Genomic DNA, 57671 nt, shown 5'->3' with positions numbered 1-57671 from the left:
ATTTTTTATAAATCGAAACAGGGGATTTATTTAGGATGTAATAAAGCATTTTCGGGTGCACTAAAACTCAATCCAGAAGATATTAAGCATCGCGATGACTATGACTTATTTGATCGCCAACAAGCGGAAATGTTTATCAAAGCAGATAAATTAGTCATGGAGCAAAACCAGCCCTGGATGGATGAAGAATGGCTCAATACATCGGATGGCGCGGCCTATATTTTGAGAACCCATAAAACGCCAATTCTGAATTCATCAGGAGAAGTGCAAGGCGTTGTTGGTGTCAGTCGTGATCTGATCGATGAGAAACACATCAAAGCACAATTACAACGTAGTGAAACAACATACCGTAATATTATTAGTACAGCACAAGATGGTTTTGTTATTGTCTCTGTTGATGGTTTTATTATTGAGTCGAATCAAAGTTTTGCTAAGATTACTGGTTATCATCTCGATGAGTTGTTAAATAAGCATATTGACCATATCGAAGTTAATGAACGATATCAATTATCAACAGAAAATATTATTAAAGCCAAGCAAGCCAAAGCGATTCACTATACCTCTATGTACAAACATAAACAGGGACAGCTATTGCACGTTGAGGTAAATGTTAGTTTTTGGGATGATGATAATGGGGGGATGTTTTTCTGTTTTGTTAAAGACATTTCAGAGCGTATTAAAGTAGAACAGAGATTACTCTTCAGTGAATCAAAATTTAGGCAGATTTTTGAAAAAATCCCTTCAGTTTCTGTTCAAGGTTATGACAAAAATCGTAACGTGATTTTTTGGAATCAAGCCAGTGAAAACCTTTATGGGTATTCAAAAGAACAGGCTGTAGGCAAAAGAATGGAAGACCTTATTATTCCATTGTCATACAAAAACAAAGTCGTTAACAACGTAAATGCATGGATTAATGATGGTGTGCCTATGCAAGCAGAGGAACAGTCTCTTAAGCGTGCAGATGGCACTCATGTACCCGTTTATTCATCTCATACCTTAATTTACAACAGCGATAACGAAGCCGAAATATACTGTATCGATATTGATTTAAGTGCTCAGAAAAAAGCCGAAGAACATGCCTCTACCTTGTCACAAGCCATAGAACAAAGTCCAATTTCAATAATATTAACTGGTGTCGATAGCAGCATTGAATATGTAAATAGTGCATTTGAAAAAATCACCGGTTATACCTCTAATGAGGTTATTGGCCGACCAACGAGCATGTTACAGTCAGGTTTAACCGCTAAATCGACTTATAGAGAGCTATGGGGGGCAATCACTCAAGGCCGCACATGGCAGGGCGATCTGCAAAATAGAAAGAAAAATGGTGAACTGTTTTGGGAACAAACCCACATAGCCCCTATTTTTGACAAAGCTGGCATCACAAAACATTATTTGGCTCTCAAGCAAGATGTGACCCTTTTTAAACAACAAGAAGAAAAAATTCTCCAACAAGCTCATTACGACAGCTTAACGGGCTTACCGAACAGATTACTCTCTCTTGATCGATTGTCACAAATGCTTAAAGATGCGCATAGAGTAAAAAATAAAATCGCAGTATTATTTTTAGATTTAGACGACTTTAAAAAAGTTAACGATACGATGGGTCATTCAGTCGGTGATGATTTGTTGATTCAAGCGGCTACACGGCTAAAAAGCACTATTCGAGATAATGATGTCGTCGGCAGGCTGGGCGGGGATGAGTTTATCATTATGCTTAATATACATGAGCCAGCAGAAGCTGAAATTGTTGCCAATAAGCTGCTTAAACAATTCTATACACCCTTTATCCTTAAATCCCGTGAGGTCGTATCTACCATCAGTATTGGGATCGCTTTATATCCGTTTGACAGTGAAGATCCTAAAGAGCTGTTAAGGCAAGCGGATTCTGCAATGTATCATTCAAAAGATCGTGGTAGAAATATTTATCATTTTTATACAGAACAAATGAACCACGATATGAATCGACGGTTGAAAGTTGAAGAACAATTACGTAACGCTCTGAAACTCGGAGAGCTAGAAGTTTATTTTCAACCCGTAATCGAGATTCAAACTCGTAATATTGTTGGCGCGGAAGCACTTCTACGTTGGAAAAACAGTATACTCGGCCAAGTCTCCCCAGAGGAGTTTATTCCTATTGCAGAGCAAACTGGACTCATCGTTTCTATCGGTGAATACGTTATAGAGAGTGCATTTTCTGCCGCACAAAAATGGCAACAAACATATAATCCTCAGTTTAAAATTGCTATCAATGTGTCGCCCAAACAATTTAGAGAAAACAATTTTGTTGAGGTGCTGAACAACAAGTTAGAGCAATACAACATTCATCCCACTTCTGTTGAATTAGAAATTACCGAAGGAGTATTACTCAGTGGTGATGACATCATTGAAACGAACTTAAGAGGTATTCACGATATCGGTGTCAATATTGCAATGGACGATTTTGGTACCGGATACTCTTCACTCAGTTATCTACGTAGTTACCCTTTTGACACCTTAAAAGTGGATAAAAGCTTTGTTAATGATATCACTGTTGACCCAAGTGATTTAGAGCTTGTTGGTGCTGCTGTCGCCATGGGGCATGCATTAAATTTAATTGTAGTTGCTGAAGGAATAGAAACAGAAGAGCAATATCATCTGCTAAATGAGCTTAACTGTGATTATGGTCAAGGCTACTTATTTAGTAAGCCGTTGCCCCAAAAGGAATTCGAACACTTGTTAGCTGAACAGAATTTTTTGTAGGTTGGTATTTCGTACCACGAATGGTGAAAGGCGTGGTCAGATCAAAGGATAATAATTTCCTTAGTAAATGACGATGAGCACTACTTTACTGACACATCTTAATTCGATTGCAGATCTCCGTATTGAGCGGTGTAAAAAACATCAACTCATTGATATCCTTTTACTTGTCTTCAACGCTGTGCTGCCATGGGCTGAATGTTGGGCGGATATTGATTATTTTTACCACCTTAAACTTGATTGGTTAAAAATACGTTAATTTTTAATTAGTTACTCCAAGAAATGACACCATAACTTGTCCTGTTCGGGTTTAACGATCAAGACCATCACATCAACTTTTGTAAAACGCGCTTTGATTGGTGGAATTGGAATAGTCTTTACCCTGAGACAGCATAATAATTTGCTTTATACTTCTAGAGGCCTCGCATTGCGGGGCTTTTTATTAAGTCACAATAAGTGTAAGCGGCTACTGAAGCAGTAGATCGTTGTAGCTTAAAAAGTTAAACCTTATAGAAATTATATGAGTTGGGTTTTGTCACCTAAAATTTCCATGTTGATTTCATTTTGAAACCTGATCTTCCCCTAAATCAGTAGACACTTTTGATTTAGGGAAATAACGTTGACGCCAGAATAATCCGAAGTATTGACATAGATAAACAGTCAACTAAAATAAAATAAAACCGATGATAGGTATCAGCAAATGGGTCGAAAAAGTGATGGTAGAGAACGTCTGCTACGGGCAATATCAGACCTGATGTGGGAGAGCAGTTATGGCACTCTCACGATTGATGTTATTTGTGAACGCGCGGGTGTAAAGAAGGGTAGTTTCTACTATTTTTTCAACTCTAAATCCGAGCTTGCTGCCGAGTCGATCCGCGAGGGGTGGGAAGCAAAGAAACCGAAAATGAATACGTTTTTTTCTGCTACTCGACTGCCTTTAGAGCGGCTGAGAGCCTATTTTGACGATATACGACAAACACAGTATGAGGCGCTCGAGAAACATGGCCGGATCCTCGGTTGTCCCAATTTCAATGTGGGTGCCGAGATCAGTGGTCTCGCGCCTGAACTGGATAAAAAGTTACAGTGTACGTTTAGTGATTTGCTCAAATATATTGAATCAGCAATCCGCGACGCCCAGTTGGAAGGGGCCATTAATGTCGCCGATCCTGCTATGAGTGCCCGCTGTGTGCTTGGCTTTTTTGAAGGGGTTTTGACCCATGCTCAGGTCTGCAACGATCCTACTTTATTAGACGATATTTGGCCGGGAACGTTACAAATGCTAGGTGTTACATGGGATGGGACTTAGCAGGTAAAAATGTGAACTGTGATTAACTCTTTTTAAACAAGCTAACTATATCACCACCATATTGATGGTTTCTGGTTATTCTCTACTCTCGAGAATGACTGGCTAAATTCTGAGTTTGCAGAGATTATGCCACCGACTTATATGCTCTCCTTGATTGTCGTTGCGATTCTGTAAATAGGCTCTGCTGTGATGCGACTATGAATGTTGTTGCTTCTTTAAATGGCAGATCTTTTACGTTGGTATTCACTGTTGGAGCAATTCACTTAGCGTTGTATTAACCTTTGTTGGTTATCATTGATTTTGTGTTCTGAGGGATGCATATTATGTTGATGGGTTAGCAATATATGGTGTCTTTTGCGTGTTAACCATTAATTTACCCATGGCAGTTTAAGCCTTATTCAGGCTAGTTTATTGCCGTTATTTAGCTAACATCAATTCATTTTAATAGTTGACTATATAGTAAACTATAAGTGAGCAGGTATGAAGCAAGCGAGTACGAACAATAAGTTGTATGGCATCAAAGCTATCGCCAATGGACGCAGTGATAGTTACAAACGACCCGCCAATGACCTCATGAATGAGCCATTGTTCGTTGTTAGGCAAGAATCTGTCGCAGCAAACATACCTCCCCTTTCCAATAGCGGTTTACGCTTGGCAATAACTGACTACTCAGACAGTAGACAGACTAGATGGCCAATCTGCTTAAACTCGTTATCACCGCCTGCCATTAGGAAATGACTGAAGAGGGCGCGCGGCAGCTAGCTAAAGCCACTCATCACATCTACCCACATTCAAATGCTACGCGCAGAAAAATCGATGTACGCCCACATAGACGTACACCTTCACATTGAAACAGAAGGAAATTTAGATCATGAAAAACTTTGATTTTCACAACCCAACACACATTCTCTTTGGTAAAGGCCGCATCGCGGACCTGAATGAGCATGTTCCGGCGGATGCAAAAGTATTGATTATCTATGGTGGTGGTAGTGCGGAAAGAACCGGCGTTCTAGGTCAAGTCCGCGCAGCACTTACAGGCCGTACATTGATTGAGTTTGGCGGCATAGAACCGAACCCGCATTATGCTACTACGTTAAATGCCATCCAAGTCATCAACGATAATGACGTCACTTTTTTACTTGCCGTTGGCGGTGGGTCTGTCATCGATGCCACCAAATTTATTGCAGCAGCAGCTTTGTATGAAGGTGATCCGTGGGAGATCCTTACTTCCGGCGGTTCGAATATTAAGGCGGCGATGCCATTTGGTACCGTGCTGACGTTGCCCGCTACAGGATCTGAAATGAACTCTGGTGCAGTAATAACTGATCCAGATAAAGTAGCGAAACTTGCTTTCAGAAGCCCATATTGTTACCCGCTATTTTCCGTACTCGATCCAGAGATTACTTATACACTGCCTGCTCGTCAGGTTGCCAACGGGGTGGTAGATTCTTTTGTCCATATTGTCGAACAGTATCTGACTTATCCTAGTGCCGCATATGTTCAGGATGGTTTTGCTGAATCTATGTTGCGAACTCTGATCAAGCTTGGTCCAAAAGCACTTGAGACACCTGAAGATTATGATATCCGCGCTAATTTGATGTGGATTGCAACATTGGCCTTGAACGGATTAATTGGTGCGGGTGTGCCACAAGATTGGGCTTCTCATATGATCGGACATGAGATCACGGCGCTTAATAATACTGATCACGCACGTACACTTGCGGTTGTATTGCCATCATTGATGAACGATCAGCGCGAGCATAAACACGATAAACTGCTGCAATATGCCAGCAATGTTTGGGGGCTCAACGAGGGCTCCGATGATGTAAGAATTGACGCTGCGATTATGGCGACTCGGGCATTCTTCGAGAAATTAGGTATTAAAACAAGGTTAAGTGACTACGATATTGGTGCGCCCGAGATTGAGCGTATTATTACCGACTTGAAGGCTCATGGCATGACTGCCCTCGGTGAACGCCATGACATCAGCCCAACTGATGTTCGTCGTATTCTTGAAGCGTCACTATAGGGGACACTGAACATGACACAGACAAACAAAACAAATCGACAATGGGTTCTAGCCGAACGACCTAAAGGCGAACCCACTAAAGACACATTGAACTTAATTGAGGAAGCTATTCCAGTAGCATCTGGTAATCAGATGCTACTGCGGACTGAGTTTCTTTCGCTCGACCCCTATATGCGCGGTCGGATGAGCGATGCGCCATCTTATGCTGTCCCCGTCGAGATTGGTGAAGTGATGGTTGGGAGCACGGTTGCGCAGGTCGTCGATTCGAATATCGATGGTTTTGCCCCTGGCGACTACGTGCTCAGTTTCAATGGTTGGCAAGACTATGCTCTGTCAGATGGCAAAGGGTTGACCAACCTCGGCAAGTCACCTTTGCATCCTTCTTGGGCGCTTGGGATTTTGGGTATGCCGGGCTTTACCGCTTGGGCTGGCCTGAAACAGATTGGTGAGCCAAAGGCCGGCGAAACCATCGTAGTGGCTGCTGCCACAGGTCCGGTTGGTGCTACCGTTGGCCAGATAGGCAAATTGATGGGCTGTCGTGTTGTCGGGATTGCCGGCGGCGCTGAAAAATGCGCTTATGCGGTGGACGAGTTGGGCTTTGACGCCTGTATTGACCACAAGGCCGGAGACTTTGCTGATCAACTTGCCAAGGCGAGCCCAGATGGCATAGATGTCTATTTTGAAAGTGTCGGTGGCAAGGTTTTTGATGCGGTCATCCCGCTATTGAATCCGAAAGCTCGGATCCCGCTCTGTGGACTTGTGTCGCAATACAACGCAACCGGATTGCCAGCTGGACCGGATCGGATGAATTGGCTGATGGGGCAGATCCTACGCAAGAAGATCAAGCTGCAAGGCTTTATCATTTTTGATGATTTTGGCTATCTGTACCCCGACTTTGCCAAGGAGATGGGGGGCTGGGTTGAAAGTGGCAAGATCAAATACCGTGAAGAGAATATTGAGGGATTGGAAAATGCTCTTCATGCATTCATCGGTCTGCTTAACGGTGAGAATTTCGGCAAACGCGTGATCCACGTGGGCCAACAAATCAAAGTCTAACTCATAACAATCATGATGTACTGACTTGGCCCTAGGACGAGTAACGCCGCACTGGCACAAGCTTTTGCAACATTGGACCGGGGACGGTTTTGAAACACCAGTCCCCCGTTGGTACATTATCCAACAAAGGTAACTATTATGACTTATGAAACACGTAACCCTTATACGGGTGCTCTTCTGGTCACTTTCCCGGATGCAACCGACTTCGAGGTTAATCAAGCGATTGAAAATGCGCATGTTGCATTTTTATCATGGAAAGAAACAGGGTTTACTGAGCGCGCACGCGTGATGCACGCCGCGGCAGAGATATTACGCCGTGAGGTTGATTATTTCGCCAATCTGCTGACTATCGAGATGGGGAAACTTGTATCCGAAGCTAAAGCCGAAGTTGCTCTGTCGGCAGATATTTTTGATTATTATGCAACTAATGCTCAAACGCTGCTGGCACCGCAAAAGCTGCCCGTTACCGATTGCGAGGCCGAGATTATCGCCGAGCCGCTAGGGGTATTGTTGGCGATTGAGCCATGGAATTTTCCGTTTTATCAGGTGGTCAGAATTGCGGCACCACAAATATCTGCAGGTAATACCCTGTTGCTTAAGCATGCATCTAATGTTCCGCAGGCTGCTGCTGCATTTGAAAAATTAATGCTGGAGGCTGGTTTGCCTCAGGGTGTGTTCAAAAATATCTATGCAACACGGTCGCAACTCGAAACCATCATTAATGATCCACGAGTTCATGGGGTAGCATTAACAGGATCCGAAAGGGCTGGTGCAGTTGTTGCCGCTCAGGCCGGTAAGGCTTTGAAGAAATCGACGCTTGAACTTGGCGGTGCGGATGCATTTGTTGTTCTCGCTGATGCTGAGATGGAAAAAACTATCAACTGGGCGGTCTTTGGCCGCCACTGGAATGGTGGTCAAGTCTGTGTGTCCTCAAAGCGCATGATCATTGTTGATGAGGTGTATGATCGGTTTCTTGAGGGTTATATCGCCGGTGTTGCAAAACTGAAAGCGGGTGATCCATTTGAGCCATCCACTACCTTGGCGCCACTTTCTTCTAAGGCTGCCGCAGATGACATTAAAGACAAGATACGCCAAGCGGTTTCTTATGGTGCCACGGCAACTGAAGTAGGGCCAAGTGTTCCTGATTCGGGCAATTTTGTGCAACCGACCATTCTGACTGATATTTCACAAGATAACCCAGCGCGCAACTGGGAGTTTTTTGGTCCGGTATCGATGTTGTTTCGTGCAAAGGATGAAGATGACGCTGTGCATATTGCAAATGATTCACCGTTTGGTTTGGGTGGGTCAGTTTTTACCGCCAATGCAAAGCACGGAGCAGAAGTCGCTAAGCGAATATCCACAGGTATGGTTTTCGTTAATCATCCTACAATGGCTAAAGCAGACTTGCCCTTTGGTGGTATAAGACGTTCAGGGTATGGCCGCGAACTTGTTGGTCTTGGCATCAAGGAGTTCGTCAATCACAAGTTGATCTCAGTGGTTGATATAGACGCACCGTTCTAATACTCATTGCCAATCCGATCATTGGTCGGATTGGCTTATTCAACATAAGTTTATAACGGTAAACTGTTAATCGTTATACATTCATCCCGCTAAACCAAAAAACCGCTAAATATAAAAACACCAAGACTTAATGCTGGTGTTTAGGTGCTAATCATGGGTGTCAAAAAGGCCATCGAATTGGCTCATATCATTCACCTGTCATTAATATTATCAGCAATGTTACGCGTCCAAATCTATAAGCCCTAAATATGAGTAAAATACTATTCTCGTAAAGCGTGATTTAAGCACTTAACCAAGGTAGTAGTGCGTTAATAGTTTGAGTGATTGTGTTTGCGGAGTCAGCTTGGTAGCCGTATATACGAATACCAAAAATCACGGTCATTAACTGTGCCGCATAAGCTTTGGCTTGTTCTTCGGTGTGGCTTTTACGTAAGTAATCTACATAAATCAGCTCAATATTGGCCAGTTGGGCAGAGGCAAACTGATACAGTTTATTGCCTTGTGATGCCAATTCCAGTTGCGTTTTAATTAAAAAGCAACCGCAGTAATCGCAAGCTTTAGATTGCTCAACCAAATCTTGTAAAATTTGTTTAATCGCCGCATTAACACTTGGTGCATTGGCCATCTTTTGGTGAACTGCGTTGATTGAGAATTCGGCATAGCGTGCTAACGCGGCTTGGAAAAGCCCTTCTTTACTTTCAAACTCATGGTAAATGCTACCAGGCTTTAAGCCAGTGGCTTTAGTGATTTGTTGAATGCTTGATGCTGCATAGCCTTGCTGCCAAAACAACTTGATGACGTTATCTAACACGTCTTCTCTTTGGTAATTCTTTTTTGCCATGACATCTCATCCTCATCGTACTTTATATATGGATTAGCTGATTAAACCGAATTGTTATCGATAAAGCAATAATAGCTATAATAACACTATTTGAATGACTGTTCAAAAATGGTTTGAATTTAATATTTATCTAATTAGTTTCGTCTTAAATTATCTCTCTAGTAATATGACATTGGCACGGTTTAAAAAACTATATTTTTCAATGTCTAGCTTGTAAAAAATGATTTTATCGTCCACAGTTAATCGCAATGACTCTTAATTAATTATTAAAATGACCAAACTATCTAGCTACAAAAATGCACTAAAATGGGGTTTAGGTGTTTTGACCTTAGGTTTAGTGGTCAGTTTTGCTATTGCTGTCAGCGTTAAGAATCAAAATAACATCATTATTAACCAATCACTTGAGTCTGTGACCGAGCAGGTTACCAATAATATTATCGATCGTATCGTACTGTATCAATATGGTTTACGCGGTGCGAGAGGTGCTGTTGCTACGATTGGTGAAGATAAAATTACCCGCGAAATTTTTAAAAAATATAGCTCAACTCGGGATATTGGCAGTGAGTTTCCTGGGGCTCGAGGATTTGGCTATATTCGCCGAGTACCTGTAGCTGATGAAGCCCGTTTTGTCGAAAAGCAGAAATTAAATGATTGGCCTAATTTTACCATTAAGCAGCTAAACGCTCATGATGGTGAACGCTATCTCGTTCAGTATGTTGAATATGTTGACCCCATTGAATCGAATTATTTGGCTGTAGGGTTAGATATTGCTTCGGAAGATAACCGCAGGATTGCGGCAAAGAATTCATATTTGAGCGGTGAAGTTCGCTTAACTGGGCCGATTACCTTAATACAAGCCACTGGTCTTCCATTACAATCATTTCTCATTTTAATGCCGATTTACTATACAGGTTTTACACCCGTAACCCTTGAAGAAAGAGAAAAACAAGCATTTGGTTGGAGTTATGCGCCATTAGCCGCTAATGAAGTGTTTGCCAATATTGACCTATCAAGAAATTCAGCAAAGTTGACATTAGTTGATATTACTGATGATAAAAATACCGTTATTTTTTATCAAACTCATGAAGATGAGGATAATATACTGACTGCATACAATACTTCATTAGAACGAGATATTTTTGGCCGCAAATGGCGAGTGTCGTTAAGCGCTTATCCTAATTTTATTAGTGAGTTACATTTAACTAATCCTACTGTTGTGTTTCTTTATGGCTCGGTTTTAAGCTTATTACTTGCTGGGGTAGTTGGATTATATGCGTTTAATCAGCGCCGTAAACGGATACTGTTAGCCGATACAGCAAGACGCGCTAATATTCTTGAACATTCTCTTGATGCCATTATTAGTTATGATTGTGATGGCATTATCACTGGATGGAACCAAGGTGCTGAAAACCTATTTGACTATAAAGAACAAGAAGTGCTTGGCTCTAAAAGTACTGATTTTATTATTCCTGAAGACGATAGTGAACGAGAGATATTACACTTTGCTCAAGTGCTGAAGGGGAAGCCGATATTAAATTATGTGTGCCAGCACAAGCGTAAAGATAATGAGTTGCTCTCAACCTCGATGACGTCAATGGCTATTTATAATGAATTAGGCGTGATCACCGGTGTGAGTCAGACTATTCGTGATATTACGCTGCAGCAAAAAGCTGAAAAACAAATTTTAAACCATAATGCTCGACTTGAACGAAAAGTGACAGAAAGGACTCATGCTTTACAACAAGCATTATTAGAAAATAAAACCTTGCTGGATAATATTAACCAGCAATTACTTTACTCAGAAACCGACAGTGATGGGGTTATCCTTGCTGTTAACGATTATTTCTGCATTGCGTCAGGCTTTACCCGCGAGCAAATGATCGGCCAAAAACATTCTATTTTAAAGTCTAACGAACATGATGATATTTTTTGGGCAAACATGTGGCAAACGATTACCTCTGGTAAGACTTGGCAAGGTGAAATTTGTAACATTGATAAGCAAGGCAATGTGAAATGGTTTGATACTGTTATAGCTCCTGTAATGAATGATAATGGTGATCTTGAACGTTGTATTGCACTGCGAATAGATATTACTGAACGTAAAAATACCCAACTTGAAAATAATGAACTCGCGGCTTTACTTACCAATGTGCTTGCCGCCGCATCGGAAGTCGCCATTATCTCGACAGGCAATGACGGTATTATTAATATTTTTAACCGCGGTGCAGAGTTATTACTTGGCTACCAGGCTGAAGAGGTTGTGGGCATAAAAAGCCCTGCAATATGGCACCTTCCCGCTGAAGTTCGTCAACGCAGCAAAGAGTTAAGTGAAGAATTTGGTGAAGATATTGGTGTCGCTGATGTTTTTGTATATGGTCCGAAAAATGTCGGTCCCGAAACGCGTACTTGGACATACGTGCGTAAAGATTGCTCACAATGCCAAGTGTCGTTATCGTTATCGGCTATGCGTGACCACAATGGGGACATTATTGGTTTTCTGGGGGTAGCTTTAAACATCGATCAAATGCTCAAGCAACAAGAAGAGTTAGTGTCGGCCAGTAATCAACTGATCAAAGCGGCTGAAGTAGCAGAATTGGGCATTTATGATTTAGATTTAGTCGCTGATAATTTGCAGTGGAATGATCGTATGTTTGCCATGTACGATTATCCATTAACGCTCGGTGAAACAGGGTTAAGTTATCAACATTGGCAACAACGGATCCACCCAGATGACATCGCTATGGCTGAACGGGCTTTACAACAAGCCGTTGATTCTTTAAAAACCACTTACGAGACGACATTTAGGATCATTACCCGCTCAAATCAAATTCGTTATATTCATACTGGGGCTCAAATATATTACGACAAAGCGGATAAACCCGTACGTATTGTTGGGGTTAACCGTGACATCACTGAGCAACACGAGCTAGAGCAAACATTGCGATTCGCTAAGCAAGCTGCTGATGCAGCCAGTGCTGCTAAATCTGCATTTTTAGCCAATATGAGTCATGAAATTCGTACCCCAATGAATGCCGTATTAGGTATGCTTCAACTTATTCAACATTCTGATATGAGCCTTCAACAAGCTGATTATGTGACTAAAGCTGAGAGTGCCGCTAAATCATTATTAGGGCTGTTAAATGATATTTTAGATTTTTCCAAAATTGATGCGGGCAAGTTAGAACTGGATTTGCATCCGTTTCAACTCGAAACCTTAATGCGCGAATTAGCGGTGATGTTGGCGACTAATGGACACAGTAAAAATGTAGAAGTTATTTTTGATTTAGATCCGGCTATTCCTTACTTGATTGAAGGTGATGAGCTTCGTTTGCGTCAAGTATTGTTAAACCTTGCGGGTAATGCGATTAAATTTACCGCTGAAGGTCACGTAATTGTCAGTGTTGTGTGTAATGAATTGACTGCAAACCAAGTGAGTTTAACCATGTCGATTACAGATACTGGCATCGGAATTAGTCAAGAACAGGGCGATAAAATTTTCCAAGGTTTTGTTCAAGCAGAATCTTCAACCTCAAGACGATTTGGCGGTACTGGATTGGGTTTAGCGATTACCACACGTCTCGTTGAATTGATGGGGGGCGAATTAACCTTAACGAGTCAGGTTGGCGAGGGGAGCCGTTTTGAGTTTAATTTAATATTTAAGATTATCGAAGTAACCAACAACGATTGTAATATTGATTTACAGGGTAAAAATATTCTGATTGTTGATGACAGTGAGATGAGCCGTAAAATTTTATCAAAAACCTTAACGACCCACGGCGCACTTGTTAGTGAAGCACATAATAGTAAACAGGCAATTGATCTTATTGAGCAAAGTTTACAAGCCAGTAATCATTATGATGTGATTGTTATGGATTGGCGTATGCCTGATAAGAATGGTTTGGAAACCGCTAATCATATCCAAACGATGTTTCCTGTAGGCAAAGCACCAGCGATTATTATGTTAACTGCTTATGGCGCCGAGGTGATGGAACAAACCAAACAATACCTTCAACCGCCTTTTGTGAATATGCTCACTAAACCTGTGACAGCCAATTTAATGCTTGAAGCCGTTTTTCAAGCCATTAATGGGGCAGCACAACCGTTACCTGCTAAAAAAATAACCCATTTAGCATTAAAAGGCGTCAGGGTGCTGGTGGTTGAAGATAATCAGCTTAACCGTCAAGTAATTGATGAGTTACTACGCTTACAAGGTGCGATAGTGACCTTGGCTAAAGATGGTATTGAGGGGGTCGATTGGGTCACTAAGTCGAATAATCAATTTGATATTGTGATCATGGATATGCAGATGCCGGTTATGGATGGGCTTGAGGCAACTCGCCTTATTCGTGCTGATGGCAGATTTAATGAGTTATCGATTTTGGCTATGACGGCTAACGCATCCCTTGCTGATAAAACATTATGTCTTGAGGCGGGTATGGATGATCATATTGCTAAGCCAATAGACATGACGAGTTTATTACCTTGTATGCTTAATCTCTTGGGCCTTGAAGATAATACTTATTCTGTTCCGGCAGTTAATAACGTGCCGATAGCATTAGCTGATGTGTATAACGATGATGATATCATTATAGAAAATTCAGATTCTATTTTACGTCGTTTTGGTGGCGAGCGCGCATTTATCATTGATGTGATACATCATTTTGCAACTGAAATGCATGAGCAATTATCATTACTTACTCAGGCTTTTGAGCAACAAGATGACAATGCTATCAGTCTAGTTGCTCATACGATTAAAGGCACTGCGAGTAATATTGGTGCTAAGCGACTTGCCGCTTTTGCCGCTACGCTAGAGCAAAATATGAAGCATGCTGTTGATGTCGAACCAGCTGCTTATTTAAGCCAAATGCAAGGTCAAATTAATGATAGTTTGCATATGTTAGAGATGCTATTTCCAGACGAAAGTGTTGAATTAACCGTAAATTCTCTAGAGAAAAAAATACTATTGCCGATAAAGAGCGTAGATTTGAATAAAATGGATCAATTAATGGCGTTGTTAGTGGAACAAAATTTAGATGCCATAGAGTATCTTGAGCTTTTATTAAGTAATGTAGAGCTTGATGACCAAGTGTTAAAGTTGAAGAAACAAGTGAATCAACTTGAGTTTTTGGATGCTATCGATACCCTGAAATCGATAATAAAGGAGTGATGCGTGTTCATAGATGAGTATATTTCTGGCGTAGCACCAGTTAGAGGTAAAATACTATTAGTTGATGATCAGGTTGTGAATATCAAAATATTACATCAACTTCTTCAGGATGATTATGACATTTTTATGGCTCGTGATGGTCAACAGGCCATTGATATGTGCAAAAAAGTCAATCCTGATATCGTGCTGTTAGACATTGAAATGCCGATGATGAACGGATTTGATGTATGCGCGCATTTAAAGAACGATCCCGACACGGTAGACATTGCCATTATTTTTGTGTCAGGCCATTTTGATGAAGAGAAAGAGGTGAAGGGCTTTCAGCTAGGGGCTGTGGATTTTATTCACAAACCCATTAATCCGGTGATCACTAAAACACGGGTTAAAAATCAGATTATGTTGAAATCACAGACTGATTTATTACGCTCAATTGCACTACTCGATGCATTAACGGGGGTTGCCAATCGCCGTAAATTTGAACAAACCTTGCCTGTTTGCTGGTTACAATGTGTGCGAGATAAGCATCCGTTGACCATTATTATGCTCGATATTGATTTTTTTAAGCACTTCAATGACAACTATGGTCATGCAGAAGGTGATCGATGTTTACGTATCGTGGCTCAGAAAATACAAGATACGGTCAATCGACCTTATGATTTAGTGGCGCGTTATGGTGGTGAAGAGTTTATCTGTATTTTACCCAATACTGACCCTATTGGCGGCACTTATGTGGCGCAGCAAATCGTTGACAGTATTGTGTCACTCAAAATTGCTCATGAAAATTCTGATGTTTCAGATTTTGTGACCATTAGCGCTGGAGTTGCAACCATGACGCCTAGTGGTGATTCATCTTACCAAGACCTAGTTAAGGCGGCGGATAAACAGTTGTATTTATCGAAAGCCCGAGGCAGGAACAGAGTGATAGGTTGTGAGATTACAGACAACACCGTAGCGGTATAATTTGTTTTTTCATTAAACGGTCTAGTACGCTAATATTTTTAAATTTAATACTTCAATGTTAATACACTCAAGTTACCTAACGCTAACTTGAGTGTATTAACGCTGCAAACTTTTTTGAGTAAAAGGCAGATTCTCAATCTATTAATTCGTCATTTATACAGGTGCTTATGTATTACCCCATCACTGATGACATTAATTAATAAGTTCATATTAAAATTTATGACGATAGCCTAAGGTATAGGCAATATCTGCACTGTTATCCATATTCAAAAAGTTCTCGGTCATGGTTAACTCTATGGCACTAGTGTTGAAGTAATAGCGATACCCCAACAAGGCTTCATTAGACGCTTCTGAGAAATTTTTATCCCAGTCTACCATGCCATCGTAGCGATGATATTCAGCTAACCACCCATGTCGGCCTGTACGGTATTCATAGCCCAGTCCCAGCATTAAGTAATATGGTTCAAAGTCCCTTTGCGACAAAGGTTCCTTATCGTTTAAAAAGCTGACACCAAGAGTTGAATTAATATGGTGGTTACCATTGTGATAACCGTAGTTAATTTGTACGCTCTGTTGGAAACTTTCGTCTGCAAAAGGACCGGAATCGACATACTTGTAGTACAGCGTTCCACCGACTGATAAGCCGTGATGTTCATTTTGTAATAACTGATAGCCTAAATAGGCACTGAATGAGTTGTTGAGTGAGTCTTCGGTAAAACTATCAATATCAATACCGTATTTTTTTGAGTGGATTTGATTTTGATGTTTGGCTTGTTGTTTACGGCCATTTTGATCGAAACCAAAAGCGTCATGAAACCACATTGTTAATGAGTCAAGATGGTTATCACCGCTAAATTGCCAAGTGTAATTGGCATCAAACAGTAAATCTTCGGTGATTTGCCATTTTAGACCACTGCTAATCGCATTTTGATAATAATCAGCTAATAACACGTCAGACTCTGACCAGACACTGGCCGCATTCGCTGTGATATACCATTCTTTTTGCCCTTCGGGCAATGAAAAACCAGATCGTAACAGTGGGCTAAGATTAATTGATTGCATCGGTGATTGAGCATAGACCTGTAGCGGTCCGTAATCATTAAAATTTACCACTTGTGCATATGCAGGCAAGATAGAGGTAAGGCTCAGTACGGATATCAGTTTAAGGCTGGTTTTCATAAACATTTGTCGATTTAACTCTTCAGTTGCTTAATGTAAGTGTGTTGCCGGCTTCGAATGTTGATTGTATTTTGTCTTTATAACCCACATTGTTAGGTGGCGAGATGATGTGCATTATGAAGGTATGGCAACATTATTTAAATGCCTAAAAAGGAACACATTATGAGGTTAAGTTATATCACCACATTCATTATTCAATATTTTGAATCGATGTGTTCGAGAACTTGTTCAGTCTTGCACACTGAATGATAGCTTAATTCATTGACTTATAGCGTTTATTTATCGTTTTACTTTTATGTAAGTTCTGATGCCACATAGCACTATGTCATCGTTTATGCTTGAGCTACAATTTTCTGGTGAAGGTTATTCCATTGTTCCGGAAATTTACCATCTAACATGTACACAAACGCAATAAGCTCTGCAATCAACAAATACAGTTCTTTAGGCACTTCGTCACCTAATTCTAGCAGTTGCAAAAAGTCACTTAAATGCGGGTCTTGATGAATATGGATCCCGGCCTCTTTGGCGATTGATATAATTTCTTCGGCTACTAAATCTTTACCCGTAGCGGTAATTTTAGGGGCACTTTTACCATCAAAACTAAGTGCAACAGCCTGTGATATTTTTTTAGGATCGTCTGTCATCATATTCTCTATTAGGGCCTGTTGATCTTTCAAGGTTGTTTTTGCAGCGAATTGTTGGTCATTTGTACAAGGCAGAGACTTTGTGGTGTAGTTATTCTACATAAAAAGTCGATAACGCAGTAAAAATGACCAACAAACGCTGCCCAAAGGGTTCTGCTAAAAACGTTTTACTCTTTGTTGAATGGATTTTGCTTAGATGACTAGGCATCAATCTATTCGCCTCGATTAAAACGTTTTTATCTCGAACAAAATTTAACCTGCAAAGATCAACAGACCCTAGGCTCGAGTTTTCACTAAATAATGATCGCCAGGTAATAACGTTGCCGGGATTTGGGCTAACTGTGTTGTAAGCTTGCCTGGTGTAAATCCGATTTGAGTTATTTTATCTGTTAATGCTTGATTAAAGCGACCGACTTTACTGAGTAACATTTGATTATTACCTTTAAATTGAATATCGAGCACTTCAGCGTGTTTATGTGCACAAATTAGTAATGAACCTTGTGCTAAGTTAAATTTGAGTTGGAGCTTCCATCCCGTTTTTTTATTATTGTCTTGATCCTGCTCTTGTTCAAATTTACCTTCAAATTGTTCATCGCGTTGGTTAATTGAGTAGGGCAGTGCAAAATACCATGTCATGGCTTGATTAGGATCGGTACTGGCGTGTTGGTATAACGAAATGCTGCTGGCCAATTGTGCCAGAGAGTCTGCTCCACCTAGTTTATCTAATGCTGCAAATAATCCTGAATTAGCACTGAGCTTACTCAGTGTCCGTTGTTGTAATTGTGCGAGATGTGCTTGAAGTTTATCGCTGATCCCTGAACCTGTTGATTTTGTTTTTACGCCCAATAATAACTGAAATAAGGTGGTTATTGCGCTACCAGAAAATAATGCTGATGGCTGTAGGTTAGTTGAATGTCCCAGTTGTGTTTGAGCAAGGTTAAGCGCCGCTAAACTGTATAGTTCGCTGCTGAGTAATGCAGGATCGCTCAATGCACTTAAAGGGTGCGGGCTCATTTGGGGTAAATGTTTAAATAATTCTGTCGCCAAATTATGCGGGGTCTGCTGAGCCAATTGTTGTTTTATTGGCATTGCTCCCGCTTTTGATAAGGCTTTATTCAATACTTCTATGGGTGCGGGGTCTTTATTTACTTTACCTAGCACATCTTTTGTAGCGCTATTGTCTAAGCCTGATACTGTTGTAGTCGTTTTACTTAGATTAGCTTCTGACGGCGGTGTGGCTTGACCAGTTTGCTTTGTTGATGCGTTATTTAACACTGTAGGATTGCTATCTAACCCACCGAGTTTTGCCGACGGGTTAATGGTGGCTGAGGTCACTTTAGTGGCATTGCTATCTTGAGTTGAGGTGACGACAGATGCCGTTGATGTAGATACATTTTTCTGTTGGATGTCGCTTACCTTTGCGGCATTATCGGTTGGCGGTAATGAGGTCGCTTCGAGCTTTTTTAGAAATTGGCTAAGAATTTGTGCTGGTTCATTTTTGGTTATAACGATACTTTCTGCTGAATAAGATTGTACTGCTTGAGGCATTTTTACTACTTTTGTTAGATCAACATTCACCTCTGCGATCACTGGTGTAAGAGAAAGCTGCAATTGTTGGTTTTGTACTACCACCTTTGCTAAATACTGTCCTGAATTGAGTGATATATTGCTAGGTAATTGTATGCTTGTACCACTTGAAAATGTTAATTGTCCTTGAGCGAGGACGGCCGTTGGCAGTGGGTAACCTTGAGCCCTTGCTGCTAACGCTGCTAGCTGTTGTGTTGATACCCCATTTTGCTTTGCGAGTTCTTCAAGTGCTGGTGGTAGCGCAAGCTGAATGGGTTGCGCGAGAAGAATTATTTGAGTAGCAAGCGTATGGGTTGACTGTGGCACTGCAGGGCTTGTTGGCGTAGTTTGAAGGGCTGAAGTGCTATTTACTTGGTTATTAAGCACTTGTGTTTGGATCTGAGCTTGGCTTGCATTAGTGGCTGCTCGGGCTACCAGTTTAGCTTGATCGCTTGCAATAACGACTTGTGCTGTTTGTTGTAATAATTTTTGCAGTTCAGCGGTCTTATTAAGTTGATACTGGTTATTTTCAATGGTGACATCGAGTTGCGCACTTGCTGGTGGTTGCACAACCTTGACTGGCAGTAATACGGCTGCTAAATCGGATTTTGTGGCTGCTGAAGTGGATACCACTGATTTATCGTTTGAGGTTTGTGTTGGTAAGGATGCGTTATTAGCTTGTGTTTGTTTTTTCTCTGGTACGGTTTGTTGACTTGCATCTGCAGGCTTTGGTATGACGGTATTGACCGCTTTAGCGGGAAACGTTGTGGGTACTGTCATAGAAATCCTATCAAATAAACATGCTTATTTATTGAAATCAACCAAGATGTCTGTGAAGAATATCAACTTCATTTACAAATTTTTGATTGATATTGTCAACAGGCTCAGTATCCTTAGCCCTCCGTTACCTTTGAATAGGGTAACTCACTATAGAAATAGTGGACAATGCTAGAAACAAAGACATATTAGCAAAGCCTGATAGTTAAACATTGTAAGGTATAGCCTAACACTGCCAGCTAAATTATATCGACTTGAACAAAAATTGCTTTAATAAAAAGACAGAAAGAGCAGTTTGTTGAGTAGTACCTTTTGTCATTTTAAAGAGAATTATATGAAGTATAAATGGATATTACTTCTGGTGGTTGCAGTTAGCATACCCTTGTATGCCAAAGGCGAAGCACCTCAAGTTGTCACATCATTACCCGCGGTTGAAATCAAATATAATGATCATCGTGATCCATTTGAAGCAATTAACCGCACAATGTGGGATTTTAATTACCTGTTTTTAGACAGGTACTTTGTCCGTCCTGTGGCACATGGTTATAAAGATTATGTTCCTAACCCAGTAAGAACGGGGGTCAATAATTTTGTTTATAACTTAGAAGAGCCCAGTTCGATGATAAATAATACCCTCCAAGGAAAGTGGGGGTGGGCAGCCAATGCTGGTGGCCGTTTTACCATCAATACTACTGTAGGTTTATTGGGTTTGGTAGATGTTGCTGACATGATGGGAATGCGCCGTAAACAAGACGATTTTAACGAAGTGTTAGCTTATTACGGAGCCCCAAATGGTCCTTATTTTATGGCGCCATTTTATGGCCCAATTGTGACGAGAGAAATCGCCTCAGATTGGGTGGATGGTCTATACTTTCCTTTATCTGAGTTAACGATGTGGCAGTCTGTACTCAAATGGGGTTTAAAAGGCTTAGACGCTCGTACTAAAGCCATTGATCAAGAAAGATTACTAGACAATGCTCTTGACCCTTATGCTTTTGCAAAAAATGCTTATTTGCAGCATATGGATTACAAGGTTTTTGATGGTGATGTACCATCAACTCAAGTAGATGATGATTTACTTGACGAATATATGGATGAACTAGATTAATCGAGGTACAAAACAACCTCGATAGCGTAGTTCTATGAGGTTGTTGTATGGCACTAACTGATGTTGAGATCCTCTTTGTTGAAGATGACCCAATATTTCGCCATGTCGTTGCTGAGTTTTTGCAATGCCAAGGTGCTCGGGTTCAACAAGCCTGTAATGGCCATGAAGGCATTTCGTTTTTTTCACATGCCATTTTCGATATTGTTATTGCTGACTTAACCATGCCAGGCCTTGATGGTCTGTCGATGCTTAAGCAAATGCAAGATATTAATCCTGCAATACCCGCGATTGTTATTTCTGGTAATGATGTGATGGCTGATGTAGTAGAAGCATTGCGCATCGGTGCCAGTGACTATTTGACTAAACCTATTGCTGATTTATTCATGATAGAACAAGCGATTGTACAGGCAATGATGTCAGCTGCTATGCCAATGAATGTTTCTGGCCTGTCACATTTACAAGAAATGAATGAGTTGTCTTATCAAGAGCTCACAGACAATCTATGTTTACTCGAACAAAACTCCCAAGCAGCCAAAAGTGTTCAACAACAGTTATTTCCGGCTTCCCATATCTCTTATCCCACTGCGGATATAAATTATAGCTTGTTTAAAAACAATGATGTGAGTGCTTACTTTATTGATTCAACTATGGTGGGCGAAGATCATTTAGTCATGTATATGGCGCATTTTTCTCCAGAGGACAATAGCGCTGCTTTTGGTTGTATATTATTGCGCAGTTTTATTAATCAGAAACTCAAATTGTTTAGAAATGGTTTAAGTAACACCTTAATAGAACCAGATAATATGTTGGCTTATCTTAATGAACGCATGGTGAAATCTGGTTTGCGTATTCATACTGATATTATTTATGTGTGTATTGATTTGACCCAATATCGCGTCTCTATTGGACAATCAGGAAAAGGTCTAAGGTGCTATTTACGTCATGGTAATGACCTGACTCCTTTGGTGTTACCAGAGTCTCCATCTCTTGGCTGTACCCAATGGAATAAACCGAGTTTACAAACTAGAATTTTATTGCGAGATGAACAGATCTGCATTGGCACCCATTTTTATGAGCATAAACAACAATTGCTTGAAAATCACTTTACGGGTTTAGTTTATCAATCTGATATTAAGGCTGGTGGCTTTATGCAGTTAGCTTGTCGGTAAATTAGGGCACTTATTAATTGTTGCAGATGAACAATGCCAACATGAAGATAAAAAAATCCCCTCACAAGTTAACTTGGAGGGGATTTTTATTGTAACGTTATAACCGTGAATTTAAACCGAATTAACGTTTAATTGCTTCGTGGTCTGCTGTTACTGATAACTCATCTTCTAAAGCTTGTTCTTCAGTGTCATGCTTGCTTTCTGCACCATGCATCCAATCAACTAACTTATCAGACATTAAATATAAAATGATCCCTGAAACAACAGCGGTAATACCAATACCGGCAAAAATAGCCATTGCATTTTCAAGTTGTGTTTCGACATCTCCACCGTGACCAATTAATGAACCTACTAGGCCACCAATTTTGTTAGCTGCAGCAATAAAGAGGAACCATGCACCCATCATTAATGAGGCTATGCGCAGTGGAGCAAGTTTAGTCACCATAGATAAGCCAATAGGAGACAAACATAATTCACCCATGGTGTGAAAGAAGTAAGCTCCTACTAACCACCACATGCTTGATTTAACAGAAGCATCGCCGCCCATTTCAAACACAGCGCCCATCATGAACAAGAAACCAATAGCCAATAAGAATAAACCTAAAGCAAATTTAATCGGCGAATTGGGTTCATTTTTACCAAGGCGGATCCAAATAGAAGCTATCACAGGGGCAAACACAACAATGAAAATAGCATTGAGTGATTGGAAATAAGTGGTAGGCACTTCCCATGAACCGATCATGCGATCGGTGAAATTGTTAGTGAACAAGTTCATTAAGCCACCAGCCTGCTCGAAGCCAGCCCAGAAAATAATGGTGAATAGTCCCATTACCATGATGACTTTAATACGATCTCGTTCAATCTTGGTTAGTGGCTCACTTCTGGCTTCACCTTTAGCTTCATTTTTTCTTTGTTCAACTTTAGCGGCCGGTTCGGTACCGATGTCGCCAAGTAATTTTTGTGCAAAGAAGAATTGAATAATCAAGGATACGATCATACCAACACCTGCACAGAAGAAACCTGCTTGCCAGTTGTTAATAAATACGTCTTTACCATCGATAACCACTTCATGACCAAACGAAGTATAAGCCCAAGCAACGATAAAGCCTGACAGTGCTGCGCCTAAGTTGATGCCCATATAGAAAATAGTAAATGCGCCGTCGCGACGGTGATCGCCAGCAGGATATAAATCACCAACCATGGTTGAAATATTTGGCTTAAATAGACCATTACCTATGATCAAGGTTCCTAAACCAATATAAAATATCGTGGTTTCGAAACCTATCATCCAACTATGTGGTGCAGCAAGGGTAAATTGACCTGCTGCCATTAAGAAGCCACCAATATAAATGGACTTACGTTGACCCAATACGTTATCGGCTAACCAACCACCAATAAGTGGAGTCAAATATACTAAGCCAGTAAAAGTACCATATAATGATAATGCATCTGCTTGGCTCCAGCCTAGGCCTCCACCGCCTTCACCACTTTTTACTTTATCAACAAGATAAAGTACTAAAATTGCGCGCATGGCGTAATAGCTAAAACGTTCCCATAGTTCTGTTGTAAAAAGTAAGAACAGACCCTTAGGGTGTCCAAACAGTGTTCCTTGAGGTTTTGCGTCACTCATTAAGTCTTCCACCTTAAGCTTGTGATTGCCTGTGATAAATATTGTCACAGAAATAATTGTTTACAAGAGTTGTCTATGACTACTTATGCAATTAATACCTGATATATCGGGTATTTGGAGGCGATTAAGCAGTTCTGAGCAACTTTATTGTTTATTTTTTATAATAAATAATATCAGTTTGGTGCTAAATATAAATCAAACATCAAAAAGCTAACCTTATATACACTTTTCGATGCTGCAAAGTCAATGTTAATGCGGGGAACAGAGATATTAAGCTTGTTATAAATTGTGTCAAAGCAAACAAGTTCCATTTGTGTGGGTTAATGGTTTGTTTGTTTTTTGTTATTGCGTAGGGGTAAATTAGATAATGTTTTTGGAGATGAGGCCGATAGCTATGCCACGGCTTATCTGGCATTTTTGTGCATCTTTTCTGCAAGATATTGATTATAATATGTTGTCTTTTAATTTAAGTCATAAACAGTTAAAATACGACTCGTTAACAAAATTCAATGTCATGTGGAAGAGATATTTATGATTATAGTTCGAACTGTGACATTGATCTTGTTTGGTTTTTTTATCTGTAATGCTCATGCTTGGGTTGATACTGACTTTGATGGAGTACCTGATAAGAAAGACGCTTGTAATGATACTCCTGCAAATAGTGTTGTTATGGCAAATGGTTGTATTGATACTGAAATACTCATTGTCGATGAAGATGACGAAGTTGATGATGAGTTTGATGAAGCAGAATTAGGTGCAACAATTACCAATAATGCGGCACTTATTGCTGAACAATGTCGTCAACAGCGAGATATTTTACTGGCGGTAGATTGTTTTGGGTCTATTCTTCAACCTGTGTATTTTGATTTTGATAAATCAGAAGTGTTGTTAACTCAGAGACCTACTCTCATTAGAGTGCAACAATATATTGAGCAACACCCACAAGTGGTTGTTCGTTTAGAAGGACATACCGATAATATTGGTAGTGATGCCGTTAACAGGGCGTTGTCGTTAAGACGAGCAGTTACAATTAAAGATTTACTTGTAAATGAATACCAATTCCAACCCTCTTCTATTGAGGTTGTTGGAATGAGTAGCAATATGCCGGTGGCGGATAACACCACAATAGAAGGGCGGCAGCGTAATCGGCGCGTAGAGTTTATTATTTCGGCAGAGTAATTCTGCAATAAAGGGAGACAAAAAATGGAACACCTAGAAGGTTTAGACGCTTTAATCGAGCAGGCGCCTGAGTTTTTTATGACTTATGGTCTTAAAGCTTTAGCTGCAATTGTTATTTTTCTTATCGGTAAATATTTTTCCGGTGTAGCAAAACGCATAACAAGCAAATTACTTACTAATCGAAAAGTAGATGCAACTGTTGTTTCATTTGTGGCTAACTTAGCTTGGGCTTTGGTATTTGTGTTCACTATTGTGGCCACACTTGGTCAAGTTGGTGTGCAAACAGCGTCATTAGTCGCTGTTATAGGTGCTGCCGGTTTAGCTGTTGGTTTAGCGTTACAAGGTTCACTTTCTAACTTTGCATCTGGTGTGTTGATGGTGCTTTTCCGTCCATGCCGCGTTGGTGACTTTATTGAAGCCGCAGGTGTTGCTGGCGTAGTGGATGAAATTACTATTTTCTCAACTCGTCTTCGTACTGGTGACAATAAAATAATTATCGCGCCTAACTCAGCTATTATGAACGGTACTATTACTAACTATTCTGCGTTAGAAAAGCGTCGTATCGATTTAGTGATTGGTGTGTCTTATTCTGCTGACATTGCAACAACGAAGAAAGTTATTGCTGAAATCCTTGATAATAACCAGTCTGTATTAAAAGATCCTGGTTACACTATCGGTTTAGCAGAACTTGCTGATTGCTCAATTAACTTCGTGGTTCGTCCATGGGTTAAAACAGGTGATTATTGGCCAGCACGCTTTGAATTGCTTGAACAAATCAAGAATGCTTTAGATGCAGCGAATATTGAAATTCCATTTCCACAAATGGATTTACATGTTAAAGAAGTGCCAGCAAAATAATATTGCAGGTAACTTAATCTTGATAAAAACCAGCATTTGCTGGTTTTTTTATGCTTAATCTCCGCTAAATCTAAGATCTATCTCAACTCTGACATCGTTTGCTTTTTCAGCTTGTCTACCATTGTAAGGTGTTGTACTGATAACCTCTCTATGACAAAAAACACCCTTGCTCGGTTTGATCTTTGGGCGTCAATAATCATCAATTTAGTCTCATTGTTGTTACCGCTATTTTTAGTGGCTATAAGTCATTATTTTATATGAATATATTTTTCTGAGCATATAAAAATATAAAAATATAAAAATATAAAATTATGAAAATATAATCATATAGCATTGTTAAGCAACGTCTCCAAGAGGATGATAATTGAAGGTAAGATTTTGGGTTATCATTGATCACAAATCTACCGCTACAGCTTTCCCCATCAAATTTCATACTTAGGAGTATCTTAATATGAGTCAAAGTATCGCAAGTTTTATTACTCAAACCCTTGAACAAGCCGGTGTAAAGCGTATTTGGGGGGTAACAGGCGATTCACTCAACGGAATTAGTGATAGCTTGCGAAAAATGGGCACGATTGAATGGTTAGGAACACGTCACGAAGAAAGCGCTGCTTTTGCTGCTGGTGCAGAAGCACATATTTCAGGAGAGTTGGCGGTCTGTGCAGGTTCTTGTGGCCCTGGGAATCTTCATTTGATCAATGGTTTGTTTGATTGTCATCGCAATAAAGTCCCAGTTTTAGCCATTGCTGCTCATATTCCGTCATCAGAAATTGGCAGCAATTATTTCCAAGAAACTCATCCCCAAGAATTATTCAAAGAATGCAGTGTTTTTTGTGAATTAGTTTCCAGTCCAGAACAAATGCCATATTTACTCGAAACAGCCATGCGTCAGGCTATCTTACATAATGATGTTAGTGTGCTCGTACTTCCGGGAGATATTGCGCTCAAGGCGATGCCTGAAGCGACTAAGCCAAAATGGAACGTCCCAAAACCGGCATCTTATATTGCTGATTTAGCTGACATAGAAACACTTGCTGATCACCTTAATAAAAGTGGCAAAGTCACGTTACTTTGTGGTGCGGGCTGTAAAGGTGCACATGATGAAATTGTTGCCTTAGCCGCAAAACTACAAGCTCCCATTGTACATGCCATGCGGGGTAAAGAGTTCCTTGAATATGATAACCCTTACGATGTAGGGATGACTGGGTTTATCGGCTTTTCATCTGGTTATCATGCAATGCAACAAGCTGATACGTTACTGATGATTGGTACCAGCTTCCCTTACAGAGCCTTCTATCCAGAAAATTGCACCATCTTACAAATTGATAATCAGCCTGCATCACTCGGTCGACATGTTCAAATCGATTTTGGTGTTTTAGGTGATACCAAGAGTACTGTGACTTCGCTACTTAAACATATTAAGGAGGATCGCTCTAGCGCTCATTTAAAACAGTCTGTTAAAAACTATAAAGAATCCCGAAAAGATCTCGATGTACTTGCCAATGGTAAAACATCACATAATTTGATTCATCCCCAATACCTAACTCGTCTGCTCGACGAACAAGCAGGTAAAGATACTATTTTTACCTGTGATGTTGGCACACCAACCGTTTGGGCTGCCCGTTATTTATCAATGAATGGTCAACGTCGTTTAATTGGTTCATTTAACCATGGTTCAATGGCTAATGCATTGTCACAGGCAATGGGAGCTCAATCACTGGATCGTAATCGTCAGGTGATAGCAATGTGTGGTGATGGTGGATTTTCGATGTTGATGGGGGATTTACTGTCTTTGAAGCAACTTAATCTACCGATTAAAATGATTGTTTATAACAACCGCTCACTGGGTTTTGTTGCCATGGAGATGAAAGCCAGTGGTTATTTATCAAGTGATACTGACCTAGAAAACCCAAGTTTTGCAAAAATAGCAGAAGCTTGTGGCCTGAAAGGGATCCATGTCAGCGATCCAGACAAACTACTCGAAGCGATGACGGAAATGATGGATCACTCTGGGCCAGTCGTTCTTGAAGTGGACACGGCGAAACAAGAGCTTGCGATGCCACCACAAATTAAGTTTGAACATGCGAAAGGCTTTAGCGTTTACATGATGAAAGCGCTAATTAATGGTAAAGGTAATGAAATTATCGAACTAAGCAAAACTAACTGGTCACGCTAGCTAAACCTCTTTCCTATTGGGCTAGGCCATTTAACCCTTTAGGAAAACGATCAAGTGTCTAAAATTATCCGAGTAATATGCCTTGTGTATACTACATAACTCACAATACCAAATTTTAGTTTGATGTTTATAAAAACGCTAAACTGGACTTTAAAAACCTTTTAGACGTTTTTATCCAATAATATCGATTGAAAGTTAAATATATAATATTAAAACTGATTAACTATCTTTATCATAAGGACACTAAGCCATTCGTTATCATTTTGCTCAGCTTTTGGCCATGCCCATATTTTACTGGTGTCATGCTTATTGAGATCTCTTGACAGCACTCGGTTTATACCACCCATTAGTACCTTTAAAAGGAGTTTTCCATGAAGCTATTTTCTACCTTTGCAGCGATTACATTACTATCCACATCGGTTATTAGTACTCAGAGTTTTGCTGGCGAAAAAACCATGATTACCATGGGCGGCAACCCTGTCGCTTTAGAAGGTAAAATACCGAGTTTAAATACAATTGCACCAGTGTTTACTGTAGTGGATGAAAAATTCAATCCTGTCAGTTTAAGTGATTTCAAAGGTAAAACCGTATTGATTAGTGCCGTTCCCAGTTTAGATACTGGAGTATGTGCGTTACAGACTAAACGGTTTAATAAAGAATTTACTCAATTTGATACTGATGTGGTGATGCTGACTATTAGTGAAGACTTACCGTTTGCTCAGAAACGTTTTTGCCAAACTGAAGACGTAGATAACATTATCGTATTATCAGACTCTGTATGGCGTGATTTTGGTGAAAAATATGGTTTGTTGATTAAAGATCACGGTTTGTTAGCGCGTTCTATTTTTATTATTGATACTCAAGGATTATTGAAGTATCAAGAATTAGTAACCGAAGTCAGTGAACACCCCAATTATGATGCAGCATTAGCGGCATTAACTGAAATATCAGCTGCTGCGAAGTAATGGTGTTGTTTCTGCAATTATTGTGTGAATGAGGATAGAGTTCAGGATGATTGATTTTCGAAGTGATACGGTTACCCAACCAACTGAAGCAATGCGTTTAGCTATGTCTAGAGCTGAGGTCGGAGATGATGTTTATGGGGACGACCCCACAGTAAACAATTTACAAGATATGGCTGCAGATATGTTTGGTTTTGATGCCGCTTTGTTTGTCAGTTCGGGGACTCAAGCTAACTTGCTGGCACTCATGTCGCATTGTGAACGGGGCGATGAATACCTTTGTGGCCAACAAGCACATAACTATAAGTTTGAAGGCGGTGGGGCTGCAGTATTAGGCAGTATTCAACCTCAACCACTGAATAATCAAACTGATGGCAGCATTTTGCTGAGTGATATTGAAGCGGCTATTAAGCCTGATGATGTGCATTTTGCTCGAACACGGTTATTGAGTTTAGAAAATACCATCGGCGGTAAGGTATTACGCCAAGATTATTTAGCTCAAGCCCAAAGCCTTGCGTTTAATCGTGACCTTAAAATCCACTTAGACGGTGCTCGTGTCGCTAATGCTGCGGTAGCTCAAGGTATTGCCATAGCTGATATTACTCAATATTTTGACTCAGTATCGATTTGTTTATCAAAAGGCTTGTGTGCGCCGATAGGTTCTATTCTGTTAGGCGATGAGAGGCTAATTGGTAAAGCCACTCGATGGCGAAAAATGTTGGGTGGTGGCATGCGACAAGCGGGGATTATTGCTGCAGCGGCAAAGTTAGCATTAACCGATCAGGTCGACCGCCTAGCGGATGATCACCATAATGCCAAGGCTTTGGCTTTATTGCTGACTGAAATGCCAGAATTTACTGTTGATGCTAATTTGGTACAAACTAATATGGTATTCGCGACATTAGCAGATGATATCAACCCCAAGATGCTTGCCGCTTCATTGGCAGATAAAGGTATCATTATTAGCCCAAGTAGGCAGTTACGCTTGGTCACTCATAAAGATATTAGTGCGAACGACATCAAGGTGTTTGTGAATACCTTAAAACAACTTATGGGTTAATCTTCTTGTAAATAAATTGCTTCATTAAAGGTCACACTGAGTGTGGCCTTTGTCTTTTTTGGTGCGGTAATGTATTTTTTGAGGGCATTACGACCTCATGAAAAACGTATGATGGTTTTATCTGTCTGTTTTTAATGATTAAAATAATTGGCTTGAACATTGCTACTTATTTTGAGGTATGCGTCGCTTGGCGCAAAATTAATTAAGCAAATAATGGGGTCATCATGAAATATTTCTCACGTCATATCGTCATGCCAATTCATCTTAATAGCACTAAAAGTTTATGCTGTGGCCAACTATTAAGTTGGGTAAATGAAGAAGCTAGTATTTTTGCCAGTTGCCAAATGCGCAGCCAATTTCATATTGCCAAGGTTATATCTGAAATTAACTTTATGGCACCAGCACAAACTAGCGACATCATTGAATTTGGATTTGAGCTAGTAAGCTTGGGCCAAAGCTCTGTGACGGTACGTTGTAAAATACGCAATAAAGTCAATCATGCGCCGATAGCCTTTATCGATAAAATGGTATTTGTAAATGTGAATGAAAATGGCTTACCTATTCCACATGGTATGCGTGCTAACGCGGCTTAATTGCTTTAATGATGTGTATTATTTGCGAGTATTATGAGCGTTGGCCATAAAGATAAGTTGTGATGTGGGTGATGGATTAATACTAAAGCAAAGAATAAAAAATAAAAATTAAGGAGCTATAATAGCTCCTTAATATGAATGTGAAATAGGCTGAATTTATTATTCAACTTTAGCGATACGTTGTTGATAGTCATCGATTAAATGCTCCATAATTTGATTTGGAGAAGCATCTTGGCAACAATTGTCTAAAAAGATTTTAAAGGTGACAAGGGCATGACCATCGTTCTTAAGGCGGCTACTTTGCATGGCAAAAAAAGCTTCTTCATTATCGGCTTTTCTAACCACAAAATCTTCAAGTTCGAATGATTTAGTGCCGGAGATGTTGTGCCATTTAGTGATACGGTCGAGTGCAATTTCACAAGACTGGTTTACTTCGATGTGGTTTAGCCATGTTGGAGGTTGTTCATTATCTTGATAATGCGGGCATCTAACTGTGTAATTGTATACATGAGTAATTGCTGTCATTGCTTACCTACCTATTCGCTATCTAAGTGGTTTTACTATAGACCTTATTTTTTATTTTGGTCAATCCTTATTTTTAGAACTTAGATCTAAGCATCACTTTTTACTAAATTAAAAATAAGCTGTTGTCATTGTTAGTTTTTTACATTTAATGATCGGTTAAAAAAAGCTCACAATTTAATGTGAGCTTGAGTATTCGTTTATCGAACTGGTTATAGTGCGTTAGTGAAAATTTGGCAAATCTCTTGATGTGTTGCTTGCTTAGGGTTAGTAAAACCGCATGCATCTTTGAGTGCGTTGTCAGCTAATGTTGGAATATCCTCTGCTTTTACACCGAGCAGAGTTAAATTTTCAGGAATATTAACGGCTTTCGACAATTGCTTAATGGCTTCTATTGCTGCATTGGCTCCTTGTTGATCAGACATTGCTGTAGTGTCTACTCCCATTGCTTTTGCTACATCCGCAAGACGTGCAGGTACAACTTGGGCATTGTAGGTTTGTACATGGGGTAGCAATAATGCGTTACATACACCGTGTGGTAAATCATAAAAACCGCCAAGCTGATGTGCCATCGCATGTACATAGCCTAAGCTAGCATTATTAAAAGCCATGCCTGCTAGAAACTGTGCATAAGCCATCTGTTCTCTGGCTTGAATGTTATCGCCCTGCTTAACGGCGTTAACTAAATTGGTTTGAATGAGCTCAATAGCTTTGATTGCACAGGCATCTGTGATGGGATTAGCGGCAATAGAAACATAAGCCTCAATAGCATGTGTTAATGCATCCATACCTGTAGCAGCTGTAAGTGATGCAGGCTTTTCAAGCATCAATTCAGGATCGTTCACAGAAAGAATAGGGGTAGTATTTTTATCGACAATGGCCATTTTAATGTGCCTTGCCTCATCGGTAATAATACAAAAACGAGTCATTTCACTTGCAGTACCTGCAGTGGTGTTTATGGCAACTAGCGGCATTTGTGGTTTAGTTGATACATCCACACCTTCATAATCTTTAATATTGCCGCCATTAGTGGCAACAAGTGCAATACCTTTGGCGCAATCATGTGGTGAACCGCCACCTAAAGAAATAATCACATCACATTGATTGATTTTTAATAGTTCAAGTCCCGCCGCCACGTTACCTGTTGTTGGATTAGGCTGTACGCCATCAAATATAACCACTTCAATGCCGTTGGCATTAAGTTTATCCGCCACTTTTTTAACTAAACCAATTTTTACCAATGGTTTGTCGGTGACAATTAATGCTTTGCTAAAACCAAATGCGTTAATGTCTTTAATTGCTTCATCTACGCTGCCTTGACCAAGAATGTTGACGCTGGGGATAAAAAATTTAGTCGCCATGTTGATTGTCCTCTGTATAAAATTAAATATTCTCTACAGAAAACATATCTATATTAGGTTCGTTATTATGTGACATGGAGCCAGTTCGTATTCAATAAGTAACAATAATTAAGTGATTTTATAACAAGTACGACACTTTACGCGTAACTGTGATCTGACATGATGGCGTTCTTGGCATAGTAGGAACATTGAGTGGCTCTTTAACACGAGTATTGAGTTCGCTTGTGATGTGGTAACAATAGAATATAGTATAAAAAAAATACATAATTAATATGTTCTTTATATGGAATGAGTTACGGTATAAAGTTAAAATTACTCTAGTGTTAGTTTGCTTCTACTACACTAAATAGAGATAGCTTGGATGCTACTGTGTTTGTTATGGATGGATAAGGGAAATGTATAGGTGTTTAATCTAAATATTTTTTTCTCAATTTTAGAAAATGCAGCGTTATTACTGGCGCTGGTTTATGTGTATTCACTATCGTCCACCCATCAACGCAAGGTGGCGCCTTTCTTATGGCAATTTTTAATGGGTGGGCTCATCGGCACTATTGGTGTTGTGATCATGGTCGATCCACTAGTGAATCAACAAGATATATTGTTTGATGCTCGTTCTGTAGTTCTTTGTTTAAGTGGATTGTTCTTTGGTGCCATTCCTACCTTGCTTGCGGCCATTATCATGGCACTTTATCGTTACCATTTAGGCGGTCTAGCAGTGTGGATTGGAATATTCATGTTGGGAAGCAGTGCGCTGATAGGGTTGGTTTGGCGTCAATTTAGGCATAATAAATTAGATCAAATTAGTTATCGAGAATTTTTCATTTTTGGCATTGTTGTGCATGTCATTTCTCTGTTGTGGTTATTCTTATTGCCCTATGAACAAGCCTTACCAGCCATAAGTAATGTGTTATTTCCTATATTAGTTATTTTGCCCTTATCCACCATGGTTATTGGCCATTTACTTGTCAAAATAGAATTTCATGACCGCAATATTCAAGTCAAATTACAAGAAGACTTTCTTTTTAAAAATCAGTTTGATATTGGAAATATAGGGATTGCAATTACGACTAAAATGAAATATTGGTTAAAAGTAAATCCTTACTTATGCCGAATGTTGGGTTACACAGAAAAAGAATTAACATCCTTAACTTGGCCCGAATTAACTCATCCAGATGATCTCAATAAAGACTTATTGTTATTTGATCAGATGGTCAATGGCGAACTCGATGAGTATGAAACTGATAAACGTTTTATTACCAAAGATGGCTCAATTGTTTACACCCATATGACTGTTGCATGCCGTCGTCATGTTCAAGACAATACTTTTTTAGTGATTGCAGGTTTTTTAGATATTACCCAGCAAAAACAATCTCAACAAGCCTTATTACAAAGTAAAGAGCATCTCGCGTTAGTGCTTGATAGCAGTGAATTAGGGGTATGGGATTGGGATGTTGTCAGTGACCGTATTAGCGTTAATCAATATAGTGCAGATATTCTAGGGTGTTCAATTGAAGATCTTAATCTACATCCTGAGTTGTGGTTCAACGCGATACGTTCCAGAGACAAATTTAAGTTTCTGCGCAGCATCAATGAAATGGTAAAAGGTCGATGTATTAGCCAGCGAGTTGAGTACTTATTGACGGATTTAAAGGGCGTTAGTCATTGGATTTTACAAACTGGCAAAGTGGTTGATATTGATGACAGAGGTAAACCACTTAGAGTCTGCGGAACTCATAGTGATATTACTGATATAAAACAAGTTGAAGACTCGTTGAGTATTGCTACTTCTGTTTATCAAAACTCCAGTGAAGCCATGAGTGTGTTTACTACTAAGGGGATTCTAGTTGATTCAAACCCTGCTTTTTCTTTAATTACAGGATTCAGCAAAGAGGACGTTCAAGGCAAGCATTTACGTATGTTTGAAACAGACCTGCAACCTAAGCGTTTTTATCAACAACTTAGAAAACAGCTCAATCGGGAAGGGCATTGGCATGGCGAAGTGTGGATGCAGCGAAAAAATGGTGAAAACTATCTTATATTATTAACCATTAATTCAATTATCCAAACAAAATCTCAAACTGCACAGTTTGTGGCGTTATTTTCTGATATTACCGAGAAAAAACAAACTGAAGAATTTATATGGCGTCAGGCAAATTATGATGCGCTCACGGGGTTACCTAATCGCCGAATGTTATTAAGCTTTTTAAACCAAGAAATATTGCTCTCTGAACGACAGGATAATCATTTTGCATTGATGTTTTTAGACTTAGATTATTTTAAAGAGATTAATGACTCTTTGGGTCATGATATGGGCGATGTATTATTACTTGAGACTGCAGACCGTCTCAAAAAAAGTGTACGAGAAAACGATTTAGTGGCCCGCCTCGGTGGGGATGAATTTACGATAGTGCTAACCAATCTAGCAGATTTTAACGGGGTAGAACGTGTCGCCCAACAAATTCTAAAAACGCTTGCCGAGCCTTATATTCTAGGAGATCAAATTGCTCATATTAGTGGCAGTATTGGTATCACCTTATTTCCTGACGATGCTAAAACAACCGACACGTTATTAAAGAATGCAGATCAAGCGATGTATACGTCTAAATCAAGTGGGCGTAATCGGTTTAATTATTTTACCCCTGCAATGCAAGACCATGCACAAAAACGGATCATGTTAATTCAGGATCTCAAAGTTGCCATTATTCAACATCAATTTGAGTTATATTATCAGCCAATTGTTGATGTTAATAATCAGCAGGTCACCAAGGCCGAGGCATTGATACGCTGGAGGCACCCTACTATGGGGTTAATTCCACCAGCAGATTTTATTTCTATTGCTGAAGATACTGGAATGATAATTGATATTGGCAATTGGGTATTTTATCAAGCTTGCAAGCAGGCTGCTCAATGGAAAACGCAATTTAATTGTGATGTGCAAATCAGTATCAATAAGTCACCGGTAGAGTTTCGAAATGAGTCTACAGATATTGAAGGTTGGCTTAAGCATATGTCGCAATTAGCCTTACCGACGAAAAATATTTGTATCGAAATTACTGAAAACTTACTGTTTAATATTGAGCCAAATGTTGAGGCTAAATTATTAGCTTATCGCAAAGCGGGTATGCAAATGTCGCTCGATGATTTCGGAACCGGATATTCATCCTTACCTTATCTAAAGAAATTCAGTGTTAATTACCTTAAAATTGATCAATGTTTTGTGAATAATCTGGCTGCGGGTAGTAATGATCTGTGTTTGTGTGAAGCGATGATTGTAATGGCTCATAAACTTGGGATGAAAGTGATAGCAGAAGGTGTTGAAACCGAAAATCAACGGCGTTTATTGACCTTGGTAGGTTGTGATTATGCACAAGGATATTTATTTTCACATGCGTTATGCCGAGATGACTTCGAACAGCAGTACTTAATGGCAACTCAAGAGCATAAACGCATTTCAAACAGTCAGTTACTAACCTAATACCATTACATATTGTGGATACTTGTTACCGATTAAGCCTTCTGCATATGAGGACTGCATTAAACCTGTGAGATTACAGGGTTAAGCTCAGATAAGGATTATAAACGGTTATCCCATAGCCATTTGCATTGACTGACCATCGACCCGATATTGATGTAGCTTTTAGATGAAAATACCTTGCAGGTAAAACATATGACTAGTTTGATATGAAATTGGTGAAATATTGGTTTCTCTCTATCTTTATCTCATCCCTTAAACCTAACTGAGGTTAGTTATTCTGTTGGGGATTAGTATACAATAGCGACCTATTTTTATTTGCTTTTATTGGGTCTGTTATGTCATTTACGTCGCTAGGGTTACCGCCATTAATATTAGATGCGGTTAATCAATCCGGGTATCAAACTGCTACTCCTGTTCAACAAGCAGTGATTCCGCTAGCGCTCACCGGTCGAGACGTATTAGCCAGTGCTGAAACCGGCACCGGGAAAACAGCTGCTTTTGCATTACCTTTGTTAAGCCAGCTCATGGCACAAGATGATTTGGATTTGTCGCCGTCGCAACGTTTACGTGTACTTATCATGACGCCTACGCGTGAGTTAGCGATTCAAATCGAACAGAACTTAGTTAAATACAGCCAGTTTATTAATCTTACTAGTTTAGCCGTTTATGGTGGTGCCAGTATCAACCCTCAGCGTAAGGCATTAGAGCAAGGCGTGGATGTATTGGTGGCAACACCAGGACGATTGTTCGACATTATTGGTCAGCATGAATTGGATTTATCATCGGTTACTCATTTGGTGATAGACGAAGCTGACCGGATGCTCGACCTTGGCTTTGTTAAAGATATCGAAAAAGTGAAACGCTTAATTGCTCGAAAGCATCAAACTATGATGTTTTCGGCTACTTTTTCTGAAGAGGTTAAAACCCTTGCGGCTAAGATGCTAAACGATCCTGAATTCGTCCATGTTGAAACCCAAACCACAGCCGCCAATGTTGTCCAGCAAGTGTATAAAGTGGATACTCGCCGTAAAGCCGAGCTGTTATCGGAACTCATTGGTAAACATAATTGGCAGCAAGTGATGGTGTTTACCAGCCGCAAAGAAACGGCAGATCATTTATACCGCGAGTTAACCCTAGACGGTATTAAGGCATCGGCATTTCACGGTGATAAAAGCCAAGGGGCACGCAACCGTGCATTAGAAGAGTTTAAAGCCGGTCAGTTACGAGTATTAATCGCCACAGACTTGGCCGCTCGTGGGCTTGATATCCAAGCGCTGCCAAGAGTGATTAACTTTGAATTGCCTGAAGAGTGCGAAGATTATATTCATCGTGTTGGGCGTACGGGTCGAGCAGGATTAGGTGGTGAAGCCATTTCGCTGGTGAGCCCGCAAGAACTTGAATTGCTTGGTGCGATAGAACAACTCATTGAACAAATATTGCCAATAATGGTGCCAACAGGGTATGAAGAAGGCGCACCACTGCCTGCCCGATACCGAGATGTTGCGGCAGAAAAACCGAAAAAAGCGTTTAAACATAAACGCGGCAAGCCATCTCAAACAGACGTAAAGCCTACCCGAAAAGGCAAATACGCTAAAGCGAAAAAATGATCACTAAACCGATAAAAACCAATATTATTACTGGCTTTTTGGGTGTGGGTAAAACCACGCTCATTAAACAATTGCTAGCCCATAAGCCGCCTGATGAAGTGTGGGCTGTGTTGGTTAATGAATTTGGCGAAATTGGTATTGATGGCAGTTTGCTTAATACTGTTACGGCAACTTCAGATAATAATCAAGCTGATCAGCAGCAAAACCAAGCAGCATTGCCAAGTGTAGTGATTAAAGAAGTGCCCGGTGGTTGCCTTTGCTGTGCTGCTGGTGTGATGACACAAGTGGCGATCAATCAACTTATTCAACAAGCTAAACCTGACCGATTATTGATTGAACCGACTGGTCTTGGTCATCCTGCAGAAATTATAACGTTATTACAGGCCCCACATTTTCAACAAGTGATTAAATTGCAAACCAGCTTATGCTTGGTTGATGCACGTAAAATCAGTGACGACCGTTATTACAACCATGATACTTTTATTCAGCAATTACAAATTGCTGATACGGTGATTGCCAATAAAGCGCAATACTATACTGAGCAAGATAAACAACAGTTAACCGAGTTTATGGCTCAGCTACAGCGAGCCGAGACTCCGGTACTTTATTGTGATGATCACTTTACTCAAACAGCGTTATTGCAACAGATTATCGATTTATTGGATCAACCCACAGCTAAGCTTAATCGCAAGGAATCATTAGCATCGACTAAGCCTACACGTTTATTAACAGGCGGTGCTAAGCAATGGCTTTTGCCAATGGCTTCGTCAACATCGCCAGTGAATGACGATGATCAACAATTTGACCAACAACAGCTTGCTGAGCAAGGGTTTATCTATAAAACCAATCAAGGTGAAGGTTGTTACAGTAGTGGCTGGATTATTGATAGCCAACGCAGTTTCAACTTTGAGCTGTTTATGCGGTGGGTTGAATTGGTCAAAGCGTTAAATGTGCTTAGGCTTAAAGCGATAGTTATCACTGACGATGGTATTTTAAGTGTCAATATGGTCGATGATACACTGAGCTTAGATGAATTAGATGATGCGCTTGATTCGCGAATTGAGATCATTAGCGAGACACCACTTGATGGCGATACATTGCAACAGCAGTTGTTTGCTTGCGCGATCTAGCAAGAACTTGTTATACACTTTGGCATCACTTTCATATCCCAATAAAAAAGGACATTGATAGATTATCAATGTCCTTTTTGTTGTCGTTGTTCCTAGTTCACTAACGTGTACATTCTTCAAGTAGATAAGCTAAGTGACGGTAAGAAATACCGCTATGGTGAGTTAACCCCACTTCACACGTTCGGTTAGCGTAATAACCTTCTTTGGTTTCTAGCGGAATGAGCTTTTTAATGTTGCGCAAAGCACTGGCGTTAATTTCTGGCTTGTACAGCCCTTTCTCACCAGAATAACCACAGCAAGTAATGCCTTCAGGTAATACAACATTGTGAGTACATGCATCTGCAATAGCTTGCAGTTTAGGCTCTAGCTTCATCTTACGAGCGCTACAACCTTGATGAAGGGTTATGTTGGCTTTCTTAGTAATGGTCATGCTTGGTAATAATTCATCATGCATAAACTCAACTAAATCGAGCACTTTCACTTTTGGGTTACCTGTTAGTGTGCGATAAGTACAAGACAGTGCATCAACTACTACTGGCACTTTGCCATTTTCAGACAGTTTACTGAGTGTATCAATCAGTTCATCGCGCTTAGCGTTGGCATTTTTAAAATCACCTTTTGACTCCCACATCTGCCCACAGCATAAACTACGGGTATTCTCTGGAATAATGACATTGTAGCCAGCACGCTCAAGTAAGGTGATAACCACTTCTGGTAATGTGCGGTTGTCAGGATCTTTCGGCGTTGGACCAAAGGTTCTGCCACCACAAGCTGGGAAGTATAAAACCGTTGGCTGACCTTGTTTAGGCGCTGAAGGTTTAGTCACTTTTCCGCCTTTAGCGAAGTCAGGGTTCCAATAGGGTACTTCTTTAGAAATAAGACGGCCGGCTTTCATTATCGAATTGGTAATGCCATCACCTGTTATTTTATGGACAATGTTTAAAATATCAAAGCCTGTGCTGATCACTTGGTTAACCGCACCATAATGCTTAGCTTGGAAGTCGAGCACTTTTTGTTCTGTGGTGGTGATGTATGGTGTACGTAATTTACGAGTCAACTCACCCATGCTGTTATCAACTGGGCAGGCAATGGTACACAACTGACACGCTGCACAGGTGTCAATAACATCGTATTTGGAGCTGGCACGCATTTTTGCCGCAGCTTGTTGGTCACCAGATTGTTCTAAACGTTCTATTTCACGAAGTACCGCAATCCGTTGACGTGGCGAGAAGTTCAGTGCCGATGTAGGGCAGGTTTTTTCACAAAAACCACACTCAATACAGTTGTCGACAAAGTCATCAACCACGGGACAAGGTTTAATGTTTTTAACGTGCACCAACGTGTCGTCATTGAGGATAACCCCAGGGTTTAATAATCCACTTGGATCGAATACCTGTTTAATTTGCTTCATCAAGGTGTAAGCGTCGCTACCCCATTCCATTTCAACAAATGGGGCGACAGCACGACCGGTACCATGTTCAGCTTTCATTGACCCGTCGTACTTGTTGATCACCATTTCTGCGACATCTTGCATAAAGCCATGGAAACGATTGATATCGTCTTGAGAGGCAAAAGTGGGTGTAATAATAAAGTGGAAGTTACCCGCTAATGCATGGCCATAAATGACCCCTTCAGGATAACCGTGTTTATGGAATAATGCGGTTAAGTCGGCTGCCGCGGCGGCTAAGTGCTGAACCTCAAATGCAACATCTTCAATAATGACTGATGTGCCTTTTGGTCTTGCTCCGCCAATAATAGGGAATAGACCAGAACGCATCGCCCAATATTGGCCATAAACAGCAGGATCATTACTGAATTCGGTTGGACGTTCCGTTTTGATATGAGCGATTTTTTCAATCACATCTTCAGTATATTTTGTTAATGTTTCAGCATCGTTTGCACGACACTCAATTAATAAAATTGCTGAACCTTCGGGTAAATTACTGAGCCATAGCGGCATACCAGCTTTACCGGTAACCGACTTAATTGATGCCCAGTCAAGTAATTCTGCTGCAGCTACGCTATCACCTATAATAGGGGGGATTGCACTCGCGGCATCTTCCATATTGAAAAACACGGCCATGGCAGAGGCTTTGTATTTGGCCTCTTCAACCGTGTGATAAGTCACTTCATTAACAAATGCGAGTGTGCCTTCAGAACCTACAATTAAATGATTGATTAAATCAAAGGGATCACTAAAGTCTACCAGTGCATTTATGCTGTAGCCCGTGGTATTTTTAATTGAGAATTTTTTACGAATACGTGCTGCTAAAGTCGGATTGTTTTGGGTTAATTGTGCCAAATCACTTAAGGCCGCTAGCAACATGGGCTGCGATTGACTGAATGCCGCTTTTGAATGTGGGCAGCCTGTATCAAGTTCAGTTCCATCTGCGAATATTAATTTAGCCGACTTGATTGTTTGATAACTGTTTTGAGCGGTACCGCAACACATGCCAGAGGCATTATTTGCCACCATACCTGCTATTTTAGCTGAAGCTAAGGTGGCAGGATCGGGGCCAATTTTTTTATTGAACGGCTTTAAGGCTAAATTAGCATCAGAACCAATCACTGCTGCGCCTAAAGTGATTGATGATTTGTCTTCACTGATATCAATATTTCTAAAGCCATCATGACCTAAAATCAATAAAATACCTTCACCAATTGCTTGACCCGATAGACTGGTACCCGCTGCACGAAAAGTCACTGGTACGCTGTTAGCTTTGGCAATATTAAGGGTGATTTTAACTTGTTCAGGGGTATCTGCATGCACCACAATTTTAGGTACGATACGGAAATAACTGGCATCTGTTGACCACGCAAAACGGCGGACAGGATCATTCGATACGGCGTCAGCGCCGAGTTGTGACGTTAACGTATCCATCACTACTTGATAATTAATAGTCATAACATGTTCTCTTAACACTTGGATGAACAGCAGGCATAGCGTGCCTACTGTTATTGTATTGTTATCGTTAGATTAGAAGTCACTTTATGGTGAATTAAAATCCACCCCAGATAACTGCAATGGTGCCTGCTACTAGGGCATAACCTAGGGCAATAGGCATTGTTTTACGAATAATTTCTGATTCTCTTCCTGCCATTCCCACAACGGTTGCTGCAGCCACGACGTTCATCACACACATCATATTACCCGCATTAGCGCCAATACCTTGTAAGGCTAACGCGATAGCGTGATTCATTCCGATGTTGTCGGCAACAGAGTACTGTAGGCCTGAGAACATCATATTTGAGAAGGTTGCCGAACCTGAAAGGAAGGCACCAAAAATACCCACAATTGGAGAAATCCAAGCCCAAACTGAACCCATGCTATTGGCCAGTAAGTCTGCTAATGCAACTGGCATTGACTCGAGGCCTGCACTATTTACTCCAGAGTTAAGGAATATCTTCACCATAGGTACTGATGCACCTAAAGAAATAATCGTCGGCAGCATTGAACGACAAGATACGGTAATTGATTGTTTCATTGCAGCAGGTTTCATTTTAAATAAGATAAAACCGAATAAGCAGACCACTACAAAGAATACACCCGGAGCATAGAGCGTGGCAAAGCCTGCTTTAAGTTCGGTACCCAGTAAACCTGTCCAACTAATATTAAAGCTGGTTAACCAGCTTTTAAATGGCGCAATGACACGAGACAAGACTAACAAAGCTGCCATAATGACGTATGGCGACCAAGCTGCCATTTGTGAAAATTTAACGGGTGTTTGATTAACAGCTAGATCTCCGTCTGATTTATTGTCATTTTCACTGAAATCACACCAAGGTTGTGATGGTAATAACCAACCTTTTTTAGCCACTGGAATGACTAATGCCATACCCACAAGTGAACCAATAACCGATGGGAACTCAGGACCTGCAAAATAGTTAATTAACCATGCAGGTACCGTAAAGGCAAAGCCAGCAAACAGGGCGAATTTCCAAATTTGTAAGCCTTCTTTAATTGATTTGTTTCGACCAAAAAAGCCGGTTAAGACACAAACCATTACTAACGGAATCAATGAACCTGTCACTAAGTCTATTGTAATCATGTGCTTAGCAATAAACTGTGCGTACCCCACAAAAGTACCACCATGTTCAGCAAATTGACCTGCTGCCATGTTGACTCCACCTTCAGTTAGACCTTGTTCCATACCAAACAATACGGGTAGACCAATCGCCCCAAACGATACGGCTGTAGAGTCTCCTATTAATGCAACCACAGCAGCTGCAATCGGTGGTACGCCTAATAGTACTAACAACGGCGCCCCGATGGCCGCTGGTGTACCAAAGCCTGCTGAGCCCTCAATGAAGGAGCCAAACAACCAACAAATTATCACAACTTGAACACGAGCATCCGCACTGATGTTAGTAAAACCAGCTCGAATGGTGTCCATAGCCCCGGAATATTTGAGTGTGTTTAACAAAAATACCGCACCAAAAATAATGGTTAACGGGGTTAATGCAGATAGAAGCCCTTCAACGACAGATGCAGCAAGGAGTTGCGTGTCCATTTGCCAAATAAAGACCGCCGCTAGCCCTGTCACTACCATTGATATCGGCATCGCTTTGGATGCCGGTAAGCGCATAAGGACTAAAAATACCATTACGCTTATAATGGGCGTTAAGCTAGCGAGTAACTGTAATATTGTCATGCATACCTCTGGTATTGTGGGTACTAAATTATTATTATTTGTTAGCGTTTCGCTAACGAGGCTGTAATAGACGTTATTTAAGTGTTAAAAGTGTTGATCGAGATCATTTTAATAACCAAGATAACGTTTTCGTTGATAAAAATGAGATCTGTGTCTAATACTGGAATAGTGGTATCGGTTCAGAGACTCATTTTGGGGACGCAGAGACATACAAATAAAGCCAAACGATTGAACGATTGGCTTTAAAATAACGTTAATTAGTCAATGTTAATGTGAAGGGGTTCACGCGACAGATATTGAAAATGTAAAAAAGTGTAAAATGTTAAAAGAGTTTACTGCCCCAGCCTAATTTTTGGCGTAATACATGGAAGTAATTGTGGCCTTTGGGATGTATGAGTCTAAGGCGTTCAGACGATCGGCGAATAAATATTTCATCGCCAGGTAATACCGCTAAATGCACATGGCCATCACAACTGACTTCGAGGTTTTCACCATTATCTGGCGATACTACAAGTTTTATAATGCTGCATGCATCGACCACAATAGGGCGGCAAGACAGGGTATGTGGAAACATAGGCACTAAAATAAGAGCTTGCAGATTAGGGGTTAAAATTGAGCCTCCAGCAGACAAAGAATAAGCAGTGGAACCGGTAGGAGTGGAGATAATCATTCCATCTGCGCGCTGGCTATACATAAATTGCTCATCAATATAGACCTCAAATTGGATCATATGAGCAATTTTACCTGGGTGAAGAACCGCTTCATTTACAGCTGTGTTACTTGAGGTTATTTTTCCATGACGGTGAACTTCAGCTTCTAATAAAAAACGGTGTTCGGTTTCAAATTCACCGCTAAGCACTTTCGATAAAGCTTCTTCAAAATTATCGGGTGGTAAATCCGTTAAAAAACCTAAGTTTCCTCGATTTAAACCAATAACAGCAACGTTAAAACGAGCCAATACTCTGGCAGCACCTAGCATATTGCCATCACCGCCGACTACGATGGCTAAATCACAGTGTTCACCCATTTCAAGCAGATCCATTGAACAAACGTCAGAACCTAATTCTGCAGATACTCGTTCTTCAACAATGACTTTATACCCTTGCATTTTTAACCAATGATGCAACTGGGTTAATGTAAGGTTAGTACCTTGATGATGTGGCTTACCGATGAGTCCGATAGTCTGAAACATTTTAGTCATATTCGAGTTTGTTATGCCTTTAGGCCTTGAAACATGAAAATTGATCCCCATAATATACTCAAACAAATTAAAAGTGTGAGATTTACTGTTAAATTCCAGTAAATGGCCACTTTATTTATTGTCCTAGAATAGCCAATAACGCATTTTTTAGCCGGAGTGAAAATGAGTAACGAATCGCAAAATCAAGTGGAAGAAGTCGTCACATCTGATGTCGCGGCTGATGAAGCAAGTTTGATGGATGAATTAACCCAAGCAAATTTTAGAATTGAAGAATTAGAGCAGCGCCTTGCTGAGTCTGAAACTGCACTAGCTGAACGTAAAGATGTTGAAATGCGTGCAGCAGCAGAAACGCAAAATATCCGTACTCGTGCGGCCAAAGATGTCGAACAAGCACGTAAATTTGCTTTAGAAAAATTTGTTAACGAATTATTGCCTGTGATAGACAATATGGAGCGAGCATTACAGGGTACTAATCCTGAAGATGAAGCAACTAAATCTATCTATGAAGGTGTTGAATTGACCATGAAGGGTTTTTTAACCTCGGTTGAGAAGTTTGGTGTGACCCAAGTTAATCCTTTAGGTCAACCATTTAACCCTGAACATCATCAAGCCATTGGTATGCAACCAAGTGCTGAGTATCCTGCTAATACTGTGATGATGGTTATGCAGAAAGGTTACTTATTGAATGGTCGTATATTACGCCCAGCAATGGTGATGGTATCTCAAGGCGGCGAAAGTGTGGATGTCGAAGCATAAAGATTAATTTAAGTCTGACACTTAAGTTAGTTACTAATATAGGTCTCTAATATTAGTATTCAACATTAGCTTCTTGTATTAGTCGATGGTATTGATCTTTAGCATTCATCATGAGTTGTTAAAAAACAGACACAAAAAAGGACTGAATCTTCAGTCCTTTTTTATTGGCTTTATTTGATGCTATGAATAGCAAATATAATCATCGCAACCATAAAAAATACAAAAGCATTAAGCTATAAACTCTTGGATTTGCGCTAAAATACCTGCTGCATCAAGTCGAAGTTCTGCGATTATTTCATCAGGTGCGCCATGTTTAATAAATTCATCTGGCAAACCAATCTGCAATACAGGCTTTTCAATACGCATTTTGTGCAATGCCTCAAGCACTCCTGAACCCGCTCCACCCATGATTGCATTTTCTTCTATGGTCACAATGACATCATGACTGTTTGCAACTTGTTCAAGTAATTCTAGATCAAGCGGCTTAACAAAGCGCATATCGGCAACTGTGGCATCTAACTTGTCAGCAGCATCTGTTGCCGCTGCCAGTGTAGTGCCAAAGTTAATAATGGCAATTTTTTGGCCTTGACGGGTTAACACGCCTTTGCCAATAGGGAGTATTGTCATGGTTTCAATTTGCTCGGCACCTGTTGCAGACCCTCTAGGGTAACGAACAGCGACAGGTCCATCTTGATAACAATATCCAGTGTAAAGCATTTGGCGACATTCATTTTCGTCAGATGGCGCCATAATGATCATATTTGGAATACAGCGCATGAAACTTAAATCGAATGCACCTTGGTGAGTTGGTCCATCTGCGCCAACAATACCACCACGGTCAATGGCAAATAAAACGGGTAAACGTTGTAATGCAACATCGTGGATAAGTTGATCATATCCACGTTGTAAAAAGGTCGAGTAAATAGCGACGACAGGTTTTAAACCTTCACAGGCAAAACCTGCAGCTAAAGTCACTGCGTGTTGTTCTGCAATTGCAGCATCAAAATATTGCTTAGGGAAATGCTGCGAAAACTCAACCATTCCAGAGCCTTCACGCATAGCAGGTGTAATCGCCATTAACTTATCATCAGTGGCCGCCATATCGCATAACCATTTACCAAACACTTGTGAAAAAGTGGGTAAACCTGGTTTTGTTACCGGTTTCTTAAACTGGCTAGGGTCGAATTTAGGCACTGCGTGCCAACCGATAGGATCTTTTTCAGCAGGCTCATAACCACGACCTTTTTTGGTCATGATATGCAATATTTGTGGCCCTTTCAGGTTACGCATATTACGCAAGGTTTCGACAAGGGAGTCCACATCATGGCCATCAATTGGGCCAATATAATTAAACCCAAGCTCTTCAAATAATGTAGCAGGTACTACCATGCCTTTAAGATGTTCTTCAGTGCGTCTAGCCATTTCTTTAATGACGGGCATACCTTGTAGGACTTTTTTGCTGTTTTCACGAATAGTGGTATAAAAACGGCCTGACATTAGCTGTGCTAAATGATTATTAAGTGCGCCAACGTTTTCTGAAATCGACATTTCATTGTCATTGAGGACCACAAGCATGTCATTGTGCAAGTCGCCAGCATGATTAAGGGCTTCAAACACCATCCCTCCCGTCATGGCGCCATCACCAATGACAGCAACTACTTTTCGCCCAGCGTCTTCCTTTTCCGCGGCGATTGCCATCCCTAATGCTGCACTAACAGAAGTGCCAGAGTGACCGACACTAAAGGTATCGTATGGGCTTTCTTCACGCCATGGGAAAGGATGTAAACCATTCTTTTGTCGAATGGTGTGCATTTGCTCACGGCGATCGGTGAGAATTTTATGCGGATATGCTTGATGGCCTACGTCCCACACTAGTCGATCAAATGGGGTATTGTAGACATAATGAAGTGCCACAGTTAATTCAACTGTGCCTAAGCCAGAAGCAAAATGTCCGCTAGAAATACCTACAGACTGAAGTAAGAATTGTCTAAGTTCATCAGACACTTGTGGAAGTAAACCTTGAGGTAACTTCCTTAATTCTTCTGGCGTATTAGCTTTAGCTAGTACTGGGAATTTAGAAATATCAAAACTCATAGCGAGATTTTCAGACTCTTTATTATAATCTTCGCTCAACTATATAGTGGGCGAAGTCTGCAATTAACTGGCTATTGTATGGTAATTTAGTCAGCGCTGATAGTGCATCTTGTATTAGTTGTTCCGCACAGTCTTTGGCACCCTCGAGACCTAACAATTTGGGGAAGGTACTTTTATTCGATTGCTGATCAGAACCCTGAGGTTTCCCCAGCTCTTCTGTGCTTGTTGTGATGTCTAAAATATCGTCTTGTACTTGAAACGCTAATCCAAGTGTTTGGGCGTATTTCATCATCAATTGATAGTGTTCATCAGGTATGTCGGCAGCAATTAAAGCAAGCTCGACGGCACAACTGATTAATGCCCCGGTTTTTTTATTATGTAATTCGGTTAATCTAGTTAATTCTATACTGTTATCTGTGGCACTGAGATCAATTGCTTGACCACCGCACATGCCTTGATACCCAGATGCTTTTGCTAATGCCCTGACCATGGCTAATTGTTGCTTTGGATGTAAATCGGTACAGGGTGCCGTCATTATTTCAAAAGCCAAGGTTTGCAGTGCGTCACCCGCAAGAATTGCTGTGGCTTCGTTAAATGCAATATGAACCGTGGGTTGGCCACGACGAAGTGCATCATTGTCCATTGCCGGTAAGTCATCGTGTATTAACGAATAAGCATGGATACATTCAATGGCTGCTGCCGCTTTATCAAGTGCATTAATATTAACCCCAAGCATCTCACCGACACTGTAGACTAAAAAGGGCCTAATGCGTTTACCACCCAATAATGCCCCATGAAGCATTGCTGCTTTTAAGTCTGGAGCCGCATCATCAAGCTGCGTTAAATGTTGGTTTAGAATACCATTAACGCGTGTTTGGTATGTTTTTATCGCTTCAGCTAACACGTATCAAGCCCTATTATTCAATACACACTATTTGACGATTATTCACTTTCAACAGTGAACGGCGCTAATTCAGCATCATCTTCACTTAATAAGATAGAGACTTTTTGCTGTGCTTGCTCAAGTTTTGCTTGGCTTTGTCGCACTAATTTAATGCCACGCTCAAATTGTTTAAGTGCATCATCTAGCGAGACTTCACCTTGCTCTAAATGCGCAACAATGGTTTCAAGTTCAGTTAATGATTGTTCAAAACTGAGGTTTTCTGGTTTTTTAGCCACGATTAATATTCCTTTCATTCAGCGTGTGACAAGGTATATCAGCCCAGCGTATCGGTCAAATACAGTCGCTGGTTATTTGCTCAATAGCACGCTTTGTTATTGAATTTTGTTTAGAATGTACAAAAACAAGCTAAACTTGAGCGGAGTTTGTCCGATAACAAGTCATGGTTTAATATTGCTAACGTAAAATAGTATTGCAACTGGTACTTTAATACATAACGATGGGCATTGTTATCTACACAAAATGCTGTCGGATTATTCGGGTCGTATAACGTGCGCTAACAGCACGATGGAAGTAGCACAAATAAGCAGCGTAATGACTGCGATTGAGGAGAGGTTGTGGATTTAGCTACGCTAATAGGTATTATCGGTGCTTTTGCATTTATTATTGGTGCAATGATCACCAGTGGTGGTATCGGATTATTTATCGATGTACCGTCAATTTTGATTGTTGTAGCAGGCTCTTTATTTGTGGTGATGATGAAATTTAACCTAAAGCAATTTTTAGGTTCAATAAAGATTGGTATGAAAGCCTTCATGTTTAAATTAGATAAACCTGAAGACTTGATAGAACAAGCTGTCACCATGGCTGATGCTGCCCGTAAAGGCGGTTTTTTAGCCTTAGAAGAGGCGGTTATTACCAACACTTTCATGCAAAAAGCCGTTGATATGTTAGTTGATGGCCATGACGGCGATGTGGTGCGTAACGCATTAGAAAAAGACATTGCATTAACGGAAGAACGCCACAAAACAGGTGTTGGTATTTTTAAAGCCATGGGCGATGTGGCACCTGCAATGGGTATGATTGGTACTTTGGTTGGTTTGGTGGCGATGCTATCTAACATGGATGATCCTAAATCTATTGGTCCGTCCATGGCCGTGGCATTATTAACGACACTTTATGGTGCCGTGATTGCGAACATGATAGCTATTCCATTGGCGGATAAATTATCATTACGAATGAATGAAGAATTGCTGAATCGTAATTTAATCATGGATGCGGTACTTGCGATTCAAGATGGTCAAAATCCACGGGTGATTGAAGGATTCTTGAAGAATTACCTATCAGAAAAACTCCGAGTAATTGACACAACGGATGGAGAGTAACTCATGGCTAAGGCCAAGTGTGATTGTCCACCGGCTGGTGCACCCATGTGGCTGGCTACTTTTGCAGACTTGATGTCGTTGCTAATGTGTTTCTTTGTGTTGCTTTTAGCGTTCTCGGAAATGGACGTCATGAAATTTAAACAGATAGCCGGTTCAATGAAGTATGCATTCGGGGTGCAAAATAAAGTTGAAGTGAAAGATATTCCTAAGGGAACATCGGTTATTGCGCTTGAGTTTCGCCCTGGACGACCTGATCCCACCCCTATTGAGATCATTAATCAACAAACTAATGAAATGACTCAGCCAACGATAGAATATCAGGCCGGTGAGGATGACAGTGCGGGCGGCACTCAGAAACAAAGTGGTGAACAACGAGGTGGTAATGCTGCTGCAACCGCTCAGCAAGAAGCTGAAGCCGTAAAAAAAGATGCAGCATCTTCGCAAGAAAATATTAATGAACAAGTTAAGAAAATGGCTGAAAAGCTCAATGAAGAAATTGTTGATGGTGCCATTGAAATTGAATCTTTAGGTCAGCAAATTATCATTCGTATTCGTGAAAAAGGTTCGTTCGCATCAGGTTCTGGCTTTTTACAACCGAAATTTAAACCGATTGTACGTTCAATTGGCGAGTTATTGAAGGATGTTCCTGGGATAATTACTGTGTCGGGGCATACCGATGGTGCTGATATTAGTAATGAGTTGTACAGTTCTAACTGGGAGTTATCAAGCCAGCGAGCTGTGGCTGTGGCTCATGAATTAAGAAAAGTTTCTGGCTTTGATGAAACTCGTATGAAGGTGGTTGGTGAAGCATCTAACCGGCCGTTGGTTCCTAATGATTCTATAGAGAATCAAGCTCGAAATCGCCGTGTTGAAATATCCATTGAGCAAGGAAAGCCTAAAGAGTCGAATGAAATTATCGTTACAGAATAGTGGGTCGTTTTAAAAATAAACAAAAGGGCAACTTCTTAATGTAATAAAGGTTGCCCTTTTTGTTTTCAGTCTGTTTTAACTATAAACATGGCTTTTTTAGCGACTATGGTGCTGACTCTGAAGGTGATTAATAAGGTCGTTGTCGATAATAAATAGCAGATAAAAAAGTGAATAGGTTTGGTTAATAGGCATCCTTTGGTATAATCCGCGAATTATTGCATACGTTTTGCTTTTTCTTAATAACGTAAGCAAACCGAGTTGACAGAGCCTTGCTGCTTTTTTAATTTATTATCAACGTATTACGATCTCTATTTACCTAGCAACAACGAGTGTAGTGCTATTGTGATGCTTATACCTGTGGACGCCCCATGAAGTTTATCGTAAAGCTGTACCCTGAAATCATGATGAAGAGCAAGTCGGTAAGAATGCGCTTTACCAAAATGCTTGAAACTAATATACGTAATATACTTAAAAATGTAGATGAAGGTGCCAAAGTACAACGTTTATATGATCGTATAATTGTGCAAGTACCGACCGATAAACCTGAATTATGTGACGTTTTTGCAGAGCGACTCTCCTGCATTCCAGGTATTGCTCATGTTGTGCAAGTGAGTGAATACAGTTTTGATTCGATCGACCATATTTATCAGCAAGCTTTGCCAAAATACCGTGATGAAATTGCCGGTAAAACTTTTTGTGTCCGGGTAAAACGCTCTGGTAATCATGACTTCAATTCAATTGAAGTTGAACGTTATGTCGGCGGTGGATTAAATCAACACACTGATGCGTTAGGCGTTAAACTTAAAAATCCAGATGTGACTGTTAACCTTGAAATCAATCAAGATAAACTTTACATGGTAGAACGTCGCATTGAAGGTTTGGGCGGTTTCCCAATGGCGACACAAGAAGATGTTTTGTCGCTTATTTCGGGTGGTTTTGATTCTGGTGTATCGAGTTTCCAGTTTATTAAAAAAGGTGCACGGACCCATTACTGTTTCTTTAATTTAGGTGGAGCTCAGCACGAGATTGGCGTTAAGCAAGTCGCTTACCATTTATGGAAAAAGTATGGTGAATCACACAAAGTACGTTTTGTGTCTGTGCCATTTGAGCCTGTAGTTGAAGAGATCCTTGAGCGTATTGAGAATGGTCAAATGGGTGTTATTCTCAAACGTATGATGATGCGTGCAGCAACACGTATTGCAGACAAGTATGGTATTCAAGCATTGGTAACAGGTGAAAGCCTAGGTCAGGTATCGAGTCAAACACTGACTAACTTGAATGTGATTGATCGCTGCACAGATTTACTTATTTTACGTCCGCTTATCGCCATGGACAAACAAGACATTATTAATCAGAGTCGTATTATTGGTACTGAAGATTTTGCTAAGTCGATTCCTGAATATTGTGGTGTGATCTCACAAAAGCCTACCGTTAAAGCGGTATTATCTAAAGTTGAAGCGGAAGAGTTAAAGTTCTCTGAAGATTTAATTGATAGGGTAGTTGAGGCTGCCGTAGTGATGAATATTCGTGATATTGAGGCTGAAATGAATCAACAAGTAACCGAAACCGAAACGGTTAAAGATGTCGCTTCTGGCGAAATAATTATTGATGTACGCGCGCCGGAAGAAGAAGAAAGAAAACCACTATTGATTGAAAATGTAATGATTAAAACCATTCCATTTTTTAAATTAGCGACGCAATTTGCAGATTTAGATAAGTCTAAAACGTATTTGTTATATTGTGACCGTGGTGTGATGAGTAAACTGCAAGCTTTATATCTTGTTGAGCAGGGTTATACAAACGTTAAAGTTTATCGCCCTTAGGCTGTGAGTGATAACGTCACCAATGACCGTGATGCTAAGCATGATAAATAAAAAAACCGCATTATATGCGGTTTTTTTATGCTACATTCTATATTGTTTTTACTAGGCGTTGCTCAACGTTACTAATGGTACAATGATATTGCGGTCAGTGAAATTGAGAATGTAAATCGATGTCTTATTTAATCACTTAATTTGATGATGTCACTTCTAATGATTCTTGTGGTTCATCATTGTCAGCAATTAAAATACTATTAACATCATTATTCATATCGATTTGCATGGCTTCAATGCTTTGTGATAACTCTGCATGTAAATCAACCATATCGATAGGTTCTAGTTCAGTCGCTTGGGCTGTTGTTAATCCTAGAATGGATGTTAGCGCTATAGCAAAAAGGGTATTTAGGTTGAACATAAGGGTGAGCCTCCAGGCTAATCAATCACAATTGCCGGACTATCCCGTTTACGTCGTAGAGATTGTCCAACTGTATTTTCAATGGCGCTAATTTAACCAAACACAGAGTTCTTTACAAACGACAAAAAATACCGATAATCATTAGAAAAACTAATTAAAAAATGAGAGATTGATCATTATGTCTAGACGATTACCGCCTTTAAATGCAGTCAAAGCATTTGAAGCTGCAGCACGACATTTGAGCTTTACCCGCGCCGCAGAAGAGTTATTTGTCACTCAAGCCGCGGTGAGTCATCAGATTAAAGCATTAGAAGATTTTTTAGGGCTAAAATTATTTAGACGTAAAAATAGATCATTATTGTTAACGGAAGAGGGTCAAAGCTATTTTCTAGACATTAAAGATATTTTTATTGAGCTTGGAGAAGCGACTAATCGTCTACTGGCTCGAAGCGCTGTCGGCTCGTTAACAGTGAGTATGTCCCCTAGTTTTGCTATTCAATGGTTAGTTCCTCGTTTAGCAAAGTTTAGTGAAAAGAACCCTGATATTGATGTACGTATTAAAGCCGTAGACAGTGATTCTAATTCATTAACTGACGATGTCGATGTGGCTATTTATTATGGCCAAGGCAATTGGCCTGGATTACGTGCTGATAAACTTCGTAATGAAGTGCTTATTCCTGTGTGTTCGCCATTATTACTCAATGGTCCTAAACCATTAACCCAACCGAGTGATTTAAAGTTCCATACCTTACTGCATGATTCCAACCGCCAAGATTGGCAGGCTTGGTTTAGGCAATGTGGCGTGACTGACATCAATGTGAATCAAGGTCCTATATTTAGTCACTCTTCATTGGTGTTGCAAGCCGCGGCCCATGGTCAAGGTGTAGCACTAGGCTATAGCGTACTTGCTAGGCCTGATATCAAAGCAGGGCGATTGGTGTGTCCGTTTGCTGAGGTATTAGTCAGCAAAGATGCTTATTATTTAGTGTGTCAGCAAAGTCATTCTGAAATAGGTAAAGTGTCGGCCTTTAGGGAATGGATGGTTGATATGTTTACAGAGGAGTCTCGTAGTGAGTTGCTCACCGGATAATGCTCCGATGTTAGCTATTGATTATCTATTACAAGGGCCGATAAGCGACACATTGATTATTTTTGCTCATGGGGCTGGTGCTAATATGCACCATGAGTATATGGTTTCAATGACAGATAAATTAGTCGCACAAGGTTATCAAGTTTATCGATTTAATTTTTTGTATATGCAAGCCAATATGCAAGATGGTAAACGTCGTCCGCCTGATCGAGCGCCTAAATTGCTGGTACATTATGAACAAGTATTGATGGATGTTCAGCAAAAGATGGCGCTTGGCCTGATCAATTGTCAGCGGATAATTCTGATGGGTAAGTCTATGGGCGGACGTATGTCAGCAATATTGACCAGTTCAGATCATCAATTACAACAGCCACTTATTGCCTCTGTAATCGATAAAATAGCTGCGGTGGTGTGTCTAGGCTATCCGTTTATTCCACTTAAAGGTGGAGAGCCAAGACTTGCGCCCATTCAGCATAATGCTCACCCGATGTTAATTGTTCAAGGTGAACGAGATAAGTTTGGCAATCTTCAGCAAGTGCCTACATGGGATTTAGGTGAACATGCTGAAGTCTGTTGGATTGGTGATGGTGACCATAGTTTACAACCGCGAAAATCGTCAGGTTATACCCTTGATGGTAATCTTAATATTGCAATTGATCACATCAGCCAGTTTATTGCTCGAGTAGACTAGTTTTAATTAAACTATGGTTACCGACATATCAATATCAAAGCTCGTGCCTCAAGTCACGAAAATGGGTTCACATCATTATTAAAATGCGTCGAGTATCAGTATGAAGAAGGTTAAGTAAGATGAAAAAAGGCTTGTTATTAATTGCTGCGTTGAGTGGTTTTATGGCGGTAGCGCTTGGTGCCTTTGCTGCCCACGGACTTAAATCTATTGCGCCACCAGAGCTGGTTAGTATTTTTAAACTAGGGGTCGATTATCAGTTTTATCATACATTTGGACTGATTACGTTGGCATTTGCTGCACATTGGATCCCGTCAAAACTGATTAACTGGGCTGCTTATAGCTTCATTGCTGGGATAATATTGTTTTCTGGTTCGTTATATCTTTATGCCTTTACGGGGGCTAAATGGATTGGTCCAATTACACCAATAGGCGGCTTATGTTTCTTAGTGGGGTGGTTATTATTTGCGGCAGCTATTTGGCATGCAAAATCAGCAGAATAATGGCTTGGCTAAATTCTCCCACCGTGAGTGTTTTTGGGTATAATAGCGAGATTATTGTCTCGCTATTATGCGAATACCCTTAAGCTAAGGCTCCAAATGAAAAACCTATTCCTATTTTGTCGCTCAGGCTATGAAAAAGACTGTGCGGCAGAAATTCAACAACGTGCAGCTGAATTAAATGTCGATGGTTTTGTTAAAACCAATCTCAACGATGCTTATGTGATATTTCAATGTTTCGATGAAAATGGTGCCGATACGTTAGTTAAGGAATTGGAACTGAGTTCATTGATTTTTGCTCGCCAAATGTTTGCTGCAGGTGAGTTGCTGAGTGATTTGCCAGAGAAAGACCGTGTTGGTCCTATCGTTGCCTCATTAGCTAAAATGTCAAAGTGTGGTGAGTTGCGTGTTGAAACACCTGACACCAATGAAGCTAAAGAATTATCTGCATTTTGCCGGAAGTTGACTGTACCGCTTCGCCAAGGGCTAAAAAAGAGTGGTGCGCTGCTGAGTGCTGAAAATCCGCGTCGACCGATTATTCATGTGTGCTTTATTGGGCCGGGTAAAGCGTATGCCGGATATTCATTAAACCATAATAGCTCTCCTCATTTTATGGGGATCCCTCGTTTAAGAATGGCAGCCGATGCTCCTAGTCGCTCAAGCCTGAAACTCGATGAAGCCTTTGGTGCATTCTTAACTAAAGAAGAGCAAGAAACTCGCTGCCGTAGTGGTCTTAACGCGGTAGATTTAGGTGCTTGCCCTGGTGGTTGGACTTACCAATTAGTTCGCCGTGGGATGATGGTTGCAGCCATTGATAACGGCCCTATGGATCCAAAATTGATGGAAACGGGCCAAGTGAAGCATTTTCGTGCAGATGGTTTCCGTTTCGAACCACCACGTAAAAATATTTATTGGTTAGTGTGTGACATGGTTGAAAAGCCAGCTCGAGTTGCAGAATTGATGGAAGCATGGGCGATTAATGGTTGGTTTAAAGAAGCTATTTTTAACCTTAAATTACCGATGAAGAGCCGCTATAAAGAAGTCAGCACGATTTTACAAACCATGGCGACCATTTTAACTGAAAATGAAATTGATTTTAAAATGCAGTGTAAGCACCTTTATCACGATCGCGATGAAGTGACTGTGCATTTATGGATTTTCCCTGAAAAGGGCGTTAGCTACGCATAAACCGTTATTGTGAAACTAAAGCTACATTAATAAAAAGCCCCTTATGCAATGCATGAGGGGCTTTTTTAGTTAATTGCTTATTTTAAAAAATAAGCATTATCCTAAACGGTCAAGTACCGCTTGCGTAAAGTCGGTTGTGCCGTGAGTGCCGCCTAAATCGCGGGTGGTACGGTCACCTTCTTCAATAACCGCTGCTACTGCACTGCGGATCATCTCAGCTTTATCTGACATGCCTAAGTATTCCAGCATTTGAATCGACGCTAAAATAACAGAAGTTGGATTGGCTAGATTTTTACCTGCAATATCGGGTGCACTGCCGTGTACGGCTTCAAAAATAGCCGCATCGCGACCAATGTTTGCGCCTGGTGCCATACCTAAACCGCCCACTAGACCTGCACATAAGTCAGATAAAATGTCACCAAATAGGTTAGTGGTCACAATTACATCAAAGTTTTCAGGGTTCATAACCAGTTTCATACACGTGGCATCAACGATCATTTCTTCTGTGGTGATATCTGGGTAACGTAAGCTTACTTCGCGAGCAACTTTCAAAAATAAACCCGAAGTTGATTTCATGATGTTAGCTTTGTGAACGATAGTCACTTTTTTGCGGTTTTCTTTACGGGCTAGCTCGTAAGCAAATGTGGTGATTTGTTCTGCGCCATGACGAGTAATAATACTGGTCGCTTCTGCTGTTTGGCCATCATCAGAGATTTTTTGACCTAAGCCTGAATACATACCTTCGGTATTTTCACGCACGGTAATAATATCGATGTTTTCATAGCGCGCTTGGGTTCCCTTAAATGAAATCACCGGGCGCACGTTAGCATATAATGCAAACTTTTTACGTAAGCTGACATTGATAGACGTAAAACCTTCACCGACAGGTGTAGTTAACGGACCTTTAAGCGTTATACGATTTTTTTCGATAAGGTCTAAAGTACGCTGGGGTATGAGTTCACCGTGCTTTTCTAACGCCGTTAACCCAGCATCTGCAAATTCATATTCAAAATCACATCCTGCTTTGTCGAGGATTTTTAATGCTGAATCGATAATGCTTGGTCCAATCCCATCACCAGGGATCACGGTTATTGTACGTTTTGACATGAATAGTCCTTCCACGGTTGTGGTTACTGCAATTGTTAGACCGCATACATAACACGGCCAAGTGACGATAGAAATCGTCGATTTCTGCGGCGTATTTTAACCACTTTTAACGTTTATTTACAGAAAATAGTGAGTATTATCACATTTTTTCCGTTATTTTTAAGTCAAATCTATTCCGATTGTTTTACTATGAGCCTTTGTTACAAGTTGTTTACTTGTAACATATCTTAAGGCTGAAAATTTATCGGCAGTTCAATATGCTATTGGCGAGCATTAGCTTATGCGGTGAGCATTTTTTATATAGACGACTTTGGTCGAGTGTAGTGTGT

General features: G+C 40.4%; 42 protein-coding genes (1 of these 42 cut by a window edge). 27 read left to right on the top strand and 15 right to left on the bottom strand.

The genetic code is table 11. The annotated features are described in order from the left end of the window. The 6 genes from FCN25_RS03500 to FCN25_RS03475 all read left to right on the top strand — a co-directional run. Positions 1-2742 carry the 3' portion of an EAL domain-containing protein gene (locus FCN25_RS03500; protein ID WP_137222001.1) on the top strand. Its footprint begins 660 nt before the window's first position, so the window shows 2742 of its 3402 coding nt (coding positions 661-3402); the start codon falls outside the window, past its left edge; the stop codon is at positions 2740-2742. 67 nt (positions 2743-2809) lie between these two features. Next, a complete protein-coding gene (locus FCN25_RS03495) occupies positions 2810-2998 on the top strand; it encodes a transposase family protein (protein ID WP_368074076.1) in 189 nt (62 codons plus the stop codon). Positions 2999-3439: 441 nt separating this feature from the next. Next, positions 3440-4045 (top strand): TetR/AcrR family transcriptional regulator, encoded by a 606-nt coding sequence (locus FCN25_RS03490; RefSeq protein WP_137221999.1) that lies wholly within the window; start codon positions 3440-3442, stop codon positions 4043-4045. An 871-nt stretch (positions 4046-4916) separates the two neighbouring features. Further along, a complete protein-coding gene (locus tag FCN25_RS03485) occupies positions 4917-6074 on the top strand; it encodes an iron-containing alcohol dehydrogenase (protein WP_137221997.1) in 1158 nt (385 codons plus the stop codon). A 12-nt stretch (positions 6075-6086) separates the two neighbouring features. Next, positions 6087-7130 (top strand): NADP-dependent oxidoreductase, encoded by a 1044-nt coding sequence (locus FCN25_RS03480; protein ID WP_137221995.1) that lies wholly within the window; start codon positions 6087-6089, stop codon positions 7128-7130. A gap of 138 nt (positions 7131-7268) precedes the next feature. Further along, entirely contained in the window at positions 7269-8651 is a 1383-nt protein-coding gene (locus tag FCN25_RS03475) for an NAD-dependent succinate-semialdehyde dehydrogenase (protein ID WP_137221993.1), read from the top strand. A gap of 280 nt (positions 8652-8931) precedes the next feature. Here FCN25_RS03475 and FCN25_RS03470 read toward each other — a convergent pair whose 3' ends face one another. Beyond that, complete coding sequence (locus FCN25_RS03470) at positions 8932-9492, bottom strand: TetR/AcrR family transcriptional regulator (RefSeq protein WP_137221991.1); 561 nt, start codon at positions 9490-9492, stop codon at positions 8932-8934. Positions 9493-9763: 271 nt separating this feature from the next. On the opposite strand from FCN25_RS03470, the gene FCN25_RS03465 reads away from it, so the two are divergent. After that, on the top strand, positions 9764-14659 hold the full coding sequence (locus FCN25_RS03465; RefSeq protein ID WP_137221989.1) for a PAS domain S-box protein: 4896 nt from the start codon (positions 9764-9766) through the stop codon (positions 14657-14659). Positions 14660-14662: 3 nt separating this feature from the next. Further along, positions 14663-15619 carry a diguanylate cyclase gene (locus tag FCN25_RS03460; protein WP_137221987.1) on the top strand — a complete coding sequence of 319 codons (957 nt, stop codon included), beginning with the start codon at positions 14663-14665 and terminating at the stop codon, positions 15617-15619. A 210-nt stretch (positions 15620-15829) separates the two neighbouring features. Here FCN25_RS03460 and FCN25_RS03455 read toward each other — a convergent pair whose 3' ends face one another. The 3 genes from FCN25_RS03455 to FCN25_RS03440 all read right to left on the bottom strand — a co-directional run bounded on the left by FCN25_RS03455 (position 15830) and on the right by FCN25_RS03440 (position 19788). Then, positions 15830-16798, bottom strand: a complete 969-nt coding sequence (locus FCN25_RS03455) for a DUF3187 family protein (protein WP_137221985.1) — start codon at positions 16796-16798, stop codon at positions 15830-15832. Between the two features lie 332 nt (positions 16799-17130). Further along, the gene (locus FCN25_RS03450) at positions 17131-17445 is read right to left on the bottom strand and encodes an EscU/YscU/HrcU family type III secretion system export apparatus switch protein (protein WP_175405820.1); all 315 of its coding nucleotides are present in this window, start codon (positions 17443-17445) and stop codon (positions 17131-17133) included. A 273-nt stretch (positions 17446-17718) separates the two neighbouring features. Then, positions 17719-19788, bottom strand: coding sequence for a flagellar hook-length control protein FliK (locus FCN25_RS03440; RefSeq protein ID WP_137221983.1), 2070 nt, complete (start codon positions 19786-19788; stop codon positions 17719-17721). A gap of 331 nt (positions 19789-20119) precedes the next feature. Between FCN25_RS03440 and FCN25_RS03435 the strand changes: the two genes are divergently transcribed. Together FCN25_RS03435 and FCN25_RS03430 are read left to right on the top strand one after the other, a co-directional pair. After that, positions 20120-20893 carry a VacJ family lipoprotein gene (locus tag FCN25_RS03435; protein WP_137221981.1) on the top strand — a complete coding sequence of 258 codons (774 nt, stop codon included), beginning with the start codon at positions 20120-20122 and terminating at the stop codon, positions 20891-20893. 47 nt (positions 20894-20940) lie between these two features. Beyond that, positions 20941-22062, top strand: coding sequence for a response regulator (locus tag FCN25_RS03430; RefSeq protein ID WP_137221979.1), 1122 nt, complete (start codon positions 20941-20943; stop codon positions 22060-22062). Between the two features lie 121 nt (positions 22063-22183). Here the strand turns inward: FCN25_RS03430 and FCN25_RS03425 are convergent, their stop codons facing one another. Beyond that, the gene (locus tag FCN25_RS03425) at positions 22184-23692 is read right to left on the bottom strand and encodes a peptide MFS transporter (RefSeq protein ID WP_137221977.1); all 1509 of its coding nucleotides are present in this window, start codon (positions 23690-23692) and stop codon (positions 22184-22186) included. 531 nt (positions 23693-24223) lie between these two features. Between FCN25_RS03425 and FCN25_RS03420 the strand changes: the two genes are divergently transcribed. The 6 genes from FCN25_RS03420 (at position 24224) to FCN25_RS03395 (ending at position 30520) form a co-directional block, all read left to right on the top strand. Further along, on the top strand, positions 24224-24871 hold the full coding sequence (locus tag FCN25_RS03420; RefSeq protein WP_137221975.1) for an OmpA family protein: 648 nt from the start codon (positions 24224-24226) through the stop codon (positions 24869-24871). Positions 24872-24895: 24 nt separating this feature from the next. Continuing rightward, a complete protein-coding gene (locus FCN25_RS03415; protein ID WP_137221973.1) occupies positions 24896-25729 on the top strand; it encodes a mechanosensitive ion channel family protein in 834 nt (277 codons plus the stop codon). A 451-nt stretch (positions 25730-26180) separates the two neighbouring features. After that, complete coding sequence (gene poxB, locus FCN25_RS03410) at positions 26181-27905, top strand: ubiquinone-dependent pyruvate dehydrogenase (RefSeq protein ID WP_137221971.1); 1725 nt, start codon at positions 26181-26183, stop codon at positions 27903-27905. Positions 27906-28276: 371 nt separating this feature from the next. After that, positions 28277-28870: a thiol peroxidase gene (gene tpx, locus FCN25_RS03405; protein WP_137221969.1), complete on the top strand. Its 594-nt coding sequence runs from the start codon at positions 28277-28279 to the stop codon at positions 28868-28870. A gap of 46 nt (positions 28871-28916) precedes the next feature. Continuing rightward, a complete protein-coding gene (ltaE, locus tag FCN25_RS03400) occupies positions 28917-29927 on the top strand; it encodes a low-specificity L-threonine aldolase (RefSeq protein WP_137221967.1) in 1011 nt (336 codons plus the stop codon). Between the two features lie 224 nt (positions 29928-30151). After that, entirely contained in the window at positions 30152-30520 is a 369-nt protein-coding gene (locus FCN25_RS03395) for an acyl-CoA thioesterase (RefSeq protein ID WP_137221965.1), read from the top strand. Between the two features lie 159 nt (positions 30521-30679). Here FCN25_RS03395 and FCN25_RS03390 read toward each other — a convergent pair whose 3' ends face one another. Both FCN25_RS03390 and yiaY read right to left on the bottom strand, forming a co-directional pair. Beyond that, on the bottom strand, positions 30680-31045 hold the full coding sequence (locus FCN25_RS03390) for a cytoplasmic protein (RefSeq protein WP_137221963.1): 366 nt from the start codon (positions 31043-31045) through the stop codon (positions 30680-30682). A 209-nt stretch (positions 31046-31254) separates the two neighbouring features. Beyond that, positions 31255-32403, bottom strand: a complete 1149-nt coding sequence (gene yiaY / locus FCN25_RS03385; RefSeq protein WP_137221961.1) for an L-threonine dehydrogenase — start codon at positions 32401-32403, stop codon at positions 31255-31257. 403 nt (positions 32404-32806) lie between these two features. On the opposite strand from yiaY, the gene FCN25_RS03380 reads away from it, so the two are divergent. The 3 genes from FCN25_RS03380 (at position 32807) to FCN25_RS03370 (ending at position 38615) form a co-directional block, all read left to right on the top strand. Continuing rightward, entirely contained in the window at positions 32807-35878 is a 3072-nt protein-coding gene (locus FCN25_RS03380; RefSeq protein WP_137221959.1) for an EAL domain-containing protein, read from the top strand. Between the two features lie 335 nt (positions 35879-36213). Continuing rightward, positions 36214-37485 carry a DEAD/DEAH box helicase gene (locus tag FCN25_RS03375; protein ID WP_137221957.1) on the top strand — a complete coding sequence of 424 codons (1272 nt, stop codon included), beginning with the start codon at positions 36214-36216 and terminating at the stop codon, positions 37483-37485. Next, entirely contained in the window at positions 37482-38615 is a 1134-nt protein-coding gene (locus FCN25_RS03370) for a GTP-binding protein (protein ID WP_137221955.1), read from the top strand. Before FCN25_RS03375 ends, FCN25_RS03370 begins: the two co-directional genes overlap by 4 nt. Positions 38616-38715: 100 nt before the next feature. On the opposite strand, the gene FCN25_RS03365 is transcribed toward FCN25_RS03370, so the two are convergent. From FCN25_RS03365 to nadK, 3 genes are all read right to left on the bottom strand, one after another. After that, positions 38716-41520, bottom strand: coding sequence for an FAD-binding and (Fe-S)-binding domain-containing protein (locus FCN25_RS03365; protein WP_137221953.1), 2805 nt, complete (start codon positions 41518-41520; stop codon positions 38716-38718). 94 nt (positions 41521-41614) lie between these two features. Continuing rightward, complete coding sequence (locus FCN25_RS03360) at positions 41615-43267, bottom strand: L-lactate permease (RefSeq protein WP_137221952.1); 1653 nt, start codon at positions 43265-43267, stop codon at positions 41615-41617. Positions 43268-43589: 322 nt separating this feature from the next. Next, positions 43590-44468 carry an NAD(+) kinase gene (gene nadK, locus FCN25_RS03355; protein WP_137221950.1) on the bottom strand — a complete coding sequence of 293 codons (879 nt, stop codon included), beginning with the start codon at positions 44466-44468 and terminating at the stop codon, positions 43590-43592. A gap of 162 nt (positions 44469-44630) precedes the next feature. On the opposite strand from nadK, the gene grpE reads away from it, so the two are divergent. Continuing rightward, positions 44631-45224: a nucleotide exchange factor GrpE gene (gene grpE, locus FCN25_RS03350; protein ID WP_137221948.1), complete on the top strand. Its 594-nt coding sequence runs from the start codon at positions 44631-44633 to the stop codon at positions 45222-45224. A 228-nt stretch (positions 45225-45452) separates the two neighbouring features. Here grpE and dxs read toward each other — a convergent pair whose 3' ends face one another. Genes dxs through xseB form a run of 3 tightly spaced genes read right to left on the bottom strand, consistent with a single transcriptional unit; the run spans position 45453 to position 48497 of the window. After that, complete coding sequence (dxs, locus tag FCN25_RS03345) at positions 45453-47318, bottom strand: 1-deoxy-D-xylulose-5-phosphate synthase (RefSeq protein WP_137221946.1); 1866 nt, start codon at positions 47316-47318, stop codon at positions 45453-45455. 22 nt (positions 47319-47340) lie between these two features. Further along, positions 47341-48222: a (2E,6E)-farnesyl diphosphate synthase gene (ispA, locus tag FCN25_RS03340; protein ID WP_137221944.1), complete on the bottom strand. Its 882-nt coding sequence runs from the start codon at positions 48220-48222 to the stop codon at positions 47341-47343. A 38-nt stretch (positions 48223-48260) separates the two neighbouring features. Then, on the bottom strand, positions 48261-48497 hold the full coding sequence (xseB, locus tag FCN25_RS03335) for an exodeoxyribonuclease VII small subunit (RefSeq protein WP_137221942.1): 237 nt from the start codon (positions 48495-48497) through the stop codon (positions 48261-48263). Between the two features lie 339 nt (positions 48498-48836). Here xseB and pomA point away from each other — a divergent pair, with 339 nt between their 5' ends. The 3 genes from pomA to thiI all read left to right on the top strand — a co-directional run bounded on the left by pomA (position 48837) and on the right by thiI (position 52357). After that, positions 48837-49604 carry a flagellar motor protein PomA gene (gene pomA / locus FCN25_RS03330; protein WP_137221940.1) on the top strand — a complete coding sequence of 256 codons (768 nt, stop codon included), beginning with the start codon at positions 48837-48839 and terminating at the stop codon, positions 49602-49604. Between the two features lie 3 nt (positions 49605-49607). Further along, complete coding sequence (locus FCN25_RS03325; protein ID WP_137221938.1) at positions 49608-50534, top strand: flagellar motor protein MotB; 927 nt, start codon at positions 49608-49610, stop codon at positions 50532-50534. 368 nt (positions 50535-50902) lie between these two features. Then, positions 50903-52357 (top strand): tRNA uracil 4-sulfurtransferase ThiI, encoded by a 1455-nt coding sequence (gene thiI / locus FCN25_RS03320; RefSeq protein WP_137221936.1) that lies wholly within the window; start codon positions 50903-50905, stop codon positions 52355-52357. Between the two features lie 187 nt (positions 52358-52544). Here the strand turns inward: thiI and FCN25_RS03315 are convergent, their stop codons facing one another. After that, positions 52545-52769, bottom strand: coding sequence for a hypothetical protein (locus tag FCN25_RS03315; protein ID WP_137221935.1), 225 nt, complete (start codon positions 52767-52769; stop codon positions 52545-52547). Between the two features lie 178 nt (positions 52770-52947). On the opposite strand from FCN25_RS03315, the gene FCN25_RS03310 reads away from it, so the two are divergent. The 4 genes from FCN25_RS03310 to rlmM all read left to right on the top strand — a co-directional run bounded on the left by FCN25_RS03310 (position 52948) and on the right by rlmM (position 56235). Next, positions 52948-53859, top strand: coding sequence for a transcriptional regulator GcvA (locus FCN25_RS03310; protein ID WP_137221933.1), 912 nt, complete (start codon positions 52948-52950; stop codon positions 53857-53859). A 7-nt stretch (positions 53860-53866) separates the two neighbouring features. Beyond that, on the top strand, positions 53867-54550 hold the full coding sequence (locus FCN25_RS03305; protein ID WP_175405921.1) for an alpha/beta family hydrolase: 684 nt from the start codon (positions 53867-53869) through the stop codon (positions 54548-54550). Positions 54551-54669: 119 nt separating this feature from the next. Then, positions 54670-55050: a DUF423 domain-containing protein gene (locus FCN25_RS03300; protein ID WP_137221929.1), complete on the top strand. Its 381-nt coding sequence runs from the start codon at positions 54670-54672 to the stop codon at positions 55048-55050. Positions 55051-55146: 96 nt separating this feature from the next. Then, positions 55147-56235, top strand: coding sequence for a 23S rRNA (cytidine(2498)-2'-O)-methyltransferase RlmM (rlmM, locus tag FCN25_RS03295; protein ID WP_137221927.1), 1089 nt, complete (start codon positions 55147-55149; stop codon positions 56233-56235). 96 nt (positions 56236-56331) lie between these two features. Here the strand turns inward: rlmM and FCN25_RS03290 are convergent, their stop codons facing one another. Further along, the gene (locus FCN25_RS03290; protein WP_137221925.1) at positions 56332-57342 is read right to left on the bottom strand and encodes an isocitrate dehydrogenase; all 1011 of its coding nucleotides are present in this window, start codon (positions 57340-57342) and stop codon (positions 56332-56334) included. Between the last annotated feature and the right edge of the window lie 329 nt (positions 57343-57671).

This window comes from Shewanella sp. MEBiC00475, assembly GCF_005234075.1.
Taxonomy (GTDB): domain Bacteria; phylum Pseudomonadota; class Gammaproteobacteria; order Enterobacterales; family Shewanellaceae; genus Shewanella; species Shewanella polaris.
The sequence above is the reverse complement of the archived record's forward strand: the minus strand, read 5'-3'. Positions and strand labels throughout refer to the sequence as shown.

What these genes read in the sequence shown, in the direction of transcription:
- FCN25_RS03415 (WP_137221973.1), top strand. Translation starts at nt 24,896, where the DNA reads ATGGAACACCTAGAAGGTTTAGACGCTTTAATCGAGCAGGCGCCTGAG.
- FCN25_RS03420 (WP_137221975.1), top strand. Translation starts at nt 24,224, where the DNA reads ATGATTATAGTTCGAACTGTGACATTGATCTTGTTTGGTTTTTTTATC.
- FCN25_RS03440 (WP_137221983.1), bottom strand. Translation starts at nt 19,788, where the DNA reads ATGACAGTACCCACAACGTTTCCCGCTAAAGCGGTCAATACCGTCATA.
- FCN25_RS03475 (WP_137221993.1), top strand. Translation starts at nt 7,269, where the DNA reads ATGACTTATGAAACACGTAACCCTTATACGGGTGCTCTTCTGGTCACT.
- FCN25_RS03300 (WP_137221929.1), top strand. Translation starts at nt 54,670, where the DNA reads ATGAAAAAAGGCTTGTTATTAATTGCTGCGTTGAGTGGTTTTATGGCG.
- thiI (WP_137221936.1), top strand. Translation starts at nt 50,903, where the DNA reads ATGAAGTTTATCGTAAAGCTGTACCCTGAAATCATGATGAAGAGCAAG.
- FCN25_RS03470 (WP_137221991.1), bottom strand. Translation starts at nt 9,492, where the DNA reads ATGGCAAAAAAGAATTACCAAAGAGAAGACGTGTTAGATAACGTCATC.
- rlmM (WP_137221927.1), top strand. Translation starts at nt 55,147, where the DNA reads ATGAAAAACCTATTCCTATTTTGTCGCTCAGGCTATGAAAAAGACTGT.
- FCN25_RS03365 (WP_137221953.1), bottom strand. Translation starts at nt 41,520, where the DNA reads ATGACTATTAATTATCAAGTAGTGATGGATACGTTAACGTCACAACTC.
- FCN25_RS03455 (WP_137221985.1), bottom strand. Translation starts at nt 16,798, where the DNA reads ATGAAAACCAGCCTTAAACTGATATCCGTACTGAGCCTTACCTCTATC.
- dxs (WP_137221946.1), bottom strand. Translation starts at nt 47,318, where the DNA reads ATGAGTTTTGATATTTCTAAATTCCCAGTACTAGCTAAAGCTAATACG.
- FCN25_RS03465 (WP_137221989.1), top strand. Translation starts at nt 9,764, where the DNA reads ATGACCAAACTATCTAGCTACAAAAATGCACTAAAATGGGGTTTAGGT.
- tpx (WP_137221969.1), top strand. Translation starts at nt 28,277, where the DNA reads ATGAAGCTATTTTCTACCTTTGCAGCGATTACATTACTATCCACATCG.
- poxB (WP_137221971.1), top strand. Translation starts at nt 26,181, where the DNA reads ATGAGTCAAAGTATCGCAAGTTTTATTACTCAAACCCTTGAACAAGCC.
- FCN25_RS03325 (WP_137221938.1), top strand. Translation starts at nt 49,608, where the DNA reads ATGGCTAAGGCCAAGTGTGATTGTCCACCGGCTGGTGCACCCATGTGG.
- FCN25_RS03495 (WP_368074076.1), top strand. Translation starts at nt 2,810, where the DNA reads ATGACGATGAGCACTACTTTACTGACACATCTTAATTCGATTGCAGAT.
- ltaE (WP_137221967.1), top strand. Translation starts at nt 28,917, where the DNA reads ATGATTGATTTTCGAAGTGATACGGTTACCCAACCAACTGAAGCAATG.
- FCN25_RS03360 (WP_137221952.1), bottom strand. Translation starts at nt 43,267, where the DNA reads ATGACAATATTACAGTTACTCGCTAGCTTAACGCCCATTATAAGCGTA.
- FCN25_RS03450 (WP_175405820.1), bottom strand. Translation starts at nt 17,445, where the DNA reads ATGATGACAGACGATCCTAAAAAAATATCACAGGCTGTTGCACTTAGT.
- FCN25_RS03430 (WP_137221979.1), top strand. Translation starts at nt 20,941, where the DNA reads ATGGCACTAACTGATGTTGAGATCCTCTTTGTTGAAGATGACCCAATA.
- FCN25_RS03425 (WP_137221977.1), bottom strand. Translation starts at nt 23,692, where the DNA reads ATGAGTGACGCAAAACCTCAAGGAACACTGTTTGGACACCCTAAGGGT.
- FCN25_RS03305 (WP_175405921.1), top strand. Translation starts at nt 53,867, where the DNA reads ATGTTAGCTATTGATTATCTATTACAAGGGCCGATAAGCGACACATTG.
- nadK (WP_137221950.1), bottom strand. Translation starts at nt 44,468, where the DNA reads ATGACTAAAATGTTTCAGACTATCGGACTCATCGGTAAGCCACATCAT.
- FCN25_RS03435 (WP_137221981.1), top strand. Translation starts at nt 20,120, where the DNA reads ATGAAGTATAAATGGATATTACTTCTGGTGGTTGCAGTTAGCATACCC.
- yiaY (WP_137221961.1), bottom strand. Translation starts at nt 32,403, where the DNA reads ATGGCGACTAAATTTTTTATCCCCAGCGTCAACATTCTTGGTCAAGGC.
- FCN25_RS03480 (WP_137221995.1), top strand. Translation starts at nt 6,087, where the DNA reads ATGACACAGACAAACAAAACAAATCGACAATGGGTTCTAGCCGAACGA.
- FCN25_RS03395 (WP_137221965.1), top strand. Translation starts at nt 30,152, where the DNA reads ATGAAATATTTCTCACGTCATATCGTCATGCCAATTCATCTTAATAGC.
- FCN25_RS03490 (WP_137221999.1), top strand. Translation starts at nt 3,440, where the DNA reads ATGGGTCGAAAAAGTGATGGTAGAGAACGTCTGCTACGGGCAATATCA.
- FCN25_RS03310 (WP_137221933.1), top strand. Translation starts at nt 52,948, where the DNA reads ATGTCTAGACGATTACCGCCTTTAAATGCAGTCAAAGCATTTGAAGCT.
- FCN25_RS03315 (WP_137221935.1), bottom strand. Translation starts at nt 52,769, where the DNA reads ATGTTCAACCTAAATACCCTTTTTGCTATAGCGCTAACATCCATTCTA.
- FCN25_RS03485 (WP_137221997.1), top strand. Translation starts at nt 4,917, where the DNA reads ATGAAAAACTTTGATTTTCACAACCCAACACACATTCTCTTTGGTAAA.
- FCN25_RS03390 (WP_137221963.1), bottom strand. Translation starts at nt 31,045, where the DNA reads ATGACAGCAATTACTCATGTATACAATTACACAGTTAGATGCCCGCAT.
- FCN25_RS03370 (WP_137221955.1), top strand. Translation starts at nt 37,482, where the DNA reads ATGATCACTAAACCGATAAAAACCAATATTATTACTGGCTTTTTGGGT.
- grpE (WP_137221948.1), top strand. Translation starts at nt 44,631, where the DNA reads ATGAGTAACGAATCGCAAAATCAAGTGGAAGAAGTCGTCACATCTGAT.
- FCN25_RS03375 (WP_137221957.1), top strand. Translation starts at nt 36,214, where the DNA reads ATGTCATTTACGTCGCTAGGGTTACCGCCATTAATATTAGATGCGGTT.
- FCN25_RS03290 (WP_137221925.1), bottom strand. Translation starts at nt 57,342, where the DNA reads ATGTCAAAACGTACAATAACCGTGATCCCTGGTGATGGGATTGGACCA.